Here is a 54825-nt window from a genome sequence, read left to right as displayed (position 1 = left end):
CCAGATAGGAAAGGGGATCGACCTCATAGCCGGCGAACAGCTCCTTGTAGCTGCGCGCGACCCGGGCGGGCGTGTCCAGCAGGCCCTCGCGGTCGGGGTCGTCCCCGGCCCATTTGATCAGGGTGCGAACGGCGGCTTCGGCTTCGGACTGGGAAATGGCGTCATCGGTCATGAACGCCCTATAGCTCTCCCTCCCCTTCATGGGGAGGGATGTCGGCGCGAAGCGGCGACAGGGTGGGGTATGTCAGGCCCCACCCGTCTCGCTTCGCGAGCCACCCTCCCCATAAAGGGGAGGGAGAGAGATCGCGCGTCCTAACGCCTCGTTAACCACGCTCCCGGCATTTTCTGCCCGGTGTTTGGTGGAGCGTAGAATGAACGGCGCGGATGTTCTGGATGTGGGGCGCGACGCCCTGTGGCTGACGATCCAGCTCTGCCTGCCCGTTCTGCTGGTCGGTCTGGTGGTCGGCGTGGTCATCGGCCTCGTTCAGGCCCTGACCCAGATCCAGGAACAGACCCTCATCTACGCGCCCAAGATCATCGCCATCTTTGTGGCCCTTCTGCTGTTCCTGCCGCTGATGGGCGCCCTGCTGGGCGGCTTCATGCGCGAGATCGCCGCCCGCATCGCCGGCATGTGATCGCCTGATCCGTGGAGCCCTACGCCACAGCGGACCAGGTCTGGCAGGGCGCGCTGATCTTCGCGCGGATCGGCGCGGTCCTGATGATGCTGCCCGGCGTCGGCGAAAGCTATGTGCCGCCGCGCATTCGCCTGTCGCTGGCGCTGGTAGTGTCCCTGGCCCTGTGGCCGGTGATCGCCGGCGTCCTGCCCGCCCTGCCGGCCAGCGTCGGCGGCATGGCCGGCTGGATCATCCGCGAGGTCATCGTCGGCCTGATGATCGGCGCCCTGCTGCGCAGCTTCATGACCGCGCTGGCGACGGCGGGCGAGATCGTGGCGCTGCAGACAACCCTGGCCTTCGCCCAGACAGCCAATCCGTTGCAGGCCCAGCCGGGCTCGACCATCGCCGCCTTCCTGATGCTGCTGGGCACGACCCTGATCTTCGCCACCAACACCCACCACCTGTTCATCGCCGGACTGGTCGGCTCGTATGAGCTGATTGCGCCGGCCCGGCCGCTGGTGACCGGCGACTTCGCCGAATTGGCCATCCGCACCCTGGGCGACGCCTTCATGCTCGGAGTCCAGCTGTCGGCGCCGCTGCTGGTCTTCGCCCTGATCTTCAACATCGCTTCGGGACTGATCGGCCGCGTCATGCCGTCGTTCCAGGTCTTCTTCGCCGCCGCCCCGCTCAGCATCATCCTGGGCCTGTCGGTCTTCGCTCTCAGCCTCGGCGTGCTGGGCACGGTCTTCATCGACCGCTACCGCGCCTTGGCCCAGGTCTTCGCGGGAGGCGCCGGTGGCTGAAGGCGCCGATCCCGAGTCGAAGACAGAAGAGGCGACACCCCGAAAACTCGACGACGCGCGAAAAAAGGGCGACGTCGCCAAGTCGCCCGACGTCGCCTCAACCCTGTCTCTCGCCGGAGCCGCCGCGGCCGTGCTGATGACCGGCGGCTATTTCGCCACCTCGATGGCCGAACAGCTTCTGCCCTTCATCGCCTCGCCCCACCTGATGCTGGGCGGACTGGAGACAGGGGCGGGGGTCGAGATCGGCATAACCGCCCTCTGGTCCGTGGCGCCCTTCTTCGGCGTGGTCATGCTGGCCACCATTCTGGGCGGGGTCGGCGGCAACGTGGCCCAGTCCGGCCTGATCTTCACCACTGAAAAGCTGAAGCCTGACTGGTCCAAGGTGAACCCCATGGCCGGGTTCAAACGCATCTTCGGCCCCGATGGACTGGTGCAGTTCCTCAAGACCTTCATCAAGCTGCTGGCTGTGGGCTTCATCTGCTGGCTGGTGCTGAAACCGCATCTGCGCGAGCTGGAGAACATGGCCGCCATGCCGCCGGCGATGATCCTGCCGGTCGCGCGCGACATGATCCTGGCGCTGGTTGTCGCCACCCTTGTCCTGCTCGGCTTCACCGCCGGCGCCGACTTCCTCTGGCAGAAATACCGCTTCGCCGAGCGGATGAAGATGACCAAGGAAGAGATCAAGGAAGACTACAAACAGTCCGAGGGCGACCCGCACGTAAAGGCGAAGCTGAAGCAGATCCGGGCCCAGCGCAGCCGCCAGCGGATGATGCAGAACGTGCCCAAGGCCACGGTCATCGTCACCAACCCGACCCACTATTCCGTCGCCCTGCGCTACGAGCCGGGCGAGGGCGATGCGGCGCCGATCTGCGTCGCCAAGGGCGTCGACGCCCTGGCCCTGCGCATCCGCGAGGTGGCCCGCGAGCACAATGTGCCGATCGTCGAGAACGTGCCCCTCGCCCGCGCCCTCTATGCCGCGGTCGACGTGGACGAGACCATCCCCCGCGAGCATTTCGAAGCGGCCGCCAAGGTCATCGGCTTCGTGATGCAGAAGCGGAAGGGGCGCCAGACGCGGCCGGCGTGAGGTCTACCGCATCCTGGCTAACGCGGCAGTTCGAACGCCGCCGTCAGGGCCCCGTTTTCACGCAGGATCAATCGCGCCGGCGTCACCCCGGCCGGCACGCGCGGGAAGACGTAGGTCACCCGGCTTTGTGCGCCCGGCTGGATCCAGTTGGTGGAGCCCGGTCGGTCCAGAGCACTATCGCCATAGTGATTGCCGTCGGTGCGGTATTCCATGCCGTCCGATCCCTCGAGCGAATAGGTCTGCGGATCATACGGCGATCCCCGCCGGTCGCCGCTGGCGTTGCGGGCGACCAGGACGATCTCGACCGACCCGTCGTCAGTCCGCCCGACGCGATCGACTTTGATGTCGAAATAGGCGGTCGGCTGGAAGGCTCCTGTGCCCGAGACCGATCCGCCGGGCGGCGTCGGAGAGGGGGCGGGCGGCGGCGGCGGCTCCCGGCGGGCGCTGAGCGGCATGGGGCTGTTGGTCGGGCGGTGAGTGTAGGCGGCGCTGCCTTCCAGCCGGGATCGGTCGAAAGACGGAGTCAGGTTTACGGCGAACCAGGTCGTATCCGCCGATTGACTGGAGCGCTGCATCACCCCGACCAGTTGGCCTTGAGCGTTCAGGGCCAGCGTCATCGTCGCGGTAGCCGTCTGCCCTTCGGCTGTTCGCAACTGACCCCGCAGCAACCCACCGTCGTAGCGTAGGGCCAACTGCGTCTCGAGGTTGGTCGTCCAGACACCTTCCAGCGACCGCATGGCCTGTTCGGCCGCGGGGGTCGGCGCGGGATCCGCCGGCGGATCATAGCGCGCAGGCGCAGGCGGAGGGGGAGGTGGAGGCGGCGGTGTCGGCGCGGGCGCGGGGTTCGGGCTGGGCTGCCCCGAGGCTCCGGGCAGCCTGGGGGTCGGAATGTTGATCGTCATGCGGCCGACTTCCGGACCCCCGCTGGCGCCGGCCCGCTCCACGACCGTCAGGGTGCGCATGTTCCGCTGGGCCGCTTCGTCGCCGACTTCGAAACTGAAGAAGGCCATCGCCTCGGCGCCCGGCGCGAGGTCGCGCTGGAGCGGGGCCTGCGACCCGCTGTGGAAGCCCGTCGACTTGTGCGCGAGCACGCGGCCATTCGACCCGGCCAGCTCCGCTGTGAGCAAGCCGTCGTCCAGCCGGACGGTTTCGCCGCTGATGTTCCTGACCATCAGGGTCACGCCCATCTGGTTACGCAGGTGTCCGACGTTGATGAAATTGTAGCTGGTCACGACCAGCCGCCCCGCCAGACGCGCCAGGTTCATGTAGCTCGAGTTGTGGGTGTAGACGCTCTCGTCGACGCGCTGGTTTTCGGGCGGGCGTGAGGAGTCCCCGTTTGGCGCCGGGGTCTTCGGTTGCGGCATCGCCAACGTCAGGGTGTTCGCCACTCCGCCGGGTACGGGAATGCTCAGCGCCCACTGGCGCGCCCTGTGCTGTGACGGCGCGTCGGGCATGTAGTGGACCGCTTCGAGCGCAATGGATTCGCCCGGTGGCACCGTCAGCGGCGCTGGATTGTTGGACCGGCCCACGATTTCCAGCCGGGACGACGGCGTGCGCGCGCCTGTGGTTTCGACGATGGCCGTGCTGAGGACCCCGGGCGTCACGACCATTGCCGTGGTCCAGGTGTTTTGCAGCGTGACTATCACCCGGGTCAGGCCGGTGCCCTGCCCGGGCCGGGGATTGGCGGCGCCGTAAACCACCTCGTCCATCCGGGCCCGCCAGGGGCCGCTGGTAACGAACGTCTGTTCCCCCGGCAGGCCCGAGTTCACCGGGCGGGCGGATGGCGTCGGCAGCCGGTCCGCCGGAAGCGGACCCGGTCGGACAGGCCCCGGAACGGAAATTCTGGTCTGCGCTCCGGCGGTCTGGCCGGGGTAGCGAATGAGCGGCTGCTCCCGGAGCACCAGCGAATAGTCGCTGCCCAGGGGCGCACGAAGGGCGAAGCGCATCGCAATCAGCACGCTGGCGCCGGGGGCGAGGGTCCGGCCCGCGAAGCTTCCTTCCTGTCCGGCGCGCATGCCGGTAGCGAAGGTATAGCCGGGCGCGGTGGCGGTTGTGCCGGCGCCCGCAAGACTCGAGCCCGAAAACGTGTTGGCGCCGAGCAGTATCGGGCTGGCGCCCGGGTTCTGGATCGTAAGATAGAGGACGACCGCGGGTCGGGCCCCGTCAGCGTTTTCGTAACGTACGCCGTCCAGTCGGGCCTGCAGCTTGTCCATGCGCTGCAACGCGGCGTTGGGGACCGTTTGCGGGTCCTGCGCCAGCGCGGGAGTCGGGCCCGTCAGCATGGTGCACGCCATCAAGGCGGACAGGAGGGTGCGGGCTGGGGACATGGCGGATCGCAAGGCTGCTGGGAGCTCAGCCCTTACAGTCGTCCACTACACCGTAAAGCGACGCTCGACCGGTCCCGCGTCCGCTGCGACGAAGCCGCCCCGAGCACCAAACGGGCAGCTCGTTGACCAGGCAGGCGAGGAAACCCTCGCATCTGATCGTCGGCGTCCGGGAGCGTTCCAGGCGGCCGTCAAGGTGATCGGCTTCGCATCCCGACGGGAAGAAGCGGTGATCGTTCAAGACTCTTAACCCCCCATTTACCATGCGCCCGGCATTTTCTGCCTGGCGGGCCTCCAGTGGTACCCGTGAGTATTCGGGGCGGGACGCGTGGGCGGCTTCACGGCGGCATTGCAGAGATTCGGGATCGGTCGCCTGACCGTGGTGCTGGGCGTCGCCGCCGGCATCACGATCGCGCTGATCCTGATCATGATGCGTGTGGGCCAGGCCCCCGACGCCCTGCTGTATTCCAACCTCGACCTGCAGGAAGCCTCCGAAGTGACCTCGGCGCTGGACAGCGCGGGCATCAAATATTCTTCCAAGGGCGACGGCTCGACCATCTTCGTCAGCCGCGATCAGGTGGGCGAGGCGCGTATGCTGGTGGCGGGCAAGGGTCTCGTGACCTCGGGCAGCGTCGGCTACGAGATCTTCGACAACCAGTCGGTCCTCGGCCAGACCGAGTTCCAGCAGAACCTCAACGAGAAGCGCGCCCTCGAGGGCGAGCTGTCGCGCACCATCATGAGCATGCGCGGCATCAATTCGGCCCGGGTCATGATCGCCCTGCCGCGCCGCGAGCTGTTCCAGTCCGACGCCGCCGATCCGACCGCCTCGATCGTCGTCGGCGTCACGGGCGGCCAGCTGTCGGGCGCGCAGGTCCAGGCCATCCGCAACGTCGTGGCCTCGTCGGTCCCGAACCTGAAGCCGGAAAAGGTCACCCTGACCGACACCTCCAACCGCACGCTCGCGGCCGGCTCGGACGCCGAGGGCTTCAGCGCCGCCTCCGCCCAGGATGCGCAGGAGACCACCGAGTCCCGCCTGCAGAACCGCATCAAGGACATCGTCGAGGGCGTCGTCGGCGTCGGCGGCGCGCGCGTACAGGTCACGGCTGACATCGACCACAGCCGCTCGACCACCCAGGAGCAGCGCTACGATCCGGACGGCCAGGTCGTCCGCTCGACCTCGACCAACGGCACCGAGTCCAGCGATACCCAGCCGACCTCGGACGGCGGCGCCACGGCGACCAACAACATCCCCGGCGGCGTCGCCCCCGCCACGGCCACGGCCGGCTCGCGCGACACCGCCAACACCGAGACCACCAACTACGAAATCTCCAACACCACCACGACGACGGTGAAGGAAGCCGGCGAGATCAAGCGCCTGGCAGTCTCGGTCGCCGTCGACGGCAAATGGACCCCCGGCGCCAATGGCGCGGCCCCGACCTACGCCGCCCGCACGCCCGCCGAGATCGAGCAGATCAAGGCCCTGGTCTCCGCCGCCGTCGGCATCGATCTGGAGCGCGGCGACAAGATCGAGGTGCTGAACACCCGCTTCAATCGCGACCTTGCCGTCGTCGGGGGCGAGGAGGCCAAGTCCTCGCTGTTCGACTTCACCAAGAACGACCTGATGCGCGGCGTCGAGCTGCTGGTCCTGCTGATCACCGGCATCCTGCTGATCTTCTTCGTCCTGCGCCCACTGCTGAAATCCGCGTCCGGCGGCGGCGGCCCCGCGATGCAGCTGGCCGGCGGCCTGCCCGGCGGCGGCGGTCCGGTGACCGCGCTGCAGACCACCACGGTCATGGGCGGCGGCGCGCCGATGCACCAGCTGACCGGCCCCCCCTCCGACATGGAGCACCGCCTGGACATCGCCCGCATCGAGGGCCAGGTGAAGGCGTCGTCGGTCAAGAAGGTCGCGGACTTCGTCGACAAACACCCTGACGAGTCCACCTCCATCCTGCGCAGCTGGGTGCACGAAGGCTGATGCCCGCGCGCATGGTCTCCAAGAAACCGGTCGTCGACGACGCCAAGAAGCTGTCCGGTCCCGAGAAGGCCGCCGTCATCCTGCTGTCGCTGGGCGAGGACCACACCCGCCTGTGGCAGAGCCTGGACGACGAGGAAATCAAGGAAATCTCACAGGCCATGGCCGGCCTCGGCTCGGTCAGCTCGACCGTCGTCGAGGAACTGATGGTCGAGTTCGTCTCGGGCATGAGCGGCTCGGGCTCGGTCATGGGCAGCTATGAACAGACCCAGCGCCTGCTGGCGGCATTCATGCCGGGCGAGCGTGTGGACGCCCTCATGGAAGAGATCCGCGGTCCCGCCGGCCGGACCATGTGGGACAAGCTCGGCAATGTGAACGAGGCCGTCCTCGCCAACTATCTGAAGAACGAATACCCCCAGACCGTCGCCGTGGTCCTGTCCAAGATCAAGGCGGACCACGCGGCCCGCGTCCTGACCAGCCTGCCCGAGGACTTCGCCCTCGAATGCGTCCAGCGGATGCTGCGCATGGAGCCGGTCCAGCGCGATATCCTCGACAAGATCGAGCAGACGCTGCGCACCGAATTCATGTCGAACCTGGCCCGCACCTCCAAGCGTGACAGCCACGAGATGATGGCCGACATCTTCAACAGCTTCGACCGCCAGACCGAGGCCCGCTTCATCGGCGCCCTGGAAGAGCGCAACCGCGAGGCGGCTGAACGCATCCGCGCCCTGATGTTTGTTTTCGAGGATCTGGCCAAGCTGGACCCGGGCGGCATCCAGACCCTGCTGCGCGGCGTGGAGAAGGATTCCCTGGCCCTGGCGCTCAAGGGCTCGTCGGAATCCCTGCGCGAACTGTTCTTCTCCAACATGTCCGAACGCGCTTCCAAGATCATGCGCGAGGACATGGAGTCGATGGGCCCCGTCCGCCTCAAGGATGTCGATCAGGCCCAGATGGCCATGGTCCAGGTCGCCAAGGACCTCGCCGCCAAGGGCGAGATCATGCTGGTGGGCCAGGGCGGCGACGACGAGCTGATCTACTGAAATGACCCATCAGCCGCTCAGCACCCCCTTCGCCTTCGACACCGAGTTCGACGCCTCCGGCGTGGTCGTTCAGGCCACGGCCTTCCGCCCGACCAAACGGTCCTACGCCCCGCTCGAGGTCGATGCCCTGATCGCGCAGGCCCGGATGGAGGCGCGCGAGGAAGCCCTCGCCGAGAGCGCCAACATTCAGGCCATGGCCCTGTCGGCCATCGCACAGGCGCTGGACGCCGCCATCCCCGCCCTGACGCAGGTTGCGCACGCCCACCGCGAGCAGTCCGCCGAACTGGCCCTGTCCGCCGCCCGCGTCGTCGCCGCCTCGGCCCTCGACCGCTTCCCGGCCGCGCCGCTTCAGGCCGCGCTGGAAGCGCTGGGCCAGGAAGTCGACTCCTCGCCGCGCCTGGTCATCCGCACCGGCGATCTGGACGAGGCGACCCACGCCCGCATCGAGCAGCTGTGCACGGACGCCGGCTTCTCCGGCGTGGTGGCCTTCCGCAACGAGCCCCGGATGCCCGCCGCCGCCTTCCAGCTGGAATGGGCCGACGGCCGCGCCGCCTTCGATCCCGCCGAAGCCTTCGCCCGTATCGGCGAGGCCCTGAACTCCGCCCTGGCCGCAGAAGCGGGCCATGCCGAAGCACTGACCCCTGAAACCTCGTTTGAAGGGAAGCCGTAATGGCGTCCGACACCATGTCCCTGGAGGAGTTCCCGGACTCCACCGCAATGACCATCGCCGATGAGGCGTTCGACAAGACCGCCAGCGATCTGGCGCCCGTCTTCGACGTACCGGTCAACATCTCGGCCGTCCTCGGCAAGGCCCACATGTCCGTGGCCCAGCTGCTGAAGCTGAACCGGGGATCGGTGCTTCAGCTGGACCGCAAGGTCGGCGAGGCCATCGACATCTTCGTCAACAACCGGCTGGTCGCCCGCGGCGAGGTCGTCGTCGTCGAGGACCGGCTCGGCGTGACCATGACGGAAATCATCAAGACGGAAGACAGCAACGCCTGATCGGCGTCGCTTGGTAGAGATTGAAGGAGAAGACCCATGCGGCTTCTGGTGGTTGGCAGGCTCAGCGGACAGCTGGCGACGGCGGTGAAGATGGCCATGGCGCACGGCGCCAAGGTCAGCCAAACGAGGTCGAGCGCATTCACGTGCCGGTGGTGGCCTGCGGCGTCGACGCCGACGCCACGGACGCCGCCAACGCCATCCGCGCCGGGGCCAAGGAGTTCATCCCGCTTCCGCCGGAAGCCGATCTGATCGCCGCCGTCCTGTCCGCCGTCGCCGACGACGACCGCCCGCTGATCTCGGCTGACCCGTCGATGAAGGCGGTCATCATGCTGGCCGACCAGGTCGCGCGTTCGGAAGCCTCTATCCTGATCACCGGCGAAAGCGGCGTCGGCAAGGAGGTGATGGCCCGTTACCTCCACACCGGCTCCAAGCGCGCCGATCGTCCGTTCATCAGCGTCAACTGCGCCGCCATCCCCGACAACCTGCTGGAGTCCGAACTGTTCGGGCACGAGAAGGGCGCCTTCACCGGCGCCATGGCCCGCCGCATCGGCAAGTTCGAGGAAGCGGACGGCGGCACCCTGCTGCTGGACGAAATCTCGGAGATGGACGTCCGCCTGCAGGCCAAGCTGCTGCGCGCCATCCAGGAGCGGGTCATTGATCGCGTCGGCGGCACCAAGCCGGTCCCGGTCAACATCCGCATCATCGCAACCTCCAACCGCGATCTGGCCAAGTCGGTCGCCGAAGGCAGCTTCCGCGAAGACCTGCTGTACCGCCTGAACGTCGTGAACCTGCGCCTGCCCGCCCTGCGCGAGCGTCCGGGCGACATCGCGGTGCTGGCCGATCACTTCGTCAAGAAATACGCCGCAGCCAACGGCGTGCCGGTCCGTCCGATCTCGGGCGATGCGAAGCGCGCCCTGGTCTCGCACCGCTGGAATGGCAACGTCCGCGAGCTGGAAAACGCCATGCACCGTGCGGTGCTGCTGGCGGTCGGTCCCGAGATCGACGTCGAGGCCATCCGCCTGCCGGACGGCCAGCCGCTCAGCGCCGGGTCGCACGGCGCCGCCCATGACGTCGGCGTCGCCGGCCGCGCCGCCCATGTCGCCGATGTCGTCACCCGCGCCCACGTCGGCCAGACGGTGGCGCAGATGGAGAAGACCCTGATCCTCGACACCCTGTCGCACTGCCTCGGCAACCGCACCCATGCGGCGACCATCCTGGGCATCTCGATCCGGACCCTGCGCAACAAGCTGCTACGCGGCCGCCTGAACATGACCTCTGGAACGGACCGCAGAAGCGTCCTGACCGGCCTCGGCGCGCTCGGCGTCATGGGCTGTTCGCAGCAGGCCGCGCCGGAACAGGCGCCGGTCCGGCAACCCGCCCGGCCGTCGATCGCCGTCGACATCGAGCCGATGGACCTTTCGGCGCTGGAAAGCCGCAACGGCGGGCGTCTCGGCTTCACCGCCATGGACATGGCCACCGGCCGGACCCTCGGCTGGCGGCAGGCGGAGCGGTTCGTCTACTGCTCGACCTTCAAGATGTATCTGGCTGCGGCGACCCTGATCCGCATTCAGGACGGCCGCGAAACCTTCGACAGGCTCGTTCCCGTCACCGCCGCCGACATGGTCAACCATGCGCCCGTGACCCAGCCCGCGATCGGGTCCAGCCTCAGTGTCGACCGCCTGATGCAGGCCGTGGTCGAGGTCAGCGACAACCCGGCCGCCAATCTGCTGCTCAAGGCCAACGGCGGCATCGCGGCCATGCAGGCCTTCTACCGCTCGATCGGCGACGACAGCACGCGGGTCGATCGTTTCGAGCCCGAGATGAACCGGCTGGACGGCGACAAGGACACCATCCGGCCGGCGCAGTCGGTGATGAATCTGCAGCGCCTGTTCGTCTCTGCGGACTCGCCGCTGACGCAGGCCTCGCAGGAACGCCTGTTGCGCTGGATGTTCGACTCGCCGACCGGCGCAGACCGCCTCAAGGCGGGCGCCCCGGGCGGATGGCGGGTGGCGCACAAGACCGGCACGGGCGGCTACGGCCCGACCAACGACATCGGCCTGCTCTATCCGCCGACAGGCAAACCCGTGCTGGTCGCCGCCTACTACCACGCGACGTCGCGGACCTCCGCCGCCGCCAACGAGGCCGTCATCGCCGACGCCACGCGTCTCGCCCTGAAGGCGCTCGGACATGACTGACGTACCCGCCGGCGTGATGATGAAGGACGGCTACGCTCGTCCGACCGGCCGCGACATGCTGGGCTGGGTGGCGCGAGGCGAGGTGGCCATGGCCATCGGCGTCATCGGCGTGATCCTGCTGCTGATCCTGCCGATCCCCGCCTTCCTGATGGACATCCTGCTGGCCATCTCGCTGGTCTCCAGCGTGCTGATCCTGATGACCGCAGTGATGATGAAGCGGCCGCTGGACTTCGCCATCTTCCCGACGGTCCTGCTGGTCTCGACCCTGTTCCGCCTCGGCCTGAACCTGGCCTCGACCCGTCTGGTGCTCAGCCACGGCCACGAGGGGTCCGGCGGCGCGGGTCAGGTGATCCAGGCCTTCGGCAGCCTGATGATGGGCGGCAGCTTCATCATCGGCATCATCATCTTCGCCATCATTCTGGTGGTGAACTTCGTCGTCATCACCAAGGGCTCGACCCGTATCGCAGAGGTCTCGGCCCGCTTCACCCTGGACTCCATGCCGGGCAAGCAGATGGCCATCGACGCCGACCTGTCGTCGGGCCTCGTTGACGAGGACACGGCCAAGAAGCGCCGCAAGGAACTGGAGCAGGAATCGACCTTCTTCGGCGCCATGGACGGCGCCTCGAAATTCGTGCGCGGCGACGCCGTCGCCGGCCTGATCATCGTCTTCATCAACGCCATCGGCGGCATACTGATCGGCACGATCCAGCACGGCATGCCGATCGGCGAGGCCGCCAACAGCTACGTCGCCCTGACCATCGGCGACGGTCTGGTGACCCAGGTTCCGGCCATCATCATCTCCATCGCCGCCGGCTTCCTCGTGTCCAAGGCGGGCGTCGAGGGGACGGCCGACAAGGCGCTCGTCGCCCAGCTGGCCACCAACCCCGTCAGCCTCGGCGTCGTCTCGGCCGCCGCGGCCTTGATCGGCCTGATCCCCGGCATGCCGCTGATCCCCTTCGCCGCCCTCGCCATCGGCACCGGCTTCATGGCCTGGAAGCTGGGCCGCGAACGGTTGAAGCCCAAGCCGACCGAGGCCGAGATGGCCGCCACCGCCTCAGGCCCCCGCGAAGAGGTCGAGGAGCCGATCAGCACCGCCCTGACCATCGACGAGGTCAAGATCGAGCTGGGCTATTCCCTGCTGTCCCTGATCAACGATCTGGAGGGCCGCCGCCTGACCGATCAGGTCCGCGCCCTGCGCCGCTCCCTGGCCCAGGAGTACGGCTTCGTCATGCCCTCGGTGCGCATCCTCGACAACATGCGCCTCGGCACCCAGGGCTACGCCATCCGGATCAAGGAGATGGAGGCGGGGCAGGGCGAGGTTCGTCTGGGCTCGCTGATGGCCATGGATCCCGCCGGCCGTCAGGTCGAACTGCCGGGCGAGCACACCAAGGAACCCGCCTTCGGCCTGCCCGCCACATGGATCGACGAAAGCCTGCGCGAGGAAGCCACCTTCCGCGGCTACACCATCGTCGACCCGTCGACGGTGCTGACCACCCACCTGACCGAGATCCTCAAGGAGAACATGGCCGACCTGCTCTCCTACGCCGAGGTGCAGAAGCTGCTGAAGGAACTGGGCCCGGAAGAGAAGAAGCTGGTCGACGAACTGATCCCCTCGGTCGTCAGCGTCACGACCCTGCAGCGGGTTTTGCAGACCCTGCTGCGCGAGAAGGTCTCGATCCGCGACCTGGGCGCCATTCTGGAAGGTCTGGCCGAGGCCGCGCCGCACACCAGTTCGGTGACGACGCTGGTCGAGCACGTACGCGGCCGGCTCGCCCGCCAGCTGTGCTGGCAGCACAAGGGCGAGGACGGCGCCCTGCCGATCGTGACCCTGTCGCCGGAATGGGAAGCCGCCTTCGCCGACGCGCTCGTGGGTCAGGGCGAGGACCGTCAGCTGGCCATGGCTCCCTCACGCCTTCAGGACTTCATCCGCGCCGTCCGCGACGTGTTCGAACGCGCCGCCATGGCGGGCGAGACCGCCGTCCTTCTGACCGGCCCCCAGATCCGCCCCTACGTCCGCTCGATCATCGAACGCTTCCGCGGCCAGACGGTGGTAATGAGCCAGAACGAGGTGCACCCGCGGGCGCGGCTGAGGACGATCGGGACGGTCTAGGCCTCAGATCTCCTCCCCATCGCCAGATGGGGAGGTGGCGCGGCGGCGCAGCCGCCGTGACGGAGGGGGCGACTCCGACGGCAAACGTTCTTCGCCGGCCCGCGCGATAAACCCGAGCACGCCTTCCAGTTCGCCCAGCACATCCCGTGCTGCAATCCTCACGACGCGAATACCGCGCGCGTGCAGCCAGATCGTTCGCCGCCGGTCGTGCGCAGCTCGTTCAGGATGATCGTGAGACGATCCATCCACCTCGACGGCGAGCATCGCTTCTGCGCAAAAGAAATCCAGGAAGTACGGCCCGATCGGATGCTGCTTCCGAAACCGCAGGCCGCGCAGCTTCCGCTCTTTCAGATACAGCCAGAGCCGGGTCTCCGGAGGCGTCAGCGCCTTCCGGAAGGCCTTGGCGCGTTCGTAGCTCTTTCCGTCAGCCACCGCGTCGCCCCCTCCGTCACGGCGCTTCGCGCCGCGCCAGCTCCCCATAAATGGGGAGGAGAGTTCTTACCGCACCACCGTCCACCCGCCCGCCGAGGCTGCCCGCGCCGCGTCATTCGCCGGCCGCGCCACCAGTCCGGACTGGGTGATCCAGACCTCGTATTTCGCTCCGTCGGCCATCGGCATATAGGCCCCGCCGCCATACAGGGTGTCGACCGCGTCGACGTAGCGGCGGTAGCGCCGCGCCGAGTCCCAGGTGCTGACCTTCCACGGCAGCCAGGTCACCGAGGCATCCCCGCCTGACAGCGGATGCACGCTGCGCTCGGCGTTGATCTCCTGCTCGATCGAGGCGTAGCGCCCGGACAGCCGGTCCAGCCGGTATTGCGTGTCCAGACCCAGCACATTGGCCCACGGCTTCCACTTCAGGACCTGGGCCTCAATGCGCCATTCGTCGCCGTGCAGCGGATACAGATTGGTCACCGACGGCGCATGTTCGCCCCGGTCGGGCTGGATCACGGTGGCTTCGAAATACTGCGGACCCAGCTGGCGAGTCTGGATCGTCGCCACCGGCCGCTCATACGTCAGACGGCCATAGGTCTGGATGTCGAGCGCCAGAAGCGAGGCGATGACCGCCGCCGCGATGAAGCCCGCACCACTCGCGCCGGCCAGCAGGCCGCTGAAGAACCGGCCCCTGAACAGGCCCGCCAGACCCTTGAACAGCAGGATGACCCCGAGCAGGCCGACGACCGCCGGAACGATCCACCACCACCAGACCATGTCACTCTCCCCCGATCCTGACGCGCCACCTTTACCTTAAATCGCCAGCGCGGGCAGGGTTTCTCCCGATGCGCGACTGGACAGGGCCGAACGCGCCGCTAATGCTCGTCCCCGATGATACCGGCGCTGCGTCCCACGCTTCTGGCTCTTGGCCATTTCCTGCGCACGTCGTCGCTCAGCCGGTCCGTGGTCGCCCTGCTGACCGGAGCGATCATCCTGTTGCTTGTGGTCAATGTCGGCGTCTTCGTGATGCTGCAGCGGACAAGCGACTTCAATCAAACCGTCGAGGAGGGTCAGACTATCCGGCTGGCCGCGATCGAGGTCATGACCCTGTCCGTGGACGCGGAAACAGGGCAGCGCGGATATATGCTCACCGGGCAGCCCGAGTATCTCGAACCGTACAACGCCAGCACGGCGCAACTGCCGGATCGTTTCGACGAACTGGCGCGGCTCACGGCCGGCGATCCCGATCTGGCGTCGCGTGTGGAACGCCTTCGCGCACTGTCACAGCAGCGTCTCGACATCATCGACCGCACCATCGCCCTGGGACGGATGGGCCGCATGGGAGATGCGATCCTCATCCTGCGCGACGGCTCGGGCAAGGTCATTATGGACCAGATGCGGGCCGAGACCGCCGCCATCGACGAAATCCAGGCGACCCGGCTCCAGTTCGCCACCCGCCAGACCGAATGGGCGTCGGGCGTGACCGTGCTCGTCAACGCCCTCGCCGCTGTGCTGATCCTCGCTCTCGCCGGGGTCAGCGGCTGGCTCATCCGCCGCTATGTGCTGGAAATCCAGCATGCGCGCGACGCCCTCGACGCCATGAATGCCGGGCTCGAGAGCAAGGTCAGGGACCGCACCTTCGACCTCACCCGGGCCAACGATGAAATCCAGCGCTTCGCCTATATCGTCAGCCACGACCTGCGCGCGCCCCTCGTCAACGTCATGGGCTTCACCTCGGAATTGGAGCAGGCCGGCAAGATCATCGACCGGCAGATGACCGCCGTCGAGACAAAGGCCCCCAAACTCGTCGAGCAGGATGCGTTGACGGCGGTGCGCGAGGATATGCCCGAATCCATCGGCTTCATCCGCGCCTCGACCGAGAAGATGGACCGGCTGATCAACGCCATCCTCAAACTGTCCCGCGAGGGCCGCCGTCTGCTGGTTCCCGAGCGGCTCGACATGACCGCCATGGCCCAGGGCGTGGCCGACAGCGTCCGGCACCAGACCGAGGCCTCCGACGCCGAAATCGTCATCGAGCCCCTGCCGACGATTGAAAGCGACCGGCTGTCGATGGAGCAGATTCTCGGCAATCTGGTCGACAACGCCGTCAAATACCTCGACCCGACGCGCCCCGGCCGCATCGTCGTTTCAGGCAAGGAGACCGGTGACGGCTGGATCGTCTACCGGATCGCCGACAACGGCCGCGGCATTTCCGAACGCGACCACGAGCGCATCTTCGAGCTGTTCCGCCGCTCCGGAAAACAGGACAGGGCGGGAGAGGGCCTCGGCCTGGCCTTCGTTCGCAACAGCGTGCGCCGCCTCGGCGGCGACATCACGGTCGAGTCAGAGCTTGGAAAGGGCTCGACATTTATGCTGAAATTCCCCACACGCCTCGTCCTCGCGGACGCCGGAGACTACTGATGAGCACTGCGGTGAAGATCGTGATGGTCGAGGACGACCTCGGCCACGCCAAGCTGATCGAAAAGAACATCCGGCGCGCCAATATCGCCAACGAGATCGCCCATTTCGCCGACGGAAGCTCGGCCATGGAATATCTGTTCAGCGAGGAGGTCCGCCTGAACGGGCCGATGCTGATCCTGCTGGACCTGAACCTGCCGGACATGTCGGGCACCGACATTCTCGAGCGGGTCAAGAAGGACGACCGCCTTCGCCGCGCGCCCGTCGTCGTCCTGACCACTACCGACGACAAGACCGAGATCCAGCGCTGCTACGATCTGGGCTGCAACGTCTACATCACCAAGCCGGTGGACTACGAAAGCTTCGCGGGCGCCATCCGCCAGCTGGGCCTGTTCCTTTCGGTCATGCAGGCGCCGGACATCGAGTGAGCAGATCTTGAGGACCCAGGGGGCGCTCATCCGCCTGCTCTACATCGACGATGACCGCGGCCTGTCGCGGCTGGTCGAGAAGGAGCTGGGCCGCCACGGCTTCGCCGTCGCCTGCGCCCCTGACGGGGACGCGGGTCTGGAAATCCTCGCCGAACGCGCTGCGGACTTCGACGTCGTCGCCCTCGATCACTACATGCCGGGCCGCGAGGGTCTGGACATCCTGCCCGACATCATCGCGCTGCAGAACCCGCCGCCCGTCGTCTACGTCACCGGGGCCCAGGAGGGCCGCATCGCCGTGGCCGCCCTGCGCGCCGGCGCCGCCGACTATGTCATCAAGGACGTGTCCGAGGACTTCACCACCCTGCTGCGCAACGCGCTGGAGGAGGCGGTGTCGCGCCGTCGGCTGCAGCGCGAGAACGAAGAAGCCCACGAACAGGTCCGCCTCGCCCGCGACCGCGCCGAGGCCATGCTGCGCGAGGTCAACCATCGGGTCGGCAACTCGCTGCAACTGGTGTCCAGCTTCATGTCGCTGCAGATGCGCCAGATGACCGACGCGGGCGCGCGCGCCGCCCTGAAGGAATCCCAGGCGCGTATCGAGGCGGTGGCCCACGTCCACCGCCGCCTCTACACCTCCGACGACATGTCCTCGGTGGCCATGGACGAATATCTGGAAGGCCTGATCGACGAACTGGGCAAGTCCGTCGGTCCCGGCGACGCCTCGCCGACCATCACGCTCCAGGCCGAGCCCATGCGCGTCTCGACCGACCAGGCCGTTTCGCTGGGCGTGGTCGTCACCGAGCTGGTCACCAACGCCGTCAAATACGCCTACGGGCCCGATCAAGGCGGCGAGATCCGCGTGATCCTCAAGCCCGACGCCAACGGCCGCGCCCTGCTGACGGTCGAGGACGACGGCCCCGGCATGGGCGACGGCAAGGCCCGCGGCACGGGTCTGGGCGGCAAGATCATCACCGCCATGGCCTCGGGCCTGCGCTCGAAGGTCGAATATGACGGCGAACACCGCGGCGTCCGCGCCTGCCTCGCCTTCGACCTTTAACGTCCACGCGCGTTACCCGCCCATGCTCCAGTTCGGCCGCCGCGATCCCGACCTCGACTACGCGCTGCGTCCGACGGCGTTCGGCCTCGTCTTCCATGACGGCAAATTGGCCTGCGTCCGCGTCGACCGGGGCGAGGGCAGCTATTTCGACCTGCCCGGCGGCGCCGTCGACGGCGACGAGACCGAGGAACAGGCGCTGGTCCGTGAGTTTGTCGAGGAGGCCGGCATGTCCGTGCGCCCGTTCGTCCGCATCGCCGAGGCCTCCCAGTATTTCCGCAAGTCCGACGGCTCGCCGATCAACAACACGGGCGGCTTCTGGATCGCTGAACAGCTGTCGCTGGACCCGGCCGACAAGGTCGAGGCCGATCATGAACTGGTCTGGCTGCACCCCCACACGGCGGTCGCTCAGCTCCGCCACGACGCCCACGCCTGGGCCGTCACGACCTGGCTGCGACGTCACGCCAGCTGAACCATACGGAACGGCTCGCGCCGCCGTTCGCTTTTTCCTGCACAGGCGCCGTCAGTCCGACGGCGTGTCAGTCAGGAGATTTCCATGCCCGATCATGACCGTATCGAAGGCGCCGCCAAGAACCTCGGCGGCAATATCAAGGAAGCCGCCGGCAAGGTGACCGGCGACGAAAAGCTGAAAGCCGAAGGCCGCGCCGATCAGGCCGAGGGCAAGATCCAGAACGCCGTCGGCGGTCTGAAGGACACGATCCGCGACAACCGCAACTAGGTTTCGCCTTCAACGACCATGACGCCGTCCGCATCGCGGGCGGCGTTCGTGTGTCCGGTCAGTCGCCGCCCAACCGGATCTTCAGACCGTCCTCCGCGGGCGCGCGGCCGTCGGCGGGCCGACATTCCTCGGTCCAGGCCACGCCGCCCTGCGGCCGGGCCTGCGGTCGGCTCTCGCACGTCCGTTCCTGCGGCCTGACATCTGCGCGGTCGGGGCGGTCCGGCGCGCCGCACTGGAGGGCGTAGCGGTCGCCGGCCGACGCCAGCCGGCACTCGTCGGGCGCGCCGGCGGGCGCCAGACCGGGCGGCAGGGCGTCGCCCAGATTGGCGGCCAGCGCGATCCGCACCCGCGCCTGACACGCTTCCATCGATTCCGACGCCTTGCGGATCAGGGGGCTGCATTCGGCCCGCTCATAGCCATAGGGGTCCGCGCGGGCGCTGTCGGGGATGGTCGGGATTGCGACAGGTGCGGCGACGACGGGCGGAGCCGCCGGGTCCTCCCACACCACCTGACCGGTCACGGCGGGGACCGCCTGTTGCAGCACGACGGCGAAGACGATGGCGAGCATGGCGGACCCTCCGGAAAGCTCCGGCGACCCTAGCCTATTTGGCCAGCGCCCGCATCGCCTTCTCCAAGCCTTCCAGCGTCAGCGGATACATCCGCTCGTCGACCAGTTCGCGCACCATCCCGACCGAGGCGGAATAGCTCCAGTACCGCTCGGGCGACGGGTTCAGCCAGGCGACNGTCAGCGGATACATCCGCTCGTCGACCAGTTCGCGCACCATCCCGACCGAGGCGGAATAGCTCCAGTACCGCTCGGGCGACGGGTTCAGCCAGGCGACCTTGTCCCACTGCTGCGTGGCCCGCTTCATCCAGACGGCGCCCGCCTCCTCGTTCCAGTGCTCGACCGAGCCGCCGGGCATGGTCACCTCATAGGGGCTCATGGTGGCGTCGCCGACGAAGATGGCGCGCCAGTCGGCCGGGTATTTGTTCAGCACCTCCCAGGTCGGGATCTTCTCGGTGTGCCGGCGCCGGTTGTCCTTCCACACCCCCTCGTAGAGGCAGTTGTGGAAGTAGAAGAACTCGAGGTGTTTGAACTCGGTCTTCGCGGCCGAGAACAGCTCCTCGCACATCTTCACATGGGCATCCATCNTCGTAGAGGCAGTTGTGGAAGTAGAAGAACTCGAGGTGTTTGAACTCGGTCTTCGCGGCCGAGAACAGCTCCTCGCACATCTTCACATGGGCATCCATCGAGCCGCCGATGTCGAGGAACAGCAGCACCTTGATGGTGTTGCGCCGCTCGGCCCGCATATGGATGTCCAGCCAGCCCTGACGCGCCGTCCCGTCGATTGTGGCGTCCATGTCCAGCTCGTCGGGCGCCCCCTGACGGGCGAAGCGGCGCAGGCGGCGCAGGGCCACCTTGATGTTGCGGGTGCCCAGTTCGACCTGGTCGTCCAGATTGCGGTACTCGCGCTTCTCCCAGACCTTGACCGCGCGGCCCTGCTTGCCCGGCCCGCCGACGCGCACGCCCTCGGGATTGTAGCCGCCGTGGCCGAACGGGCTGGTCCCGCCCGTGCCGATCCATTTGCTGCCGCCCTCGTGTCGGCCCTTCTGCTCCTCGAGCCGCTGCTTCAGCGTCTCCATCAGCTTGTCAAACCCGCCCAACGCCTCGATTTGCGCCTTCTCCTCGTCGGTCAGGTATTTCTCGTTGAGCAGCCTCAGCCAATCCTCGGGCACGTCCAGCGACGGCTCCTCGCCGGCGCCGACGGTCTCGATCCCGGCGAAAACCTTGCCGAACACCTGATCGAACCGGTCATAGTGTTTCTCATCCTTGACCAGCACCGCCCGCGACAGGTGATAGAAGTCGTCGACCTTCCGTCCGGCCACGTCGCGATCCATGGCCTCCATCAGATGGAGCCATTCCTTCATCGACACGGGCACGCGCGCGTCTCTCAGGGCGGTGAAGAAGGGGAGGAGCATCGGCCTAACCTGAGCCCCGCTCAGCCGCGCCGCAAGATGAACTCGTGATCCATCCAGCGCCCGACGGGATACTGGTACTCACCCGCCTTCTCGAACCCGTAGGCCGCATACAGCTTCTGCGCCTTCAGGTTTCCGCTCCAGACCCCGATCCACAGCGGCCCGTCGGTGTGGGCCTCCATCCACTCCAGCGCCACGGCCAGCAGCTTGGTCCCAAGTCCCAGACCCTGCGCGGCCTTTGACACATAAAGCCGCCGCAGCTCGGCGTTGCCGGGGCCGGCCTCGGGGTGGGGCAGGGTGTTGGGCCCGGTATTGGCGAAGGCCAGCAGTTCGCCGTCCCGCTCGGCCACCCACCAGGCCGCGCCGGGTTCGTTCAGCTTCGAGCGGATGGCGTCAGGATGGAAGCTGGCTTCGAGAAAGTTATCCAGATCGTCGGCCGGATAAGGGATGGCGAACCCGGCGGTGTCGACGAAGGTGTCCAGAAACGTCCTCCGCCCCAGCTCGGCGAGAGCTTCGGCGTCGGCTTGGGTTGCTGGTCGGATGATAGCTTCGCTCATGGGTTCGCTTTCACCCCGGAACCCTCCGGACTCAACCCCCAATTCCGCTCATCCCGGCGAAAGCCGGGACCCGGTTCTTTGGGTGATGAGGATGATCCGCGTTACCACCGCCAATCCCGTCCAGTCTGCCTCACGAAAGCACTGGGTCCCGGCTTTCGCCGGGATGAGCGGATGATTTTGTCGGCAGGCCCGCCTAGTCTCGAAAAATGAGCGTCGCCCTGTTCACCCACCCTGACATGATCGAACACCGCCCCGGGGTCGGTCATCCCGAGCGGCCCGAGCGGCTGAGGGCTGTACTGGAGGCCCTCGACGACTCCGGCCTGTCGCTCGACCGCCGCGCCGCGACCGAGGCCGCCGTCGCCGACCTCGAACGCCTTCACCCCGCCGACTATGTCGCCCGCCTGCTGAACGCCTCGCCCGCGACCGGCCTGAACCAGCTCGATGCCGACACAATCCTGTCCCCCGGCAGCATTTGCGCCGCCCGCCTCGCCGCCGGCGCCGTGGTCGACGCCGTCCGCGCCATCGCCCGGGGTGAGACGACCCGCGCCTTCGCCGCCGTCCGTCCGCCCGGGCACCACGCCGAGCCCGGTCAGGCCATGGGCTTCTGCCTGTTCTCCAATGTCGCCGTCGCCGCCCGCGTCGCCCAGGCCGAGGGTCTGGCCCGCGTCGCCGTCATCGATTTCGACGTCCACCACGGCAACGGCACCCAGGCCGCCTTCGAAAACGACGCCAGCCTGTTCCTCGGCTCCATCCACCAGATGCCCCTCTATCCGGGCACGGGGGCGGCGTCCGAGACCGGCGTCGGCAATATCGTCAACGCCCCGGTTCCGCCCCATGCAGCCCGCGAGGCTTGGAGGGCGACCTTCTCGGGCGGTCTGATGCCTGCGCTGCAAAGCTTCAATCCGGACCTGATCCTGATCTCCGCCGGCTTCGACGCCCACCGCCGCGATCCGCTGGCGCATCAAAGTCTGGAGGCGGAGGATTTCGCCTGGGCGACCCGCGCCGTTCTCGAGGTCGCGCGTTCGTGTTGCGGCGGCAAGGTTGCAGCCTCGCTCGAGGGCGGCTACGACCTTGAGGGGCTGGGCCGTTCCGCGGTCGCCCACGTTCAGGCCTTGGGGGAGGAATAAGGACGGTTCGCCAAAGGCTTATCCTCCGCAAATCATGCCCGCCCCCGCCCGAGACCCATTGATGGCAGAACCGCCGATTCCCGTGACTGCCCAGCCGGCCCGCCCGGCCCTCGTCTCGGTGCGTCCCGGCGCTATCATCCTGGCCCGTCACGGCGAGCCGGCCCTGTCGCGCAAATGCGTCCTGACCTCCGACCAGTACCGCGAGTGGTGGGCGAAATATGAAGTCGGCGGCCTGCGCGCCGGCCAGACCCCGCCGCCCGAGCTGATCGCCACGGCCCAGGGCGCGGGCGCCATCTACGCCTCGACCCGCCCTCGCGCCCAGGAAACCGCCGCCGCCATCTCGGCCGGGCGCGAGGTCATGTCGGACGCCCTGTTCATCGAGGCGCCCCTGCCGCCGCCGCACTTCCCCTCGTGGTTCAAGCTGCCGCCGAAATACTGGGGCGCCGTCGCCCGTTTCTGGTGGCACGCCTTCAACCACCATGAGGGCCAGGAAACCCGCCGTCAGGCCGAATGCCGCGCCGAAAAGGCCGCCCAGGCCCTGATCGCCCGCGCCGAGAGCGGACAGGACGTGCTGGTCCTCGCCCACGGCTACTTCAACCACATGGTCGGCCGCCGTCTGCGCGCCGACGGCTGGGATCTGGTCCACAACCAGGGCTTCAAATACTGGTCCCAGCGCCGCTACGAGAAGCGCTGACGGCGCGCCGGAGACCCCGATGATCCGCCGGACCCTGCTCGCCCTCCTGCTCTGCCTCGCCGCCCCGGTCGCCGCTGTCGCGCAGGACTCCGCGGCCGTGCGCGTGGCCATCGAAACCGAGATCGGAACCATTCTCGCCGAGACCGACCCGCGCGCGCCCGTCACCTCGGCCAACTTCCTGCGCTACGTCGACGAGGGCCGTTTCGACGGCACGACCTTCTACCGCGGCATGGTCCTCAGCCCCGCGGCCGGCCTGATCCAGGGCGGAACCAGCGGCGCGCCCGAGCGCGTCCTTCCGCCGATCGCCCACGAGCCGACCCATGAGACCGGCCTGACCCACACCGACGGCGCCCTGTCCATGGCCCGTTTCGACCCGGGCACGGCGACCGGCGACTTCTTCATCATCGTCGGCAACGTCAGCTCGCTGGACGCCGGCAAGTCCGCGCCCGGCGATCCGGGCTTCGCCGTCTTCGGCCGCGTCGTCGAGGGCATGGACATCGTCCGCCAGATCCTCGCCGCCCCCAAATCGCCCACGGAGGGCGAGGGCTTCATGCGCGGCCAGATGCTGGATCCCCGCATCCGCATCGTCTCGGTGCGCCGCGTCCCGATTCAGGAATAACCGGCTGTCCGCTTGAGGCGCGCTTCCGGCCCCTCTAGGGTCGCCGACGATATGACCGACGCCCCGCAAATCCCCGCCGATCTCAGCTTCGAGGACGCCCTGCAGCGCCTTGAGGCCATCGTGTCCAAACTCGAGTCCGGGCAGGCCCCGCTTGAGGAATCCATCGCGCTCTACGAAGAGGGCGCGCTCCTGAAGGCCCATTGCGAGAACCGCCTCAAGGCGGCCCAGCTGCGCGTGGAGAAGATCGTCGTCGGCCCTGATGGCGGCGCAAAGGGCGTCGAACCCGCCGAGTTCAACTGATGCCGGCCCCGGCCGCCCTGATCGCCTTCGACGACTTCATAAAGGTGGACGTGCGCGTCGGTAAGGTCCTGGCCGCCGACGCCTTCCCCGAGGCTCGCAAGCCCGCGTACAAGCTGACCATCGATTTCGGCCACGACATCGGCGTGAAGAAGTCCTCGGCCCAGATCACCGTCCACTACACCCGCGACGAACTGGTCGGCCGCAAGGTCGCCGCCGTGGTCAACTTCCCGCCGCGCCAGATCGGTCCCTTCATGTCCGAGGTCCTGACGCTGGGCTTCCCGGACGCCGCCGGCGAGGTTGTGCTGGTCGGCGTCGACCGCGAGGTCGAGATCGGCGGGAGGCTGTTCTGACCCTCCACCCGCCCCAGGCCCCGGCCGCCAACTCCCCGGAGCAGGGCGTCATCGACCGCGTGGCCGAGGTCGCCGATCTGGTCACCGTCGCCCTCGACGAGCTTCTGCCCCGCGCCAGCGGCCCCGAATCGCGCCTGACCGAGGCCATGCGCTATGCCGCCCTCGGTCCCGGCAAGCGGCTGCGCCCCTTCTTCGCGCTGGAGGCCGCGGAACTGTTCGACATCGAGGAGCGGCCAGTCCTGCGCGCCGCTTGCGCTCTCGAATGTGTTCACGCCTACAGCCTCGTCCACGACGACCTGCCGGCCATGGACAATGACGACATGCGCCGCGGCCGGCCCACGGTTCACCGCGCCTATGACGAGGCCACCGCCATCCTCGCTGGCGATGCGCTCCAGACCGCCGCCTTCGACATCCTGCTGCATCCCGACACCCACGATGACGCCGAGATTCGTTGCGAACTCGCGGCCCGCTTGTCGCTGGCCAGCGGCGCGCGCGGCATGGCCGGCGGCCAGATGATCGACCTGCTCGGCGTGCGCGACGACCTCGGCGGCGTCGCCCGCATGCAGCGGCTCAAGACCGGCGCCCTGTTCACCTACGCCTTCGAGATTCCCCTGATCATCGCCCGCGCCCGGGACATCCACCGTCAGGCCCTGATCAGCTTCGCCCACGACATCGGCCTGGCCTACCAGATCGTCGACGACCTGCTGGACGTCGAGGGCGACGAGGACATTCTCGGCAAGGCGGCCAACAAGGACGCGGCCCAGGGCAAGACCAATTTCGTCACCCTGCTGGGCGTGGAGGCGGCGCGGCACAGGGTCGCGCACCTCGCCGATCAGGCCCGCGCCCACCTCGACGTCTTCGGCCCCGACGCCGAAATCCTCAAGGCCAGTGTGGACTTCGTGCTAAAGCGACAGTCCTGACCGCTTCGCGCCATAGTCACGGCGCGGTATGAGTGGATCAAAGAGACCGTCCGCGACTTAGAGTTTTCATGCCCGACACCCCTCTGCTCGACCAGGTTCACCTCCCCGCCGACACGCGCGGGTTCGACATCCCCCAGCTGCGCCAGCTGGCGGACGAGGTCCGTGCCGAGACCATCGACGCGGTCTCCACGACCGGCGGCCATCTCGGCGCCGGCCTCGGCGTGGTCGAACTGACCGTCGCCCTGCACCACGTCTTCGAGACGCCCGACGACATCCTGATCTGGGATGTCGGCCACCAGTGCTATCCGCACAAGATCCTGACCGGCCGCCGCGACCGCATCCGCACCCTGCGCCAGCCGGGCGGTCTGTCCGGCTTCACCAAGCGCAGCGAGAGCGAATACGACCCCTTCGGCGCCGCCCACGCCTCCACCTCGATCAGCGCCGCCCTGGGTTTCGCCGCCGCCCGCGACCAGAAGGGCGAGCACAACCGCGTTGTGGCCGTGATCGGCGACGGCTCCATGTCCGCCGGCATGGCCTATGAGGCCATGAACAACGCGGCCGAGACGACCAACGGCCAGTTGATGGTCATCCTCAACGACAATGACATGTCGATCGCCCCGCCGGTCGGCGGCATGAGCGCCTATCTGGCCAAACAGGTTTCAGGCGGCGCCTATCGCAATTTCCGCCGCTTCGGAAAGTCGGTCGCCGAACACCTGCCGCGCCCGTTCCGCAACGCGGCGCGCAAGGCCGAGGAATACGCCCGCGGCATGATCGTGGGCGGCACCTTCTTCGAGGAGCTGGGCTTCTACTACGTCGGTCCGGTCGACGGGCACGACATGGACAATCTGGTCCCCATCCTGAAGAACGCCGCCGCCATCACCGACCGCCCGGTGGTCGTCCACGTCGTGACGCAGAAGGGCAAGGGCTACGCCCCCGCCGAGAGCAGCGCCGACAAGCTGCACGCCGTCGCCAAGTTCGACGTCGTCTCGGGCAAACAGTCCAAGTCCGTCTCCAACGCCCCCAGCTACACCAAGGTGTTCGGGACCGAGCTGATCAAGCGCGCGCACCTCGACCCCACCATCGTCGCCATCACCGCCGCCATGCCCTCCGGCACCGGTCTGGACCTGTTCGGCCAGGCCTTCCCGACCCGCACCTATGACGTCGGCATCGCCGAACAGCACGCCGTCACCTTCGCCGCCGGCCTCGCCGCCGACGGGANTACAGCCAGTTCAAGTCGGTGATCTCGCAGCTCCGGCACCGGTCTGGACCTGTTCGGCCAGGCCTTCCCGACCCGCACCTATGACGTCGGCATCGCCGAACAGCACGCCGTCACCTTCGCCGCCGGCCTCGCCGCCGACGGGATGAAGCCGGTCTGCGCCATCTATTCGACCTTCCTCCAGCGCGGCTACGACCAGGTCGTCCACGACGTGGCAATCCAGAAGCTGCCGGTTCGCTTCGCCATGGATCGCGCCGGTCTGGTCGGCGCCGACGGGGCCACCCACGCGGGCAGCTTCCGTGAAGCCGCCAAGGCCGGCATCTCGTTCGGCAAGGACGACATCGTCAGCGACGGCATGATGCGCGCGTTCCGGATCAACGAGGGCCAGGTCACCTGGTCGTCAGGTCGTAGAGCGAGCGAAGAATGTCCCTCGAGACCGCGATCCTCTGTTCTGGCGCGCTGATGACGACAAGCGCCAGGGGGCCGTGCCAGGTCGTCCACGACGTGGCAATCCAGAAGCTGCCGGTTCGCTTCGCCATGGATCGCGCCGGTCTGGTCGGCGCCGACGGGGCCACCCACGCGGGCAGCTTCGACATCGGCTTCATGGGCGCGCTTCCGGGGATGGTCCTGATGGCCGCCGCCGACGAGGCCGATCTGGCCGCCATGATCGCGACGTCGCTCGAGATCGACGACCGTCCCTCCGCCTTCCGCTATCCGCGCGGCGACGGCGTCGGGGTCGAGATCCCGGAACTGGCCGCCCCGCTCGAGATCGGCAAGGGCCGGATCGTCCGCGAGGGCACGACCGTCGCCATCCTGTCGCTGGGCACCCGCCTGCAGGAATCGCTCAAGGCCGCGGAAGCCCTGGCCGCGCGCGGCGTCTCGGCCACCGTCGCTGACGCCCGCTTCGCCAAGCCGCTGGACGCCGACCTGATCCTGCGTCTCGCCCGCGAGCACGAATGCCTGATCACGGTGGAGGAGGGGGCCATGGGCGGCTTCGGCGCCTTCGTCCTCCAGCTGTTGTCCGACAAGGGCGCTTTGGATGCGGGCCTCAAGATCCGCACCCTCTGCCTGCCCGACGTCTTCCAGGACCAGGACAATCCGGCCGCCATGTACGCCACCGCGGGCCTGAACGCCGACCATATCGCCGCCGCAGCGCTTCAGGCGCTGGGCGTCGAGGCGACGCGCGCGGTTCGCGCTTAACCACCCGGCGCAACCCTCGCCCTCCGCAACCGTTCTGTCGCGGGGCTCCTGAGGGTTGAGTACAATGAAACTGCGTATCCTTTCCGTCGCCGCCGTCCTGACGGCGGTCGTCACACCCGCAATGGCCCAGCAGGCCGAAGCCCAGGCCGCGCCTGCCTTCGAGATCATGCGGACCAGCGACACCGCCATGACATGTCCGCAGATTTCGGAAGAAGCCGCGCAACTCAGCCAGCAGCTGGGCGGTACGCCCGGCGGTGGCATCCTCAGCGCGGTCACCGGCGTCGCTTCAGCGGGCGCCGCCATGCTCATTCCGGGCGCGGGTCTGGCCATCGCCGGCGTCGACGCCCTGACCCGCCCGGACCGCGACCGCAAGGAAGCCGAGGCCGCCGCCGTGCGGCACCGCTGGTACTATCTGAACGGCCTCTACGCCGGTCAGGATTGTCAGGCGCTGTCCGACGCCGCAGGTCCGACCCCGGCCAGTCCCGCCGACGCGGCGCCGGCCCCCGACCAGAAGAACTGAAGCCGTCCGCGCCTTCTTCCTGTCGTCATTCCGGGGCGCTCAGCGACCCCGGGACCCAGCGGCGCGCGAGAGCGCGAACCGAAGGTCGGCGCGTAGCAGCCAACCTGTCGGGCGCGCGGCTGTGTCGGCATCGCCTTCGGCGCCGCTGGGTCCCGGCCTTCGCCGGGATGACGACAGAAGAGGTGCGAGCAATAATCTTTCAGCCACACACGTTACAAACTCTAACCCGCTGATCCGTCGTGGGATTTCCGAACCACCAGCGTCATTTCCCAGCCCTGGTCAGCGGCGCCCTTATCATCCTCCCCATCCCGTCGCGGGGGAGGGCGTCTGGCGCCAGGGCCAATCACGTGCGGCGGGGTGCGATCGAGCGGGAAACGTCGTCCTGTAATCGTCGTCCGGACGCTTGTGCGGTGAGGAACTGCGCCTGTGGAATATCGGGGGCGTGGGGACGGTGGATTGCCCGGGGGCGTGAAACCCCGGGGCCCGGGAGGCCTGGAAGCCTTCCGCCCGTCGCGGGCGTACGATGGAAAGGGCTGAAGCGGCGACAAGGCCGGGNCGGTGGACTGCCCGGGGGCGTGAAACCCCGGGGCCCGGGAGGCCTGGAAGCCTTCCGCCCGTCGCGGGCGTACGATGGAAAGGGCTGAAGCGGCGACAAGGCCGGGGCGGGAAAATTCCACAAGCCCCGCGGGCCGCCACCAGAAGCCCGCCCCCGTCGGCTCGTGTGAACCGGTCGCGCGGAGCGCAGGCGGCGACGCCGAAAACNGGGAAAATTCCACAAGCCCCGCGGGCCGCCACCAGAAGCCCGCCCCCGTCGGCTCGTGTGAACCGGTCGCGCGGAGCGCAGGCGGCGACGCCGAAAACACATTCCGGTCCCCGTAACGCGAAAGCAGGGGGCCATTTCACGGTTCCGGGCAGACCGCCCGCGCTCCGCCACCTCCCCGCACTTTCCGGCCCACGGGCCGGAGAGTGATGCCGCACGCCCTGTTGTCGTCATCCCGGCGAAGGCCGGGACCCAGCGGCGCCGAAGGCGATCTGTTCACGCACCGGCGCTCCCGGCAGGTTGGCTGCTACGCGCCGACCTTCGGTTCGTGCTCTCGCACGCCACTGGGTCCCGGCCTTCGCCGGGATGACGGCAGAACATGGAAGATCCCGCCGATATCCTCGCAGGCAGGAGGGAGAATTCACAGGATTCCGCGGCATCCACAGCGACCCTTCGCCACGCCCCCGGATTGGCGAAACAAACATGCGGAAAATCAACGCCGTACAGCACGTCTGCGCCGCCTTGACCTGCGGGGGTCCCGCCTATAGGTTCCGCGCCGAATTCAGACCCCCTCCGACATTCGTGCCGGAGTGCTGAGGCCGCCATGTCCCTGCCACCGGAATCGCGCGAAGAGGCGATCGCTCGTCTCAACAGAAGCGCATCCGATCTGGAGGCGCGCACCGCTCCGCCGCTCTCTCACGAGGCTGCGGGTCAGGCGGCGGCGGGCCAGGCGTGGAAGATCATCGCCGACCTGTTCGGCGGCGTCTTCGTAGGCCTCGCGATCGGCTTCGGGGTCGACCATTTCGCCGGCACCTCGCCGGTGGGAATCATCGGCGGCGTCCTTCTGGGCTTCGCCATTTCGGTGTGGATGGCGTGGCGCACGGCGCAGCGTCTGATGGCCGAAGCCAACAAGCATGGGGAGCCGAAGTCGGTTCCCTTCGATGACGACGAAGACCAGGGAGCCTGATCGCCAGATGGCCGATCCGCTACATCAGTTTCAGGTTACGCCGCTGCCGGGTCTCGACTTCGGCGAAGTGACGCTGCCGATCGTCGGCACGGTGCATCTGGCCTTCACCAATTCGCATCTGGCGATGACCATCGGCTTCCTGCTGGTCGTGGGCTTCCTGACGCTGGTCACCTCGAACGCCAAGGTTGTTCCGGGCCGCACCCAGGCCGTGGGCGAGACCCTGTTCGGCATGATCGACGGCCTGACCGAGTCCATCATCGGTCACGACGGCAAGAAGTATTTCCCGTTCGTCTTCACGATCTTCACCTTCATCCTCGGGATGAACCTGCTGGGCATGTTCCTCAGCTTCACCGCCACGTCGCAGCTCGCCGTGACGGCGACCTTCGGCCTGATCACCTTCGGCCTGGTCGTCATCGTCGGCATCGTCAAGAACGGCGCCAACTTCGCCAAGCTGTTCTGGCCGACCGGCGCGCCGCTGGTCATGCGTCCGATCGTCGGCCTGATCGAGTTCTTCTCGTTCCTGCTGCGTCCGCTGACCCTGACGCTTCGTCTGTTCGGCAACATGATGGGCGGCCACATCGCCCTGAAGGTCTTCGCCGGTTTCGTGGCCACGGCCGTCATCGGCGCCGCCGGCTGGTTCGGCGTGCTGATCTTCCCGCTCGCCCTGGGCATGACCATCGGCCTGACCGCGCTCGAGTTCCTCGTGGCCTTCCTTCAGGCCTTCGTTTTCGCTGTTCTGACCTGCATCTACCTCAACGATGTGGTCAACCTGGGCGACGGCCACTGAGCCCCGACCAGTTCTTCCAACCCAACCAAACCCAGACTGACAGGACTAAGACATGGATCCCCAAGCCGCTAAACTCATTGGCGCCGGCATCGCGATGTGCGGCATGATCGGCGCCGGCATCGGCGTCGGCAACATCTTCGGCCAGTTCCTGGCGGGCGCCCTGCGCAACCCGTCGGCCGCCGGCTCGCAAATCGGCAACCTGTTCGTCGGCGCCGCCCTGGCTGAAGCCCTGGGCATCCTCGCCTTCGTCATGGGCATCCTGATCTGGATCTCGTAATCGGCTTCGGCGGCGCGGACCCCGTCCGCGCCGCCGGCTGACGACCTTTCCGATCCAACAGGCGACCGATGACCGTTCAAGCCCAGCCCGTCATGCCCGAAGACGCGACCACCCCGGTCGCGGTCGAGGACACGCACGCCACGACCGAAGCCGCTCACGGCGGTGAACACGAGTCTGGCGGCCTGCCCCAGTTCGAGTTCCAGCACTGGTTCGGGCAGATCGTCTATCTGATCTTCCTGTTCGCGATCCTGTATTTCCTGATCGCGAAGATCTTTGCGCCGCGCATGCGCCGCGTCTTCGACGAGCGCGCCTCGACCATCTCGACGGCGGTGGACACCGCCCGGCAGGTACAGGCCGAGGCTGCCGGTCAGGCCGCCGAGGCCAAGCGCGAAGTCGAGGAGGCTCGCGCCTCCTCGCGCGCCACGGCCGCCGCCGCCAAGGCGCGTGTGACCGAGGAAGCCAACACCCGCGCCGCCGCCGAGGAAGCCGTGGTCAACGCCCGCATCGCCGAGGCCGAGACCGCTATCGGCAAGACCCGCGACGCCGCCATGACCAATGTTTCGACCATCGCGTCCGACACGGCCGCGGCGATCGTCGAACGTCTCACGGGCAAGGCGCCGACCGTCGCTGAAGCCGCTGCCGCCGTGAAGGGCGCCGTCTGATGGAATTCTTCAATCCCCATCTCTACAGCCTCGACAACCCGGAACTCTGGGTCGCGGTCGGCCTGATCGCCTTCTTCGTCATCGTCATCATCGCGGGCGTGCCGAAGCTGGTCGCCGGGGTGCTGGACGCCAAGGCCCATAGGATCCAGTCGGAACTCGACGAGGCCGCCCGTCTGCGCGCCGAGGCCGAGGCCCTGCTGGCCCAGATCCGCGCCGAGAAGGCCGAGGCCGAAGCCCAGGCCGCTGAAATGCTGAAAGCCGCCGAGGCCGACGCCCGCCTCATGGAGGCCGAGGCCAAGGTGAAGCTGGAAGAGACGCTGAAGCGCCGCCAGGACCTCGCTGAACGCCGTATCGCCCAGGCCGAGGCCCAGGCCTCCGCCGAGGTGAAGGCCGCCGCCGCCGATCTGGCCGCCCGCGCCGCCGAACAGATCCTGGCCGCGCGTCTGGCCGGTCAGAAGTCCGACCCGCTGCTCGACGCGGCCATCGCCCAGATCGGCTCGCGCCTCAACTAGGCGTCGTCAGGACCGCAGAAAACAACGGCCCCGCCAGTCTGGCGGGGCCGTTTTTCGTTTCAGTTCGTCGCCGGCTCGAACGGGTGTCGCGCCAGCTTCTCGGCTCGCACGAGGCGTCCGTAGACATTGCCCAGGACGATGCCGAAGATCGCGTGGCTGACGATCATCCACGCCAGTGTGCCGAAGCCCGCCCGCATGAAGAACAGCCCCGCCCCGGCGATCGGGGCGATGAACAGCGCCATCAGGATGAAGGCGCTGACGGCAAACAGGATACCCTTCGATTCGGGCGTATCCGTCGGCAGTCGGGGACAGAGAATCCCGAATGCGACGCCCAGACCGACGCCGGCGAGGACGTGGAGGAACCACCCCAGCGCCAGCCTGTCGGGCTGTTGAACGACCACGGCCAGAAGTTGCGGCATCGCTACGGCCCAGTGGCCGACCGCCATATTGATGCCTTCGATAATCGAAACCACGACGGTGGCTGCGAAACCTGCAGCCAATCCCTTACGTACACGTGACATCATGCCCGTTAGCGCCTCCCAAACGCTGTTGAGGGTCAAACTACGCATGGGAGAGCATACGCCTGCTGTAACAGGCGGCGTTCACTTTGCCGTGTACTTAACCGTGAGGCCGGAACCTACTCGGCGGCGATGTTCGAACCTTCGGGCGCGGTCCAGCGCAGCACCGGCGAGCGGGCGGCGCGGGTCTCGTCCAGACGGCGCAGCGGGGCGTGGAAGGGCGCGCCCTTGAACCGCTCGACGTCGCCGGCTTTCGCCGCCGTCGCCAGGGCCCGCATCGCCTCGATGAAGCGATCCAGCTCCTGCTTCGATTCCGTCTCGGTCGGCTCGATCAGCATGGCGCCGTGGACGACCAGCGGGAAATACATGGTCATCGGGTGGAAGCCCTCGTCGATCATCGCCTTGGCGAAGTCGAGCGTGGTCACCTCCGTGCCCTTCAGCCATTCGTCGTCGAACAGGGCCTCGTGCATGCACGGACCGTCCGGGAAGGCCGGGCTCATCAGGTCCGACAGCCGGGCCTTGATGTAGTTGGCGTTGAGCACCGCATCCTCGGCGACCTGACGCAGGCCGTCCGAACCATGGCTCATCATGTAGCTGAGGGCCCGGGTGTACATGCCCATCTGGCCCTGGAAGGCGCACAGGCGGCCGAAGGCCCGGGCGGCCTCGTCTTCCTCGCGCTCGACCAGACGATAGCCGTCAGCGTCGTGCACGACCCACGGAGCCGGGGCGAAAGGCGCCAGCGCTTCCGACAGCACCACCGGACCCGCGCCCGGCCCGCCGCCGCCGTGGGGCGTCGAGAAGGTCTTGTGCAGGTTGATGTGCATGGCGTCGACGCCCAGATCGCCCGGGCGCACCCGGCCGACGATGGCGTTGAAGTTGGCGCCGTCGCAATAGAAGTACGCGCCGGCCTCATGGGTCAGCCGGCTGATCTCGAGGATGTCGCGCTCGAACAGGCCGCAGGTGTTGGGGTTGGTCACCATGATGGCCGCGACGTCGTCGCCCAGCTTGGCGGCCAGATCGGCCACGTCGACGCGGCCGTCGTCGGTCTGGGCGACCTCGACGACTGTGTAGCCGACGAAGGCGGCGGTGGCCGGGTTGGTGCCGTGGGCCGAGGTCGGCACCAGCACCTTGCGGCGCTTCTCATGCTGACCCGAAGCCTCGTGGGCGGCGCGGATGGCCATCAGGCCGCACAGCTCGCCATGGGCGCCCGCCTTGGGCGACAGTGCGACGGCGGGCATGCCGGTCAGCGTCTTGAGCCAGTGCGCCAGGGTGTCCATCAGCTCCAGCGCGCCCTGAACGGTCGACGTCGGCTGCAGCGGATGGATGTCCGAGAAGCCCGGCAGGCGGGCCATCTTCTCGTTGAGGCGCGGGTTGTGCTTCATCGTGCACGAGCCCAGCGGATAGATGGCCAGGTCGATGGCGTGGTTCTTCTGCGACAGGCGCACATAGTGGGACAAGATCGCCGAGATCGGACCCGTCCGTCTTCGGTTCCGGCAGATCCACGCCGGTCTTGCCCCAGCCGTCGCTCTCGAAAATCAGGTGCTCGTTCTGCAGCAGGCCGCGCCCGCCGGTCAGGGTCGGGTGCTTGTAGTCATGGTCCACGGCGTTGGGGGCGGTGGGGCGGCCGACAGTGTTCATGGTGCTCATCGTTCCGCTCCTCAGACCGACAGGACCTTGGCGAGCGAACCCGCCAGGATCTTGATGTCGGCGTCCATGGTCATCTCGGTCGCCGCGACCAGCAGGACGTCGTCCATGCCGGCTTCCGGAGCCAGACGGCTGTAGGGCACGCCGGCGAGGATGCGGTGGGCGGCCAGCTGCTCGACCACCTCGGCGGCGGGCTTGGGCAGGCGCACGGCGAACTCGTTGAAGAAGCGCGTGGTCAGGATCTCGACGCCCGGGATGGCCGCCAGGGCGTCACGGGTCGCCAGCGCCTTCTCGTGGTTCAACAGGGCCATCTTCCGCAGCCCCGTCTCGCCCAGCAGGCTCATGTGGATGGTGAAGGCCAGGGTGCACAGGCCCGAGTTGGTGCAGATATTCGACGTCGCCTTGTCGCGGCGGATGTGCTGCTCGCGGGTCGACAGGGTCAGGACGAAGCCGCGTTCGCCATCGGCGTCGACGGTTTCGCCGGTCAGGCGGCCGGGCATCTGGCGGACCAGCTTTTCTCGGCAGGCGAACAGGCCGACGTAGGGTCCGCCGTAGTTCAGGGCGTTGCCGATCGACTGGCCCTCGGCGGCGACGATGTCGGCTCCCATTTCGCCCGGCGATTTCAGCAGGCCCATCGATACGGCCTCGGTGACGACGACAATCAGCAGGGCGCCGGCGGCGTGGGCCGCCTCGGCGATCTTCGTCACGTCGGTGGCCGTGCCGAACACGTTCGGGGTCTGGACGACGACGCAGGCGGTGTCGGGACCGATCTGCGCGATGACATCGGCCTCGGCGTCGATTGCGGCCGGCAGGACCTCGGTCTCGACGCCGACGGCGTGGACCACGGTCTCGGTCGCGCGGACATAGTGCGGATGCACCCCGCCCGAGATGACCGCCTTGTTGCGGCGGGTGACGCGGGTGGCCATCAGCACGCCCTCGGCCATGGCGGTCGAGCCGTCATAGAGGCTGGCGTTGGCTACCGGCATGCCGGTCAGGTTCGCGACCTGGGTCTGGAACTCGTACAGATACTGCAGCGTGCCCTGGGCGATTTCCGGCTGATAGGGTGTGTAGCTGGTCAGGAACTCCGACCGCTGGATCACGTGGTCCACCGTCGCCGGGACGTGGTGCTTGTAGGCGCCGGCTCCGCAGAAGAAGGGCGCCGAGCCGGCCGACGTGTTCCGCGCGGCCATGGCGCCCAGCGCCCGCTCGACCTCCAGCTCGCCCGCCACGCGGGGCAGGTCGACGAAGCCGTCGCGATGCGCCGCCTTGGGCACGTCCACGAACAGGTCGTCTATGGATTTGGCTCCGATGGCCGCCAGCATGGCGGATCGGTCGTCGGGCGTCAGGGGGAGGTAACGCATCTCAGTCCAGTCTGGCGTTGTGGGTCATCAGCGCGCTGACGGCCCGATCGGAAAGGGAGGAGGAGGCGGCAAGTCCATCGCGCACGCCGGCGAAATCGTCGGCGCTGCGGTTCTGGCTCATCTTGAGGGCGCCGCGGATATCGTCGATCTCGATCCGCAGGCCGACGAGGGCATGCTGCAGCTTTTCGATATAGGGCTCCGGCGCATCGTCGACCGCCCACGGCTCTGACCGGTCGCGCTCAAGCGCCTCGGTCAGGCGTTCGAAATAGGGGCGCACCCGGGCGGGGTCGCTCTCGACGCAGGCCCGGCCGCGCGCCTCAACCCGGGCATAGTTCCAGGTCGGAACCGTTCGTCCGTGGACCTGCTTGGACGGATACATCGATGGCGAGACATAGGCGTCGGGGCCGGTGAAGATGGCCAGCACCTCCGCGCCTTCCGTCAGCGCCTGCCAGAAAGGATTGGCGCGCGCGACATGGCCGACAAGGGCCGTGATCCGGCCGTCAGCGCCATGCTCGGCCAAAAGCGGAGCGTGGGCGGCCAGCAGGCGGCCTTCGGCGTGGACGACAAGGCTCGCCAGCGGGCTGGCGCCGATCAGCGCAGCCAGCTGTGCGGGGTCATCCTCGACGAAGGCGCCGGGCCGATACATCAGAGGGTGGCGAGGAAGGCGTCGTAGGCGGCGCGGTCCATCAGGCCGTCGGTCGAGGCGTCGGACACCTTGATCTTCGCGAACCAGCCTTCGCCTTCGGGATCGGCGTTGACGGTTTCCGGGGCGGAGGCGAGGGCGGCGTTGCCCTCGATCACCTCGCCCGAGACCGGGGCGTAGACGTCCGAAGCCGCCTTGACGCTCTCGACGACGGCGAAGCTGTCGCCCTTCGAGACAGTCTTGCCGGCGTCCGGCGTCTCGACGAACACCACGTCGCCCAGGGCGTCAGCGGCGTGCTTGGAAATTCCGACGGTGGCGACGTCGCCATCGAAGCGAACCCACTCATGATCCTTGGAGAAATGCATCGGTCCGATCCTCAGGCTTTCGGTTTGCGATAGTAGCGTTGGGCGACGAAGGGGGTGGCGACGACCTCGGCCGCGGCGGGCTTGCCGCGCACGATGACCTTCAGATCGGTCCCCAGCTCGGCGAACTTCGGCGGGACATAGCCCATGGCGATATTGCGGCCCAGCGTCGGCGAGGGTCCGCCCGAGGTGATCGCGCCGATGACGTTTCCGTTCATGTCGGCGATCTCGGCGCCTTCACGGGCCGGGGCGCCTTCCTTGACGCTCAGGCCGATGCGGACGCGGTCCGGGCCGTCGGCCAGTTCCTTCAGGATGCGGTCGGCGCCGTTGAAGTCCGCGCGCTCCTTGCGCGACTTGGACAGGGCGAAGGTCAGGGCGCCTTCGACCGGGCTGGTCGAGGCGTCGATGTCGTGTCCGTGCAGCGGCAGGCCGGCCTCGAGGCGCAGGCTGTCGCGGGCGCCCAGACCGATCGGCTTGACGCGGGCGTCCTTCAGGATCTCGTTCCAGACGCGCTCGGCCTGATCGGCAGGCACGGAAATCTCGTAGCCGTCCTCGCCCGTGTAGCCCGAGCGGGAGATGAAGCAGTCGCAGCCGAACAGCATCAGCCGGGCGCATTCCATGAAGCCCATCTCGGCCAGCAGAGGCTCGTGGGCGGCCATGACCTCGGCGGCCTCGGGGCCCTGGATTGCGATCAGCGCGCGGTCGTCGAGGACCTTCAGCGTCGCATCGCCCTGCAGATTGGCCTGCAGGAAGGCGAAGTCGGCGTCCTTGTTGCCGGCGTTGACCACGACATAGAGGCCGTCGTGGTCGGGCTTGCCGGCCATCAGGTCGTCCATGATGCCGCCCTCGGCGTTCAGCAGCAGGCTGTATTTCTGCTTGCCGGCCTTCAGGATCGCATAGTCGCCGGGGACGAAGCGTTCGAACTGGGCGACGGCGTCCTCGCCGGTGATCTTGCACTGGCCCATGTGCGAGACGTCGAACAGGCCCGCGTGTTCGCGGGTCCAGCGGTGCTCGGCCAGCACGCCCTCGTACTGCACCGGCATGTCATAGCCGCCGAAGCCCACCATGCGGGCGCCCGCCGCGCGGTGTGCGGCGTTGAGGGGCGTGGTCTTCAGGGCTTCGTCGGTCATCTGAACTCTCGCGGTCGCGTGTTGAGGCGGAAGCTCCGCCGTCCTCGCGCCCCCGCTGTCCTGAAGCCTGAGAGATTCCGACGTCCTCAATGAGGTCGCCTTGCTCCGTCGGCGCGCTCCGAAGAGCGACTTTCCAGCGTCCGAATGTCCTCGCGGTCCGTTTGCCTGAGCGTTTCCGGGGCGGTTGCGCCTTCGGCTCCGAAGCCTCCGAAAAGGCCCCGATCTCTCCCGCGAGAGCGAGCGGACCTAGGCCCCGACTCCGGCGCGAAGTCAAGCGGAACGGGCGGCCCACGCCTCCACTTCGGCGATCCGGGCGGCCTTGTCAGCGTCGCTGAGGAAGGACCCTTCGAAGCTGTTGCGGGCCAAGAGCGTGATCTGGTCCCTCGTCAGGCCCACGGCCTCGGCCAGCTGGCGATAGTTCTCATTCACATAGCCGCCGAAATAGGCCGGATCGTCCGAGTTCAGGGTCACGTGCAGGCCGCGACGAAGCATCTCCGGCACGGGATGGTCCTTCAGATCCTTCACCACGCAGAGCTTGAGGTTGGACAACGGGCAGACCGTCAACGTCATCCGTTCGTCAGCCAGCCGCTCGACCAGACGCGGGTCCTCCATCGAGCGGTTGCCGTGGTCCATACGATCGATTTGCAGCAGGTCCAGCGCCTCCCAGACATAGGCCGGCGGACCTTCCTCGCCGGCATGGGCGCAGAGCTTAAGGCCGAGGTCGCGGGCGGCGGCGAAGACGCGTTTGAACTTGGACGGCGGATGGCCGACCTCGGACGAATCCAGTCCCACTCCGATGAAGTGGTGCAGATACGGCTTCGCCGCCTCCAGAGTGGCGAAGGCCTCGTCCTCGGTCAGATGCCGCAGGAAGCTGAGGATCAGTCCGGAGGTGACGCCCAACTCGGCCTTCGCCCGGTCCATGCCCGCGATCAGACCCTCGACCACGACCTCGAACGGGACGCCGCGATCGGTGTGGGTCTGGGGGTCGAAGAAAATTTCGGCGTGCCGGACGTTGTCGGCCGCGGCGCGCTGGAAATAGGCGAAGGCCAGGTCCTCGAAGTCGCGCCGCGTCAGCAGCACGTTCGCACCGGCGTAATAGATGTCGAGGAAGTCCTGCAGGTTCGAAAAGTCATAGGCGGCGCGCACCGCCTCGACGCTGTCGAACGGAATGGCCACGCCGTTCCGCTGGGCCAGTTCGAACATCAGTTCGGGCTCGAGGCTGCCCTCGATGTGAAGATGCAGTTCGGCCTTGGGCAGGCCGGCGATATAGGCGTCGAGCGACATGGGCGGCTCCGGTGAGGCGCCCAGTCTAACCTACATCCGCTCCGGCGTGTCGATGCCCAGCAGGCGAAGCGCCGTCTCCAGCTGGTCCAGCGCCGCCTTCGACAGCGCCAGCCGCGAACCCCGCGTCGCCTCCTCCGGCGCGATCAACACCGGGCAGGCGGCGTAGAATTTCGAGAACGACTGCGCCAGCCGGTAGGCGTGCTCGGCCATGACATGCGGCATCCGCTTGTCGTAGGCTTCGGCGACCGCCTGCGAGAAGGCGTCCAGAGTCAGGGCCAGATCGCGCTCGGCCGGTTCGGCGATGACGATGGGCCCCGGCGCCGCGCCCTGGTCCGCGCCCTTGCGCAGCAGGGATTTGATGCGCACGGCCTGGTACAGCAGATAGGGGCCGGTCTTGCCCTCGAAGCTCATGAAGCGGTCAAGGTCGAAGACGTAGCTCGTCGTCCGGCTGTTCGAGAGGTCGGCGAATTTCAGGGCGGCGACGGCCACCTTGTGGGCGATGGCCTCGAACTCGGCCTCGCTGAGGTCCTCGCCCAGATGCGCCTCGTGCAGCCGGTCGCGCGCCTTCTCCACCGCCATCGTGATCAGGTCGTGCAGCTTCAGAACGCCGCCCGCCCGGGTCTTGAAGGGCTTGCCGTCGGGGCCGTTCATGGTGCCGAAGCCGAGGTGGTCCAGCGATCCTTCGGCCGCGTAGCCTGCCAGATAGGCCGCGCGGAACACCTGTTCGAAATGCTCGGCCTGCCGCTCGTCGACGACGTACAGGATCAGGTCCGGGTCGATGGCCTTGCGGCGGTCCAGGATCGTGGCCAGGTCGGTCGTGCCGTACATGGCCGAGCCTTCCGAGCTGATGACCAGCAGCGGCGGCGGGCTGGGGGCCTCGATCACCGAGCCGTCGGCCAGCTTCTTCTTGCGGGTCTCGCCGGGGCGGGCGACGTGGACCACCCGGGCGCCGTCGTCCTCGACCAGCAGGCCAGTCTTCTCGAGGTGGGCGATCATCTCGGCCATGACCGGGTCGGCGTCGCTCTCGCCGTTCCACAGGTCGAAGGTCACGCCCAGGGCGCCGAACTCACGTTCCAGCGCGGTGCGGCTGACGGCGACGAAATGGGCCCATAGCGCGCGATAACCGGGGCGTCCGCCCTGCAGTTCGGCCGTCGCCTTGCGGGCGCGGTCGCGGAAGCCGGCGTCTTCCTTGGCCATGGCGGCGGCGGCGGGATAGAGCCGCTCCAGATCCTCAAGCGAGACCGGGCTTTCGGCCGGGAAGGGGCCATCGCCCTCGGCGAGGAAACCGTCGGCCTTGCCCTCATCGCCCACGGCGACGATCAGCAGCCCCATCTGGAATCCCCAGTCGCCGAAATGGGCGTCGCCCCAGACGGTGTCGCCGCGGAAGCGGAACAGCCGCTTCAGACTCTCGCCGATGATGGACGAGCGCAGGTGGCCGACGTGCATCGGCTTGGCCACGTTCGGGCCGGCGAAATCGATGACCACCTTGCGTGGCGCGGTGACCGTCGAGGCGCCGGAATGATCGGCGTCGGCGGCGACCTCGGCGGCCCGCGCCGACAGGGCGGCGTCGGCCAGCTTGAGATTGATAAAGCCCGGTCCCGCGACCTCGACCGAGGACAGGCGCGTATCGCCGGCCAGCCGTTCGGCGACCCGGGTCGCCAGTTCACGCGGATTGGCCTTCAGCGCCTTGGCGGCGGCGAGGGCTCCGTTGGACTGGAAGTCGGCCAGGTCCGGTCGGTCCGAGGTGGTCACGCGGGCCAGGGCGGCGTCCACGCCTTCGGCGGCGAAGGCGGCCCCGACCGCTTCGCCCAGGACGGTTCTGAGGTCGGTCATTTACTGGGCCGGCGGAGGGGTGGCCGCGGCCGTGCCCGCATTGACGCGGAACCGGCTGCCGGAGCGGTTGAACTCGGCCATCTGGGGCGTGACGTCGAAGCCGACCAGGATTTCGAAATTGTCCCCGCTGGTCGTGGCGTTGGCGCGCGGGATGACGATGGTCTGGTCCTGGGTGACGGTTGCGGTCTGGGCGTCGTCGAAGTCGACCGGCAGGTCGAAATATTCCTTGGCCAGAATGGCGCGGTTCCGCTCGGTCACCGCAATCCAGTAACGGTAGGTGCGGCCATCGCCCTGGGCCTGCGGTCCGCGGCCAAGGTTGAACAGCATGCGCATCTCGACCGTGATGGGGTCGTCATTCATGTAGCCGCAGTCGGACACAAGGCCCTCGATCTCGCCGGTGTAGCCGACGTTGGCGGCCGCGACCCGGTCGCCGGTCAGTTCGACGTAGCGGGCGGCGTCGTAGAGGATTTTCACATAGGGGCAGGGGCCGGCGGCGGACCGCTCGCGCAGGGGGGCGATGCGAGGCGGACGCGGCCTGTCCGACTGTTCGCCCGGTTGCTGCTGCTCCTGCCCGGGACGGCTGCTCTGGCCCGGACGGGTCTGCTGCGCACCGGCGACGGCCGGAACCAGCGCGGTCGAAAGCGCAGCGGCGGCGAGGGCCGAGGCCAGGGAAACCTTGAGGACGCGACGCATGCAGTGGTCTTCCAGAAACGAGGAGGTGCGGCGACAGCCCGACGCCCGGGCGGCACGCTCGCCGCTGATAGCGGCTAAACCGAGGCGCGGCAAACCCGCGCGCGCGGAAACACGGAGCCTGACGCAGGTGGCGGCGGGCCGCTCAAACGACTAGGTTCCGGCCATGACCGTTCACGCGCCCATCTACCCGGCCGACAAGCGCCCCTTGACCGTGCGTCTGGCGACGCCGCGCGGCTTCTGCGCCGGGGTCGACCGGGCCATACAGATCGTCGAGCGCGCCATCGGGAAATATGGCGCGCCGGTCTATGTGCGGCACGAGATCGTCCACAACCGCCACGTCGTCGAGCGGCTCAAGGCCATGGGCGCCGTCTTCGTCAAGGAACTCGACGACTGCCCCGACGACCGGCCGGTGGTCTTTTCGGCGCATGGCGTGCCCAAGTCGGTGCCGGCCACGGCGCGGGCGCGCGAGATGCTGTACCTCGACGCCACCTGCCCGCTGGTCTCCAAGGTCCATGTCGAGGCCGAACGCCATCACGCCGCCGGCCGCCACATCATTCTGATCGGCCATGCGGGCCACCCCGAGGTCGTCGGCACCATGGGCCAGCTGCCCCCGGACGCCATCAGCCTGGTCGAGACGGTGGCGGACGCGGAGGCCTTCCTGCGCCCCGGTGACGCGCCGCTCGCCTACGCCACCCAGACGACCCTGTCCGTCGACGACACCAGCGAGATCCTGTCGGTGCTCAAACGCCGCTTCCCCGAGCTGCCCGACCCGCACAAGGAAGACATCTGCTACGCCACCACCAACCGTCAGGAGGCGGTCAAGCGGCTGGGCGCGGGCTGCGATCTGGTGCTGGTTGTCGGGTCCGCCAACTCGTCCAACTCTGTGAGACTGGTCGAGGTGGCGATACGCGCCGGGGCCCGCGATGCGCGGCTGGTGGATGACGCTGGCCAGGTCGACTGGTCATGGCTTGAGGGCGTGTCGACCCTCGGCATCACCGCCGGCGCCTCCGCCCCGGAACGGCTGATCGAGGAGTTGATCGAGGCGGTCCGGTCCCGGTTCGACGCCACGGTGATCGAGGACGACGGCGAACGCGAAACCGTCGCCTTCAAGCTGCCGCGCCTGCTCACCGCCTGATCGCGGAGCCGCGTGCTCTTGCGCAAGCGGAGCCTTTGGCCTTGGCTGGCGTTAACCGCCGGACCCAACCGTGGAGCTTCCATGCGCCGTCTTCGCACCGCCTGCACGATCGTCTCGACCCTGGCTCTCATCGCCGCCTCGGGCTGCACACAGGAGGCTGAAGCCCCGCCCGTCGCCCCGGTTGAGCCGGTTCCCGCGCCCGCGGCCCCTATTGCCTCGCCGATCAGCTACGCCTGCGAAAGCGGCCAGTCGGTCACCGTCGGCTATCCGGACACCTCGACGGCCCAGCTGACCTACAAGGGCCAGACCTACGTCCTGCGCACCGTTCAGGCGGCGTCGGGCGCGCGCTTCACGGGCTCGGGCATGGAGTGGCAAACCGTGACCGCCGACGGTCAGGAGACCGCGACCCTCAGCCGCCTCGGCCCCAATCAGGACGTCGGGGTCGCCGTACTGGAGCGCTGCAGCCGCCCGTCGTCAGCGCCGGTCGCGCCCGGCCCGGCCCCCGCGCCAGGTCCGCTGCCCGGCGGGCCGCTGCCCCCCGCGGCCGTCCCCTGCAAAGGCCCGCAGCTTAAGCTGTCGGCGGACGGCGGAGACGCAGGCATGGGCCACCGGGTCACAATCATCGGCGTGCAGAACGTCGGCGCCCAGGCCTGCAGCCTGACCGGTTATCCGACCGTGACGCTGCAGGACGCCCGCGGCCGCAACCTGACGACTGTCCGTTCGGAGCAGAACCCCGGCAGCTATCTGCGTTCGGGCCAGTCGCCGGCGCCGGTGACCGTCCAGCCGCAGGCCAAGGCCTTCTTCGACGTCGCCTGGACGGTGGTGCCGAACGAAGCCAAGGGCGAAACGGCCTGTCCCACTGCGACCCGCATCCGGGCCGCCGCCCCGGGTGACACCTCGCCCGCCACCCTGGCCCAGACGTTCACCCCTTGCGGCGGCCGGATCCAGATCAGCCCGTTCCGCGCCGTCGCCGAACCGGCCCCGACGCCGGCAGCGTGACCCTCGCGTTCGGCGGGGGTTCAAACGGCGGGAAAAACGGCGTAGCGGAGCGCCCATGACAGCGACCTTCTACGACCGCGTGCGCGCGGAACTCGCCGACATCGACTCCCAGGGGCTGACCAAGCCCGAGCGGATCATCGCCTCCCGTCAGGGCCCGGTGATCAGGGTCGGCGGGCGCGACGTGCTCAACTTCTGCGCCAACAACTACCTCGGCCTCGCCGGAGACGAGCGCGTCGCCCAAGCGGGAATCAGGGCCCAGGAACAGTGGGGCGCGGGCACGGCCTCCGTCCGCTTCATCTGCGGCACCCTGAAGATCCACAAGGAGCTGGAGCGGTCGATCGCCGACTATCTGGGCTTCGAGGACACGATCCTGTTCGCCGCCGCCTTTGACGCCAACGGCGGGATTTTCGAGCCGCTATTCGGGGCCGAGGACGCCATCATCTCCGACAGCCTGAACCACGCCTCGATCATCGATGGCGTGCGGCTGTGCAAGGCGAAGCGCTATCGCTTCGCGACGTCCGACATGGACGACCTCGAGACCCAGCTGAAGCAGGCCCGGGCCGACGGCGCCAAGGAGATCATCATCGCCACCGACGGCGCCTTCTCGATGGACGGCTATATCGCAAAGCTGAAGGACATCCGGGCGCTGGCCGACAAATACTCGGCCCTGATCATGGTCGACGACTGCCACGCCACGGGTTTCCTCGGTCCGAAAGGCCGCGGCTCCTACGCCCACCACGGCGTCGAGGTCGATTTCGTCACCGGCACCTTCGGCAAGGCGCTGGGCGGGGCCATGGGCGGCTTCATCTGCGCGAAGGCCGAGGTCGTGAACCTGCTCAAGCAGCGCGCGAGGCCCTACCTCTTCTCCAACGCCCTGGCCCCGGCGATCTGCGGCTCCAGCATGGAAGCCATCCGCATCGCCGGCGGTGACGAGGGCGACGCCCTGCGCAAACAGCTGTTCGCCAACGCCGCCCGTTATCGCGCCGCCATGACCGAGGCGGGCTTCAACCTGCTGCCGGGCGAACACCCGATCATTCCGGTGATGCTGGGCGACGCCAAGCTGGCCCAGGACTTCGCCGCCCGGGCGCTCGAGCTGGGCGTCTATGTCATCGGCTTCAGCTTCCCGGTCGTGCCCCGGGGTCAGGCGCGCATCCGCACCCAGATGTCTGCGGCGCATACCTTCGAACAGATTGATCAGACGGTCGCTGCGTTCACGACGGCCGGACGCGAATTGGGAGTTATCTGATGGCGGACACCATGAAGGCCTTGGCCAAGACCCGGCCGGGCATCGGCCTTGAGCTGATCGACGCGCCGATCCCCGTTGCGGGCGACGAGGACGTGCTGATCCGCGTCAAGCGCACCGCCGTCTGCGGCACCGACATCCACATCTGGAATTGGGACGAGTGGTCCCAGAAGAATGTGCCGGTCCCCATGATCACCGGCCATGAGTTCTCGGGCGAGATCGTCGCCATCGGCAAGGACGTCGACCGCCGCCTGAAGATCGGCCAGCGCGTCTCGGCCGAGGGCCATGTCATCGACCTGAACTCGGAAGCCGCCCGGGCCGGCCACTTCCACCTCGATCCCGACACGCGCGGCATCGGCGTGAACCGTCAGGGGGCCTTCGCCGAGTTCGTGGTGGCTCCGGCATTCAACGTCATCGAGCTGCCCGATGACGTGCCCTATGAGATCGGCTCGATCCTCGATCCGTTCGGCAACGCCGTGCACACGGCGCAGCAGTTCGACCTGCTGGGCGAGGACGTGCTGGTCACCGGCGCGGGCCCCATCGGCATGATGGCCGCCGCGGTCGCCCGCCACGCCGGCGCGCGCACTGTGGTCCTGACCGACATCAACGACTTCCGCCTTGAGCTGGCGCAGAAGGTCGCCCCCGGCGTCCGCACCGTGAACACGACGAAAGAAGACCTGCGCGACGTCATGCACGAGCTGGGCCTGAAGGTCGGGTTCGACGTGGCGCTGGAGATGTCGGGATCGCCGATCGCTTTCAAACAGTGCGTCGACACCCTGATCATGGGCGGCGGCATGGCCATGCTGGGCATTCCTTCGAAGCCGATGGAAACCGACTGGGGCGCCATCATCCTCAAGGCCCTGACCATCAAGGGCGTCTACGGGCGCGAGATGTTCACGACCTGGCGCAAGATGCTGGGCCTGCTGAAGGCCGGTCTCGACCTGACGCCGTTGATCACCCACCAGATGAGCTACGAGCGCTTCGAGGAGGGCTTCGAGGCCATGCGCTCGGGCCAGTCCGGCAAGGTGGTTCTGAACTGGGACAAGGCGGCCTGAGGCCCAACCCATGTCCGCGATAACGGCCTTTCTGGAAGGCGAGGGTCCGGACGCACGCGGCCGGACCCTGTTTGACGTGCTTGCCATGGACAACGTCGCGCTGGAGCGAAACCACGACTTCATCCAGTGGCTGTTCCCGCTGCGGGAACCTTCGCGCGCCGTTCCGGAGGCGCCCGTGCTCGCCGACACAGAGGTCGAGGCGATCCGGGAGTCGGTCATGGCCCAGTGCGCCCTGGCCGCCGCGACCGACCGGATGGACGCCTTCTATCGCGCCACCCACGACTGGCTGATGCCCAACGACCACAACCACCTTCGGATCACGCGGATCATCCGGTCGTTGCGGCTGCTGGTCGGCGATGAGCAGGCCGACGCCTTCCGGGCCGCCATCATGGCCCGGGTCGAGGCGACGCGAGCGCCCGTGAGCGCCCGCAGTCGCGGATACTGGGCGACGGCCTGAACCGTCAGGCGGCGGTCGGCTCGCCCTTCTTCATCGTCGCCATGAAGACGATGATGACGAACAGCAGCATCGACGTAACCAGCATGATCTCGGACGCGATCATGCCGGGCAGGAAGAATGGCCTGCCGAGCAGCATCAGGGCCAGCGACGGCATCAGGATCAGGAAACCCAGCACCGACAGAAGGAAATGCGCCTTGGGCAGCCAGCCCCGTTCCGCTGTCGGGAACGACCGGTAGAACAGGCCGAACAGCATCATCGACGCAAAACCGAGCAGGTTGATGTGCGCATGCACGGGCCCGAGAACGAAATTCTCGTTCGCGCCCATCCAGACGCCCAGCGTCATTCCGACCAGAGCTGACAGCACGCCGAGACGCAGGAAATTATTCGAAACCGACATTGGTTGGATCCCTCCGACAAAGGGCGATTTTCACAAACCGCCGTTTCCCCGAATCCTGAATACAACGTCGTCAGCCCAATGTCTTGATCAACGCCTTCTCGAACCCGGCCGTGTCGGGACCGGGCAGGGCCAGCAGCTCGCCGTTCTCGAACAGTTCGAACACCTTCGGATGGACGTATGACGACCGGCACACCGTCGGCGTATTGCCCAGGAGGCCGGCGACGGCTTTCACGCAGACAGTGATCTGACGCTTCGCCGCCGTCGGTGAGGCGGGCGGTTCCATGTCGCGCAAGGCCCGGGCCGCCGAGACGGTCCCCGCCCATGTGCGGAAATCCTTTGCCGAGAACTGGTCGCCCATGGCCTCCCGGATGTAGCTGTTCACATCGTCCGAGGTCAGAACGCACAGCTGCCCCTCGGCGTCCCGGTATTTGAACAGCTGCTGGCCCGGCAGTTCGCGAAGGGATCGGACCACGGTGGCTAGGCGTCGGTCCCGCACCTTCACCTCATGCTCGACCCCGCTCTTGCCCTTGAAGGCGAAGGTCAGGGCTGTTCCGTCGACATCAAGGTGCCGCTTGTTCAGCGTCGTCAGGCCGTAGGAGCGGTTCTGTTTCGCATACTGGGCATTGCCGACCCGGATCAGGGTGATTTCCAGCAGCCGGACCGCCGTAGCCAGAACCTTGTCCCGGGATACGCCCCGCTTGTTCAGATCGGCCTCAACGCGGGCCCGCAGCTTCGGCAACGCCCGGGCGAAGGCCGGCAGGCGTTCGAACTTGGTCTCCGAGGCGTGACTGCTCCAGCCCTCGTGATAGCGGTACTGCTTGCGGCCTTTCGCATCCCGGCCCGTGGCCTGGATGTGGCCCGAGGCGCGGGGACATATCCACACGTCGGTCCAAGCCGGAGGGATGGCGAGCGATCGCAGACGCGCCAGCACCGCCTCGTCCCGGATCAGGCTGCCCTTCGCATCGTGATAGCTGAAGCCCTTGCCCGAAGCGGTGCGCCGGATGCCGGGATGCTCGTCGCTGCAATAGGTCAGGCCGCGCGGGACATCGGCGGGGTCGGCGACGGTCATATTCCGACCCCGGCATCGCCGCGGCGGTGCTGTTCGCGAAGATCGAGACCCTTGCGTACGGGCCCGGCCACCGCCCGGGGGAGGGTGCGTCGGCGGTCGGACGGGACGGGATGATCGATCACTTCGCACTCCAGGTCGCGTCGCCGAACGACGGACCGGGGCGGACGGTTCCCGTCGGCCCTTGACCGCGAGGGCCGGGCGGACGACGGAAGCCCTCATGAACTATCGCCACAGCTTTCACGCCGGAAATTTCGCCGATCTGGTCAAGCACGCCCTGCTGCTGTGGCTGCTGGATCGCAGGGGAGCCGACGGCCCGCTGACGGTCATCGACACCCATGCCGGCGCGGGCCTCTATGATCTGACCGGTGACGCCGTGCGGTCGAAGGAGGCAGAGGCGGGTGTCGCACGGCTGATGGCGGCCGAGGGTCGGCCTCCGCTGATCGAGGCGCTGGCCGCCGCCGTGGCGCGGTTGAACCCGCAAGGCGGCGCAGACCTCTATCCCGGCTCCCCCCTGCTGGTGGCGCAGACGCTGCGGGACGACGACCGCTATGTCGGCTTCGAGCTCAACCCGCCGGTGCTGGATATGCTGACCGAGGCTCTGGCGCCCTATCCCGAGGCCGCGGCGGAAGGCGGGGACGGCTATGATCAGGCGCGGACATGGGCCGCCGAGGCGACGGGGCCGCTGGTGCTGATCGACCCGCCGTTCGAAAAGCCCGACGACTATCTGCGCGCCGCCGATACGGGCGCGGCGATCGTCCGCGCCGACGCCCGTGCCACTGTGGCGATCTGGACTCCCCTGAAGGATCTGGAGACCTTCGACGGTTTCCTGCGCCGGCTCGACCAGGCCGGGGCCCAGCGTGTGCTCGTGGCCGAGGCGAGGTTGCGGCCGCTGACCGACCCCATGCGGATGAATGGCTGCGCGGTGGTGATCCTGAACCCGCCGACCGGGGCCGAGGCCGCGGCGCGTGAGGTCTGCGGCTGGGTTGCTGAGACGCTCGGCGAGGCCGGAGCCAAGGCCGACGTCTGGTTCACCAACGCCTAGTCGAAGACTTCGCAGGCCTCGTACAGGTGCGGCTCAAAGGTCGCGATGGCCATGATGGGTTCCATCGCGGCGTTGACCGCCGGCAGCCGGGTCATCGCCTTCCAGTCCTCGCGCGTTCGCCAGACTGCATGGACGGCCGCGACCTTGCCGTTCAGTCCGCGGTGCAGGGTGGCGGATACGAAGCCGTCGGCTTCCCGCTGGGCCCGCACCATGACAGTCAGCAAGTCCATCAGCGCGTCCAGCTTCGCCGGGTCGCAGCGGTAGACGTTGATCAGAACCACGGGATCTGTGTCGGACATGGCGGGCGTCTAGCGGATCGCGAGACGAGAGTCTCGCTTTCACAGTGCGCGCAAAGGCTGAAACGTCGTTCGCTAAACCTTGCTCAACACATGCTGTGCGACGAAAGATTACACAGTCGGAATCTCCATGTTGCTTATCCGTGTCGTCGTCGCGCTTCTGGCCGCCGCTGCCGTTTCCGGGGGCGCCCCGGCCGTCAGGAGCCAGCCGGTTCCAGCCAGCACGTCTGAGGTTCCGGATGACGCCCTGAGGCTCGCCAACTTCGTTGAGGCCCGCGCGGGTTCAACCGATTTCGCGGCCCTCGACCGGTTCGGCGTGGCGGCGATGCGTCAGAACGACCGGGAAGGTCTGAACCGGCTCTATCACGTGACCTGGACGATCCTGAACCAGGGGGATTTCGACAAGGCGGCCCTGTGGAACCGGCGGCTGGCCGAGGCTGCGCAGCGGCAAGGAGACGAGCGGTACAAGGATATCGCCCGGCTGAACGCCCTGACGATCCGCTATGACCAGGGCGAGACCGCGGTGGTCGCCGAGATGCGCCGGACGGCGGAAACCGGCGAGGACTGGTTCGTGCGGGCCCATGCCGCCCGGCTTACGGCTCTGGCGCTCATCGATGAGGGCAAGGTCGGCGAGGGGCTGGAGCTCCTGGCACAGGCCCAGACCAGTATCCCCGCGAAGGACCCTTTCGCCGCCACCGCCCATGCCGGGATCTGGGAAGTGACGGGCATGGGGTTGAAGCAGCTCAATGACGTCACCGGCGCGGCGGACGCGTTCCGGAAGTTCGAGATCGACTACTCCAACCCGGCCTATCCGCGTCCGGATTTCGACAGCCTGTACAATCTGGCCATGATGGCGGTGAAGGTCGGCGACGGCGACCGCGCGGCCCGGTTTTACGAGGCCCACCATCGGTTGGCCCGGCGGGCGGGACTGACGACGCTGTCGGTCTATGACGCCAGCCTGTGCGCCACGGTCGCCAACGCCCGCAACGAGCCCCGCGCCGTGCTGGCCTGTCTGGAGCCGTACGGAGAATCGCTGGGCGAGGCCGCCTTCGTGGCGGCGGAGGCGCTGCCGCTGCGGGCGATCGCCCGGGCCCGCACCGGCCAGATAGCGGGAGCCCGGCGGGACGTCGACGCGCTGCGTCGACTGGAAACCGAGAGCGGCATCCAGTCCGAGGTCGACCACGTCGAGGCCGAGGTCCTGTTCGCTGAAGGTCGGCACGAGGCCGCGTTCCGGACCCTCAGGGCGCATATGCTCGAGAGCGAAATCTCGGCGGCGCGCAGCTACAGCGCCGGCATCCATCAGGTCACCGGCAATATGCAGGGCCAGCTGGACGACCGCCGGACACAGCTGGAGACGGCGCGGTCGAATACCGGCCTGCAGCGCGCGATCATCGGCATCGGGGTGATCTTCCTGCTGTTCGCCGGCGCCACGCTGGTCTGGCAGGCGCGACAGAAGCGGCAGCTGCGTCTGGCCCAGCAGCGGGCCGAGGAGGCGAACCGCGCCAAGAGCGAGTTCCTCGCCAATATGAGCCACGAGATCCGCACGCCCCTGAACGGGGTGGTGTCGATGGCCGACACCCTGGCGCGGCGCGACCTGAAGCCGGAAGAGCACGAGATGGTCGCGCTGATCCGCTCGTCCGGGGCGACGCTGGAACGGCTGCTGTCCGACATCCTCGACAGCGCCAAAATCGAGTCGGGTCAGCTGACGTTCGAACCGGCGCCGTTCGATCTGGAGCAGTCGGTCAGGGACGTCGCCGCCCTGTGGCGGGTCAAGGCCGAGGACCAGGGCGTGGCCATGGTGGTCGAGTTCGACGAGGCCCTGTCCGGGCTGGTCGAGGGCGACATGGTGCGTCTCCGGCAGGTGCTGACCAATCTGGTCAGCAATGCGCTGAAGTTCACGTCCTCGGGCTCGGTTCGCCTGTCCGTGATGTCGACCCTGGACGGCCGCGCCGTGTTCCGGGTCACCGATACGGGCGTGGGCTTCGACCCCGACCAGAAGGGCCGCATCTTCCGCCGCTTCCAGCAGGCTGACGGGTCGATCACCCGCCGCTACGGCGGAACGGGTCTGGGGCTGACGATCTCGAACGCCCTGGTCGAGCTGATGGGCGGGGCGGCGCTGGATTGCGACAGCGCCCCCGGCAAGGGTTCGACTTTCTGGTTCGAGATTCCGATGCCCAAGGCCGCCGAGGTTGTGGGAGAGACGGAAGTCGCGGCGGGGGTCGATGTCGCCGCGACGCCCTTGCGCATCCTGCTGGCCGACGACCACCCGGCCAACCGCAAGGTCGTGGAGATCATGCTGGCGGCCACGGAGATGGAACTGGTCACGGTCGAGGACGGCCAACAGGCTGTGGAGGCCTTCAAGGGCGGCGGGTTCGACCTCGTCCTGATGGACATGCAGATGCCGGTCATGGACGGGCTGACCGCGACCCGCGAGATCCGCGCCCTGGAGGCGGCGAGCGGTCTGAAGCGGACGCCGGTGGTGATGCTGACCGCCAACGCCATGGCCGAACATGTGGCGTCGGGCCGGGAGGCGGGGGCGGATGCTCACCTGACCAAGCCGGTCACCCTGGTCAGCCTGTTCGACGCCATCGCAAACGCCATGGAAGCGCCTGAGCGCGAGGCGGCCTGACCTTTACGGCCACTTCACCACGGGCGGCATCGAACTGAGGATCGACTCGACATTGCCGCCGGTCTTCAGGCCAAACATGGTGCCCCGGTCGTAGAGCAGGTTGAACTCGACGTAGCGGCCGCGGCGGACCAGTTGTTCCTCGCGCTCTTCCGCCGTCCAGGGTTCCGACATCCGGCCGGCGACGATGGCCGAATAGGCGTCGAGGAAGCGAGTCCCCACATCGCGGGTGAAGGCGAAGTCCCGGGCGTAATTACCGCTGTCGTGATGGTCGTAGAAGATGCCGCCGGTGCCTCGCGGCTCGTTGCGATGCGGCAGCCAGAAATATTCGTCGCACCATTGTTTGAAGCGCGCGTGCCAAGCGGGATCGTGCGCGTCGCACGCCGCCTTCATGGCGGCGTGGAAGGCGAGGGTGTCTGGCGCGTCCGGGCGGCGGTCGACGTCGAGCACCGGCGTCAGGTCGCCGCCGCCCCCGAACCAGCTCTGCGTCGTGGCGATGAAGCGGGTGTTCATATGCACCGCCGGGACCCGCGGGCTGACCGGATGCGCGATCAGGCTGATGCCGGTGGCGAAGAAGCGCGGATCCTCGGCCGCGCCGGGCACCGTCTTCGCATAGTCGGCGGGGAAGGTCCCGTGGACGGTCGAGACATGGACCCCGACCTTTTCGAACAGCCGGCCGTGCATCATGCCCATGACGCCGCCCCCGCCCTCGGGCCGGTCCCACGGCGTGCGGACGAAGCGACCGGGTTCGCCGGGGAAGAGGTCGGCGGGCGCCGCATCCTCCAGCGCCTCGAAGCCGGCGTGGATGCGGTCGCGCAGGGTTTCGAACCAGGCGCGGGTCTCGGCCTTGCGTTGATCCAGCGAGGAGGCGTCGTCGGTCATAAGGGTCCTGTAGTCGGTCCGGGTTCAGGGGAGAAGTGCGGCGGATGCGCCTTGCCAACCCCGTCGCGTCTGGCACTGTCCCGCGTCGCTGTTTCGGGGAGCCCGCCATGATCCGCACAATCCTTCTGGCCACTGTCGCCGCTGCCCTGATCGCCGGACCGGCGCTGGCCCAGAGCCCTGCTGCGGCGGGGGACGCAAGGGCGCGGCGGATACTGGAGCGGACGCCGCTGATCGACGGTCACAATGACCTGCCTTGGGCGTTGCGTCAGAGCCACGGCAATGATCCGCATGCGGTGGACCTGGCCGCCAATCTCGACGCCTCCACTGATCTGCACACCGACATTCCGCGCCTTCGGGCCGGCGGCGTCGGCGGTCAGTTCTGGTCGGTCTATGTGCCGGCGACCATGACTCCGCCCGATGCGGCCGTGGCCACCTTCGAACAGATCGACACGGTCAAGCGGATCGTGGCGGCGCACCCGGACACGTTCGAACTGGCGACGACCGCCGCCGACATCGAGCGCATCCATCGTCGCGGGAAGATCGCCTCGCTGATCGGCATGGAGGGCGGCTATTCGATCGACGATTCCCTCGGCCTGCTGCGCGAATTCTTCGACGCCGGCGCCCGGTATATCACCCTGACCCATTCGCGGACGACCACCTGGGCCGACAGCGCCACCGACGCGCCCAAATGGGGCGGACTGTCGCCGTTCGGCGAGCAGGTCGTGCGGGAGATGAACCGGCTGGGGATGATGGTCGATCTGAGCCACGTCTCCGAAGAGACGATGCTGGACGCCATGCGCGTGTCGGACGCGCCGGTGATCTTCTCCCACTCCTCCGCCCGGGCCGTGACCGCCCATCCGCGCAACGTGCCCGACAGCGTACTGCGTCTGATGCCGGAGGACGGCGGGGTGGTGATGGTCACCTTCGTGCCGGGCTTCGTTTCCGAGACGGTGCGGACGTGGAACAGCGCCCGCTCGGCCGAGGACGCGCGGCTGAAGTCGCTGAACCCCGGCAACCCGAAAGCCGTGACCGACGGACTGACGGCCTGGACGGTTGCGCATCCGATACCAGTGGCGACGATCGCCGACGTGGTCGCCCACATCCAGCATGTGCGCGACGTCGCCGGGATCGACCACGTCGGTCTGGGCGGCGACTTCGACGGGGTGGACGCCCTGCCGGTCGGGCTGGAGGGCGTCGACGGCTATCCCCGCCTGCTCGCGGCGTTGATGGCCAACGGCTGGAGCGAAGCGGACATCCGCAAGCTGGCCGGCGAGAACGTGCTGCGGGTCATGCGCGCGGTGGAGGCGGTGGCGGAGAGCAAAAAGGGCGAGCGGCCGAATCTGGCTGTGATCGCCGCCGGGGGCGCGCCGGAGTAGATCAACTGGTCTGCCGTAGACCTTCCCACAACGCGATCCCGGCCGAAACCGACAGGTTCAGCGAGCGCGCCTCCGGCTGGATGGGGATAACCACGCGGGCTTCGGCGGCGTCATGCACGAAGTCCGGAGCGCCGCTGGGCTCGCTGCCGAACAGCAGGATGTCGTCCGGCCGGAAGACAAAATCGTTCAGGGGCGTCGCCCCCTTGGTCGTGAACAGGATCAGCCGACCGGGCCCACGGTCGCGCTGAAACGCGTCCCAACCGGCGTGGCGCGTCATATGCCCCAGAGGACCGTAGTCCAGCGCCGCGCGCTTCATCGCGCGGTCGTCGAAACGGAAACCCGTGGGCTCGATGACGTGCAGTTCCACGCCGAAACACGCGCTGAGGCGGATGCACGCGCCCACGTTCTGCGGAATGGCTGGTTGAAAAAGGGCGAGACGCATTCTAAGGCCCTCATACGCGCGGCCCGGGGGTCTGTCGCGGCTCTAATTGCGACTGTTTCTCAAGGGACGGCGCACTTTGCGGCGATGAGCCGCAACGCAGGGCCGGGTCAGACCGACGGGAAGCCGCTAAAGCATCCATGCCGATCCTCCGCACCCCGTTCCGGGCGCGGACTGCGGCGCACGAGGAGTAAGACGTGGCCGAATCGGTCGTGACTGAGAACGGTACAGGCGGCGACGCCTCCCGCCGGGACTTCATCCACATCGCGGCCGGTGCGGCCGCCGTCGGCGCCGGGGCCATGCTGGCCTGGCCGCTGATCAATTCGATGAAGGCCAGCAGGTCGTGATCAAATGGCAGGGCAAGCCCGTCTTCGTCCGCTACCGCACGCCCAAGGAAATCCAGGAAGCCGTCTCGGCGCCGCTGTCGGCGCTGAAGGATCCGCAGACAGACGCCGACCGCGTCAAGGCCGGGCACAGCCAGTACTTGGTGCTGCTGGGCAACTGCACCCACCTGGGCTGCATCCCCACCTTCGGAGCCGGAGATTTCGGCGGCTGGTTCTGCCCCTGCCACGGCTCGCACTACGACACCTCGGGCCGCATCCGTAAGGGTCCGGCGCCCGCGAACCTCGTCGTGCCGGAGTACGATTTCGTCTCCGACTCCCGCATCAAGATCGGCTGAGGGCG

Annotated in this window: 54 protein-coding genes, 7 pseudogenes and 2 riboswitches (1 of these 63 only partly in view); of the genes and pseudogenes, 39 read left to right on the top strand and 22 right to left on the bottom strand. The window is 67.9% G+C overall.

Translation table 11 applies throughout. The features are described from left to right. Positions 1 to 172, bottom strand: the start of a protein-coding gene (gene folE, locus ASD25_RS18725) for a GTP cyclohydrolase I FolE (protein WP_056619468.1). It extends 404 nt beyond the left edge of the window; only the first 172 of its 576 coding nucleotides appear in the window; the start codon lies at positions 170 to 172; the stop codon falls past the left edge of the window. A 199-nt stretch (positions 173 to 371) separates the two neighbouring features. Here folE and fliQ point away from each other — a divergent pair, with 199 nt between their 5' ends. The 3 genes from fliQ to flhB are packed head-to-tail and all read left to right on the top strand — an operon-like array spanning position 372 to position 2501. Then, on the top strand, positions 372 to 635 hold the full coding sequence (gene fliQ, locus ASD25_RS18720) for a flagellar biosynthesis protein FliQ (RefSeq protein WP_056619465.1): 264 nt from the start codon (positions 372 to 374) through the stop codon (positions 633 to 635). An 11-nt stretch (positions 636 to 646) separates the two neighbouring features. Continuing rightward, on the top strand, positions 647 to 1417 hold the full coding sequence (gene fliR, locus ASD25_RS18715) for a flagellar biosynthetic protein FliR (protein ID WP_056619462.1): 771 nt from the start codon (positions 647 to 649) through the stop codon (positions 1415 to 1417). Further along, a complete protein-coding gene (flhB, locus tag ASD25_RS18710; protein WP_056619459.1) occupies positions 1410 to 2501 on the top strand; it encodes a flagellar biosynthesis protein FlhB in 1092 nt (363 codons plus the stop codon). The genes fliR and flhB overlap by 8 nt, the downstream gene beginning before the upstream one ends. A 17-nt stretch (positions 2502 to 2518) precedes the next feature. Here the strand turns inward: flhB and ASD25_RS18705 are convergent, their stop codons facing one another. Continuing rightward, a complete protein-coding gene (locus ASD25_RS18705; protein WP_156389375.1) occupies positions 2519 to 4828 on the bottom strand; it encodes a hypothetical protein in 2310 nt (769 codons plus the stop codon). 325 nt (positions 4829 to 5153) lie between these two features. On the opposite strand from ASD25_RS18705, the gene fliF reads away from it, so the two are divergent. The 7 genes and pseudogenes from fliF to flhA all read left to right on the top strand — a co-directional run bounded on the left by fliF (position 5154) and on the right by flhA (position 13144). Next, the gene (fliF, locus tag ASD25_RS18700) at positions 5154 to 6800 is read left to right on the top strand and encodes a flagellar basal-body MS-ring/collar protein FliF (RefSeq protein WP_056619454.1); all 1647 of its coding nucleotides are present in this window, start codon (positions 5154 to 5156) and stop codon (positions 6798 to 6800) included. A gap of 11 nt (positions 6801 to 6811) precedes the next feature. Beyond that, positions 6812 to 7837: a flagellar motor switch protein FliG gene (gene fliG / locus ASD25_RS18695; RefSeq protein WP_200943667.1), complete on the top strand. Its 1026-nt coding sequence runs from the start codon at positions 6812 to 6814 to the stop codon at positions 7835 to 7837. Position 7838: 1 nt separating this feature from the next. Then, complete coding sequence (locus tag ASD25_RS18690) at positions 7839 to 8507, top strand: flagellar assembly protein FlbE (protein WP_056619448.1); 669 nt, start codon at positions 7839 to 7841, stop codon at positions 8505 to 8507. After that, a complete protein-coding gene (fliN, locus tag ASD25_RS18685) occupies positions 8507 to 8839 on the top strand; it encodes a flagellar motor switch protein FliN (RefSeq protein WP_056619445.1) in 333 nt (110 codons plus the stop codon). Before ASD25_RS18690 ends, fliN begins: the two co-directional genes overlap by 1 nt. A gap of 36 nt (positions 8840 to 8875) precedes the next feature. Next, positions 8876 to 10089 (top strand): annotated as a pseudogene (locus tag ASD25_RS18680) (sigma-54 interaction domain-containing protein); the annotation flags it as partial. An 18-nt stretch (positions 10090 to 10107) separates the two neighbouring features. After that, positions 10108 to 11034 carry a class A beta-lactamase gene (bla, locus tag ASD25_RS31320; protein WP_200943677.1) on the top strand — a complete coding sequence of 309 codons (927 nt, stop codon included), beginning with the start codon at positions 10108 to 10110 and terminating at the stop codon, positions 11032 to 11034. A 16-nt stretch (positions 11035 to 11050) separates the two neighbouring features. After that, the gene (gene flhA, locus ASD25_RS18675; protein ID WP_235562806.1) at positions 11051 to 13144 is read left to right on the top strand and encodes a flagellar biosynthesis protein FlhA; all 2094 of its coding nucleotides are present in this window, start codon (positions 11051 to 11053) and stop codon (positions 13142 to 13144) included. Positions 13145 to 13147: 3 nt separating this feature from the next. On the opposite strand, the gene ASD25_RS18670 is transcribed toward flhA, so the two are convergent. Together ASD25_RS18670 and ASD25_RS18665 are read right to left on the bottom strand one after the other, a co-directional pair. Further along, positions 13148 to 13576, bottom strand: a complete 429-nt coding sequence (locus tag ASD25_RS18670; RefSeq protein WP_235562787.1) for an endonuclease domain-containing protein — start codon at positions 13574 to 13576, stop codon at positions 13148 to 13150. A 66-nt stretch (positions 13577 to 13642) separates the two neighbouring features. Beyond that, positions 13643 to 14353 carry a hypothetical protein gene (locus ASD25_RS18665; protein ID WP_056619440.1) on the bottom strand — a complete coding sequence of 237 codons (711 nt, stop codon included), beginning with the start codon at positions 14351 to 14353 and terminating at the stop codon, positions 13643 to 13645. A gap of 114 nt (positions 14354 to 14467) precedes the next feature. Here ASD25_RS18665 and ASD25_RS18660 point away from each other — a divergent pair, with 114 nt between their 5' ends. The 5 genes from ASD25_RS18660 (at position 14468) to ASD25_RS18640 (ending at position 18212) form a co-directional block, all read left to right on the top strand. Continuing rightward, positions 14468 to 15997, top strand: coding sequence for a CHASE3 domain-containing protein (locus ASD25_RS18660; RefSeq protein ID WP_056619437.1), 1530 nt, complete (start codon positions 14468 to 14470; stop codon positions 15995 to 15997). Then, a complete protein-coding gene (locus ASD25_RS18655; protein ID WP_056619434.1) occupies positions 15997 to 16422 on the top strand; it encodes a response regulator in 426 nt (141 codons plus the stop codon). The genes ASD25_RS18660 and ASD25_RS18655 overlap by 1 nt, the downstream gene beginning before the upstream one ends. A gap of 7 nt (positions 16423 to 16429) precedes the next feature. Beyond that, positions 16430 to 17476: a sensor histidine kinase gene (locus tag ASD25_RS18650; protein ID WP_082572513.1), complete on the top strand. Its 1047-nt coding sequence runs from the start codon at positions 16430 to 16432 to the stop codon at positions 17474 to 17476. A gap of 22 nt (positions 17477 to 17498) precedes the next feature. Beyond that, entirely contained in the window at positions 17499 to 17945 is a 447-nt protein-coding gene (locus tag ASD25_RS18645) for an NUDIX domain-containing protein (RefSeq protein WP_056619429.1), read from the top strand. An 84-nt stretch (positions 17946 to 18029) separates the two neighbouring features. Then, complete coding sequence (locus ASD25_RS18640) at positions 18030 to 18212, top strand: CsbD family protein (protein WP_056619428.1); 183 nt, start codon at positions 18030 to 18032, stop codon at positions 18210 to 18212. A 58-nt stretch (positions 18213 to 18270) separates the two neighbouring features. On the opposite strand, the gene ASD25_RS18635 is transcribed toward ASD25_RS18640, so the two are convergent. The 4 genes and pseudogenes from ASD25_RS18635 to ASD25_RS18625 form a co-directional block, all read right to left on the bottom strand. Continuing rightward, positions 18271 to 18780 (bottom strand): hypothetical protein, encoded by a 510-nt coding sequence (locus ASD25_RS18635; RefSeq protein ID WP_056619424.1) that lies wholly within the window; start codon positions 18778 to 18780, stop codon positions 18271 to 18273. Positions 18781 to 18956: 176 nt separating this feature from the next. Continuing rightward, positions 18957 to 19364 (bottom strand): annotated as a pseudogene (locus tag ASD25_RS32185) (VWA domain-containing protein); the annotation flags it as partial. A 1-nt stretch (position 19365) separates the two neighbouring features. Beyond that, on the bottom strand, positions 19366 to 20192 hold an 827-nt coding region (locus ASD25_RS18630; protein WP_235562786.1), incomplete at its 3' end, for a VWA domain-containing protein. 20 nt (positions 20193 to 20212) lie between these two features. After that, complete coding sequence (locus ASD25_RS18625; protein ID WP_056619420.1) at positions 20213 to 20746, bottom strand: GNAT family N-acetyltransferase; 534 nt, start codon at positions 20744 to 20746, stop codon at positions 20213 to 20215. Positions 20747 to 20952: 206 nt separating this feature from the next. Here ASD25_RS18625 and ASD25_RS18620 point away from each other — a divergent pair, with 206 nt between their 5' ends. The 15 genes and pseudogenes from ASD25_RS18620 to ASD25_RS18555 all read left to right on the top strand — a co-directional run bounded on the left by ASD25_RS18620 (position 20953) and on the right by ASD25_RS18555 (position 31657). Further along, the gene (locus ASD25_RS18620) at positions 20953 to 21873 is read left to right on the top strand and encodes a histone deacetylase family protein (protein ID WP_056619417.1); all 921 of its coding nucleotides are present in this window, start codon (positions 20953 to 20955) and stop codon (positions 21871 to 21873) included. A gap of 61 nt (positions 21874 to 21934) precedes the next feature. Next, a complete protein-coding gene (locus tag ASD25_RS18615; protein WP_082572510.1) occupies positions 21935 to 22567 on the top strand; it encodes a histidine phosphatase family protein in 633 nt (210 codons plus the stop codon). 19 nt (positions 22568 to 22586) lie between these two features. After that, positions 22587 to 23186 (top strand): peptidylprolyl isomerase, encoded by a 600-nt coding sequence (locus ASD25_RS18610; RefSeq protein WP_056619414.1) that lies wholly within the window; start codon positions 22587 to 22589, stop codon positions 23184 to 23186. Between the two features lie 51 nt (positions 23187 to 23237). After that, on the top strand, positions 23238 to 23486 hold the full coding sequence (locus ASD25_RS18605; protein WP_056619410.1) for an exodeoxyribonuclease VII small subunit: 249 nt from the start codon (positions 23238 to 23240) through the stop codon (positions 23484 to 23486). Continuing rightward, on the top strand, positions 23486 to 23836 hold the full coding sequence (locus tag ASD25_RS18600) for a tRNA-binding protein (RefSeq protein WP_056619407.1): 351 nt from the start codon (positions 23486 to 23488) through the stop codon (positions 23834 to 23836). Before ASD25_RS18605 ends, ASD25_RS18600 begins: the two co-directional genes overlap by 1 nt. A gap of 50 nt (positions 23837 to 23886) precedes the next feature. Next, positions 23887 to 24756 carry a polyprenyl synthetase family protein gene (locus ASD25_RS18595; protein ID WP_056619404.1) on the top strand — a complete coding sequence of 290 codons (870 nt, stop codon included), beginning with the start codon at positions 23887 to 23889 and terminating at the stop codon, positions 24754 to 24756. A 68-nt stretch (positions 24757 to 24824) separates the two neighbouring features. Continuing rightward, a pseudogene (dxs, locus tag ASD25_RS18590) lies at positions 24825 to 25974 on the top strand (1-deoxy-D-xylulose-5-phosphate synthase); the annotation flags it as partial. Positions 25975 to 26105: 131 nt separating this feature from the next. Continuing rightward, positions 26106 to 26270: pseudogene (locus tag ASD25_RS33295) on the top strand (hypothetical protein); the annotation flags it as partial. Positions 26271 to 26461: 191 nt separating this feature from the next. Then, positions 26462 to 27172 (top strand): annotated as a pseudogene (locus ASD25_RS18585) (transketolase C-terminal domain-containing protein); the annotation flags it as partial. Between the two features lie 64 nt (positions 27173 to 27236). Then, positions 27237 to 27692 (top strand): hypothetical protein, encoded by a 456-nt coding sequence (locus ASD25_RS18580; protein WP_056619401.1) that lies wholly within the window; start codon positions 27237 to 27239, stop codon positions 27690 to 27692. A 1364-nt stretch (positions 27693 to 29056) separates the two neighbouring features. After that, complete coding sequence (locus tag ASD25_RS18575) at positions 29057 to 29419, top strand: AtpZ/AtpI family protein (RefSeq protein ID WP_056619399.1); 363 nt, start codon at positions 29057 to 29059, stop codon at positions 29417 to 29419. 7 nt (positions 29420 to 29426) lie between these two features. Beyond that, on the top strand, positions 29427 to 30206 hold the full coding sequence (locus ASD25_RS18570; RefSeq protein WP_056619397.1) for a F0F1 ATP synthase subunit A: 780 nt from the start codon (positions 29427 to 29429) through the stop codon (positions 30204 to 30206). 52 nt (positions 30207 to 30258) lie between these two features. Next, positions 30259 to 30483: a F0F1 ATP synthase subunit C gene (locus ASD25_RS18565; RefSeq protein WP_056619394.1), complete on the top strand. Its 225-nt coding sequence runs from the start codon at positions 30259 to 30261 to the stop codon at positions 30481 to 30483. Positions 30484 to 30551: 68 nt separating this feature from the next. Then, positions 30552 to 31145: an ATP synthase F0 subunit B' gene (locus tag ASD25_RS18560; RefSeq protein WP_056619391.1), complete on the top strand. Its 594-nt coding sequence runs from the start codon at positions 30552 to 30554 to the stop codon at positions 31143 to 31145. Next, on the top strand, positions 31145 to 31657 hold the full coding sequence (locus ASD25_RS18555) for a F0F1 ATP synthase subunit B (protein WP_056619388.1): 513 nt from the start codon (positions 31145 to 31147) through the stop codon (positions 31655 to 31657). Before ASD25_RS18560 ends, ASD25_RS18555 begins: the two co-directional genes overlap by 1 nt. Positions 31658 to 31716: 59 nt before the next feature. Here the strand turns inward: ASD25_RS18555 and ASD25_RS18550 are convergent, their stop codons facing one another. The 9 genes and pseudogenes from ASD25_RS18550 to ASD25_RS18510 all read right to left on the bottom strand — a co-directional run bounded on the left by ASD25_RS18550 (position 31717) and on the right by ASD25_RS18510 (position 41125). Continuing rightward, entirely contained in the window at positions 31717 to 32226 is a 510-nt protein-coding gene (locus tag ASD25_RS18550) for a DUF6789 family protein (RefSeq protein ID WP_200943666.1), read from the bottom strand. Positions 32227 to 32294: 68 nt separating this feature from the next. Further along, positions 32295 to 33822 (bottom strand): annotated as a pseudogene (gene gcvPB / locus ASD25_RS18545) (aminomethyl-transferring glycine dehydrogenase subunit GcvPB). 11 nt (positions 33823 to 33833) lie between these two features. Continuing rightward, entirely contained in the window at positions 33834 to 35180 is a 1347-nt protein-coding gene (gcvPA, locus tag ASD25_RS18540) for an aminomethyl-transferring glycine dehydrogenase subunit GcvPA (RefSeq protein WP_056619386.1), read from the bottom strand. Between the two features lies 1 nt (position 35181). Beyond that, entirely contained in the window at positions 35182 to 35826 is a 645-nt protein-coding gene (locus tag ASD25_RS18535; protein ID WP_056619383.1) for an FMN-binding negative transcriptional regulator, read from the bottom strand. Further along, complete coding sequence (gene gcvH, locus ASD25_RS18530) at positions 35826 to 36188, bottom strand: glycine cleavage system protein GcvH (RefSeq protein ID WP_056619381.1); 363 nt, start codon at positions 36186 to 36188, stop codon at positions 35826 to 35828. Before gcvH ends, ASD25_RS18535 begins: the two co-directional genes overlap by 1 nt. Positions 36189 to 36199: 11 nt before the next feature. Further along, entirely contained in the window at positions 36200 to 37315 is a 1116-nt protein-coding gene (gene gcvT / locus ASD25_RS18525; RefSeq protein WP_056619378.1) for a glycine cleavage system aminomethyltransferase GcvT, read from the bottom strand. Positions 37316 to 37368: 53 nt separating this feature from the next. Then, positions 37369 to 37454: riboswitch (glycine riboswitch) on the bottom strand. 4 nt (positions 37455 to 37458) lie between these two features. Continuing rightward, positions 37459 to 37556: riboswitch (glycine riboswitch) on the bottom strand. 29 nt (positions 37557 to 37585) lie between these two features. Next, the gene (locus tag ASD25_RS18520; RefSeq protein ID WP_056619375.1) at positions 37586 to 38599 is read right to left on the bottom strand and encodes an adenosine deaminase; all 1014 of its coding nucleotides are present in this window, start codon (positions 38597 to 38599) and stop codon (positions 37586 to 37588) included. A gap of 30 nt (positions 38600 to 38629) precedes the next feature. Further along, entirely contained in the window at positions 38630 to 40432 is a 1803-nt protein-coding gene (gene argS, locus ASD25_RS18515) for an arginine--tRNA ligase (RefSeq protein ID WP_056619372.1), read from the bottom strand. After that, positions 40433 to 41125: a hypothetical protein gene (locus ASD25_RS18510; protein WP_056619369.1), complete on the bottom strand. Its 693-nt coding sequence runs from the start codon at positions 41123 to 41125 to the stop codon at positions 40433 to 40435. 163 nt (positions 41126 to 41288) lie between these two features. Here ASD25_RS18510 and ispH point away from each other — a divergent pair, with 163 nt between their 5' ends. From ispH to ASD25_RS18485, 5 genes are all read left to right on the top strand, one after another. Further along, positions 41289 to 42260: a 4-hydroxy-3-methylbut-2-enyl diphosphate reductase gene (gene ispH / locus ASD25_RS18505; protein ID WP_056619367.1), complete on the top strand. Its 972-nt coding sequence runs from the start codon at positions 41289 to 41291 to the stop codon at positions 42258 to 42260. A gap of 81 nt (positions 42261 to 42341) precedes the next feature. Continuing rightward, positions 42342 to 43259: a DUF4232 domain-containing protein gene (locus tag ASD25_RS18500; protein ID WP_056619364.1), complete on the top strand. Its 918-nt coding sequence runs from the start codon at positions 42342 to 42344 to the stop codon at positions 43257 to 43259. Positions 43260 to 43314: 55 nt separating this feature from the next. Continuing rightward, a complete protein-coding gene (locus ASD25_RS18495) occupies positions 43315 to 44505 on the top strand; it encodes a glycine C-acetyltransferase (protein WP_056619360.1) in 1191 nt (396 codons plus the stop codon). A gap of 11 nt (positions 44506 to 44516) precedes the next feature. After that, the gene (gene tdh, locus ASD25_RS18490) at positions 44517 to 45557 is read left to right on the top strand and encodes an L-threonine 3-dehydrogenase (RefSeq protein ID WP_200943676.1); all 1041 of its coding nucleotides are present in this window, start codon (positions 44517 to 44519) and stop codon (positions 45555 to 45557) included. Positions 45558 to 45567: 10 nt separating this feature from the next. Further along, positions 45568 to 46014, top strand: coding sequence for an opioid growth factor receptor-related protein (locus ASD25_RS18485; protein ID WP_056619357.1), 447 nt, complete (start codon positions 45568 to 45570; stop codon positions 46012 to 46014). Positions 46015 to 46018: 4 nt separating this feature from the next. On the opposite strand, the gene ASD25_RS18480 is transcribed toward ASD25_RS18485, so the two are convergent. Next, positions 46019 to 46411, bottom strand: a complete 393-nt coding sequence (locus ASD25_RS18480; protein WP_056619354.1) for a hypothetical protein — start codon at positions 46409 to 46411, stop codon at positions 46019 to 46021. Between the two features lie 70 nt (positions 46412 to 46481). Then, the gene (locus ASD25_RS18475) at positions 46482 to 47480 is read right to left on the bottom strand and encodes a DNA topoisomerase IB (RefSeq protein WP_056619350.1); all 999 of its coding nucleotides are present in this window, start codon (positions 47478 to 47480) and stop codon (positions 46482 to 46484) included. Positions 47481 to 47697: 217 nt separating this feature from the next. On the opposite strand from ASD25_RS18475, the gene rlmJ reads away from it, so the two are divergent. Further along, on the top strand, positions 47698 to 48522 hold the full coding sequence (rlmJ, locus tag ASD25_RS18470) for a 23S rRNA (adenine(2030)-N(6))-methyltransferase RlmJ (protein WP_056619347.1): 825 nt from the start codon (positions 47698 to 47700) through the stop codon (positions 48520 to 48522). Here the strand turns inward: rlmJ and ASD25_RS18465 are convergent. Next, positions 48519 to 48821, bottom strand: coding sequence for an antibiotic biosynthesis monooxygenase (locus ASD25_RS18465; RefSeq protein ID WP_056619344.1), 303 nt, complete (start codon positions 48819 to 48821; stop codon positions 48519 to 48521). The two genes, rlmJ and ASD25_RS18465, sit on opposite strands and share 4 nt — an antisense overlap. A gap of 127 nt (positions 48822 to 48948) precedes the next feature. Between ASD25_RS18465 and ASD25_RS18460 the strand changes: the two genes are divergently transcribed. Next, the gene (locus ASD25_RS18460) at positions 48949 to 51447 is read left to right on the top strand and encodes an ATP-binding protein (protein WP_082572509.1); all 2499 of its coding nucleotides are present in this window, start codon (positions 48949 to 48951) and stop codon (positions 51445 to 51447) included. A 3-nt stretch (positions 51448 to 51450) separates the two neighbouring features. Here ASD25_RS18460 and hemF read toward each other — a convergent pair whose 3' ends face one another. Then, entirely contained in the window at positions 51451 to 52326 is an 876-nt protein-coding gene (hemF, locus tag ASD25_RS18455; protein ID WP_056619341.1) for an oxygen-dependent coproporphyrinogen oxidase, read from the bottom strand. A 107-nt stretch (positions 52327 to 52433) separates the two neighbouring features. On the opposite strand from hemF, the gene ASD25_RS18450 reads away from it, so the two are divergent. Then, complete coding sequence (locus tag ASD25_RS18450) at positions 52434 to 53702, top strand: dipeptidase (RefSeq protein ID WP_056619338.1); 1269 nt, start codon at positions 52434 to 52436, stop codon at positions 53700 to 53702. Between the two features lies 1 nt (position 53703). On the opposite strand, the gene ASD25_RS18445 is transcribed toward ASD25_RS18450, so the two are convergent. After that, positions 53704 to 54144, bottom strand: coding sequence for a tRNA (cytidine(34)-2'-O)-methyltransferase (locus ASD25_RS18445; protein ID WP_056619335.1), 441 nt, complete (start codon positions 54142 to 54144; stop codon positions 53704 to 53706). 194 nt (positions 54145 to 54338) lie between these two features. Here ASD25_RS18445 and petA point away from each other — a divergent pair. Next, positions 54339 to 54820 (top strand): annotated as a pseudogene (gene petA / locus ASD25_RS18440) (ubiquinol-cytochrome c reductase iron-sulfur subunit). Positions 54821 to 54825: the final 5 nt, after the last annotated feature.

This window comes from Brevundimonas sp. Root1423 (assembly GCF_001426805.1).
This window is presented reverse-complemented; position numbering and strand designations above follow the sequence as displayed.

Coding starts and splice junctions, on each gene's coding strand:
- flhA (WP_235562806.1), top strand. CDS start 11,051: ATGATGAAGGACGGCTACGCTCGTCCGACCGGCCGCGACATGCTGGGC.
- hemF (WP_056619341.1), bottom strand. CDS start 52,326: ATGACCGACGACGCCTCCTCGCTGGATCAACGCAAGGCCGAGACCCGC.
- ASD25_RS18480 (WP_056619354.1), bottom strand. CDS start 46,411: ATGTCGGTTTCGAATAATTTCCTGCGTCTCGGCGTGCTGTCAGCTCTG.
- ASD25_RS18450 (WP_056619338.1), top strand. CDS start 52,434: ATGATCCGCACAATCCTTCTGGCCACTGTCGCCGCTGCCCTGATCGCC.
- fliG (WP_200943667.1), top strand. CDS start 6,812: ATGGTCTCCAAGAAACCGGTCGTCGACGACGCCAAGAAGCTGTCCGGT.
- ASD25_RS18460 (WP_082572509.1), top strand. CDS start 48,949: ATGTTGCTTATCCGTGTCGTCGTCGCGCTTCTGGCCGCCGCTGCCGTT.
- ASD25_RS18575 (WP_056619399.1), top strand. CDS start 29,057: ATGTCCCTGCCACCGGAATCGCGCGAAGAGGCGATCGCTCGTCTCAAC.
- ASD25_RS18705 (WP_156389375.1), bottom strand. CDS start 4,828: ATGTCCCCAGCCCGCACCCTCCTGTCCGCCTTGATGGCGTGCACCATG.
- ASD25_RS18485 (WP_056619357.1), top strand. CDS start 45,568: ATGTCCGCGATAACGGCCTTTCTGGAAGGCGAGGGTCCGGACGCACGC.
- ASD25_RS18610 (WP_056619414.1), top strand. CDS start 22,587: ATGATCCGCCGGACCCTGCTCGCCCTCCTGCTCTGCCTCGCCGCCCCG.
- argS (WP_056619372.1), bottom strand. CDS start 40,432: ATGACCGACCTCAGAACCGTCCTGGGCGAAGCGGTCGGGGCCGCCTTC.
- ASD25_RS18640 (WP_056619428.1), top strand. CDS start 18,030: ATGCCCGATCATGACCGTATCGAAGGCGCCGCCAAGAACCTCGGCGGC.
- ASD25_RS18520 (WP_056619375.1), bottom strand. CDS start 38,599: ATGTCGCTCGACGCCTATATCGCCGGCCTGCCCAAGGCCGAACTGCAT.
- ASD25_RS18645 (WP_056619429.1), top strand. CDS start 17,499: ATGCTCCAGTTCGGCCGCCGCGATCCCGACCTCGACTACGCGCTGCGT.
- gcvH (WP_056619381.1), bottom strand. CDS start 36,188: ATGCATTTCTCCAAGGATCATGAGTGGGTTCGCTTCGATGGCGACGTC.
- ispH (WP_056619367.1), top strand. CDS start 41,289: ATGACCGTTCACGCGCCCATCTACCCGGCCGACAAGCGCCCCTTGACC.
- ASD25_RS18560 (WP_056619391.1), top strand. CDS start 30,552: ATGACCGTTCAAGCCCAGCCCGTCATGCCCGAAGACGCGACCACCCCG.
- ASD25_RS18510 (WP_056619369.1), bottom strand. CDS start 41,125: ATGCGTCGCGTCCTCAAGGTTTCCCTGGCCTCGGCCCTCGCCGCCGCT.
- ASD25_RS18635 (WP_056619424.1), bottom strand. CDS start 18,780: ATGCTCGCCATCGTCTTCGCCGTCGTGCTGCAACAGGCGGTCCCCGCC.
- bla (WP_200943677.1), top strand. CDS start 10,108: ATGACCTCTGGAACGGACCGCAGAAGCGTCCTGACCGGCCTCGGCGCG.
- ASD25_RS18445 (WP_056619335.1), bottom strand. CDS start 54,144: ATGCGTCTCGCCCTTTTTCAACCAGCCATTCCGCAGAACGTGGGCGCG.
- fliN (WP_056619445.1), top strand. CDS start 8,507: ATGGCGTCCGACACCATGTCCCTGGAGGAGTTCCCGGACTCCACCGCA.
- ASD25_RS18665 (WP_056619440.1), bottom strand. CDS start 14,353: ATGGTCTGGTGGTGGTGGATCGTTCCGGCGGTCGTCGGCCTGCTCGGG.
- ASD25_RS18660 (WP_056619437.1), top strand. CDS start 14,468: ATGATACCGGCGCTGCGTCCCACGCTTCTGGCTCTTGGCCATTTCCTG.
- ASD25_RS18615 (WP_082572510.1), top strand. CDS start 21,935: ATGGCAGAACCGCCGATTCCCGTGACTGCCCAGCCGGCCCGCCCGGCC.
- ASD25_RS18565 (WP_056619394.1), top strand. CDS start 30,259: ATGGATCCCCAAGCCGCTAAACTCATTGGCGCCGGCATCGCGATGTGC.
- ASD25_RS18605 (WP_056619410.1), top strand. CDS start 23,238: ATGACCGACGCCCCGCAAATCCCCGCCGATCTCAGCTTCGAGGACGCC.
- ASD25_RS18475 (WP_056619350.1), bottom strand. CDS start 47,480: ATGACCGTCGCCGACCCCGCCGATGTCCCGCGCGGCCTGACCTATTGC.
- ASD25_RS18690 (WP_056619448.1), top strand. CDS start 7,839: ATGACCCATCAGCCGCTCAGCACCCCCTTCGCCTTCGACACCGAGTTC.
- ASD25_RS18555 (WP_056619388.1), top strand. CDS start 31,145: ATGGAATTCTTCAATCCCCATCTCTACAGCCTCGACAACCCGGAACTC.
- gcvT (WP_056619378.1), bottom strand. CDS start 37,315: ATGACCGACGAAGCCCTGAAGACCACGCCCCTCAACGCCGCACACCGC.
- fliQ (WP_056619465.1), top strand. CDS start 372: ATGAACGGCGCGGATGTTCTGGATGTGGGGCGCGACGCCCTGTGGCTG.
- ASD25_RS18655 (WP_056619434.1), top strand. CDS start 15,997: ATGAGCACTGCGGTGAAGATCGTGATGGTCGAGGACGACCTCGGCCAC.
- ASD25_RS18500 (WP_056619364.1), top strand. CDS start 42,342: ATGCGCCGTCTTCGCACCGCCTGCACGATCGTCTCGACCCTGGCTCTC.
- ASD25_RS18620 (WP_056619417.1), top strand. CDS start 20,953: ATGAGCGTCGCCCTGTTCACCCACCCTGACATGATCGAACACCGCCCC.
- ASD25_RS18600 (WP_056619407.1), top strand. CDS start 23,486: ATGCCGGCCCCGGCCGCCCTGATCGCCTTCGACGACTTCATAAAGGTG.
- ASD25_RS18625 (WP_056619420.1), bottom strand. CDS start 20,746: ATGAGCGAAGCTATCATCCGACCAGCAACCCAAGCCGACGCCGAAGCT.
- ASD25_RS18570 (WP_056619397.1), top strand. CDS start 29,427: ATGGCCGATCCGCTACATCAGTTTCAGGTTACGCCGCTGCCGGGTCTC.
- tdh (WP_200943676.1), top strand. CDS start 44,517: ATGAAGGCCTTGGCCAAGACCCGGCCGGGCATCGGCCTTGAGCTGATC.
- ASD25_RS18580 (WP_056619401.1), top strand. CDS start 27,237: ATGAAACTGCGTATCCTTTCCGTCGCCGCCGTCCTGACGGCGGTCGTC.
- gcvPA (WP_056619386.1), bottom strand. CDS start 35,180: ATGCGTTACCTCCCCCTGACGCCCGACGACCGATCCGCCATGCTGGCG.
- ASD25_RS18550 (WP_200943666.1), bottom strand. CDS start 32,226: ATGCGTAGTTTGACCCTCAACAGCGTTTGGGAGGCGCTAACGGGCATG.
- ASD25_RS18465 (WP_056619344.1), bottom strand. CDS start 48,821: ATGTCCGACACAGATCCCGTGGTTCTGATCAACGTCTACCGCTGCGAC.
- rlmJ (WP_056619347.1), top strand. CDS start 47,698: ATGAACTATCGCCACAGCTTTCACGCCGGAAATTTCGCCGATCTGGTC.
- ASD25_RS18495 (WP_056619360.1), top strand. CDS start 43,315: ATGACAGCGACCTTCTACGACCGCGTGCGCGCGGAACTCGCCGACATC.
- ASD25_RS18535 (WP_056619383.1), bottom strand. CDS start 35,826: ATGTATCGGCCCGGCGCCTTCGTCGAGGATGACCCCGCACAGCTGGCT.